The following is a 56,951-nucleotide window of genomic DNA, read 5'->3' as shown; positions in this document are numbered from 1 at the left end:
GTTATTATTGCCACACCAACAGATTATGATCCTAAAACTAACTACTTCAACACCTCTTCTGTAGAGTCTGTTATCCGTGATGTTTTAGAATATAATCCAAACACCACCATGATTATTAAATCAACGATCCCGGTTGGTTTTACTCAAGAAATGAGAGAAAAATATAATACTAACAATATTATATTCTCCCCTGAGTTTTTACGTGAAGGCCGTGCACTTTACGATAACTTATACCCTTCTCGTATTGTTATTGGTGAACAATCAGCAAGAGCACAAAAATTTGCTGATCTTTTACAAGAAGGTGCATTGAAGAAAGATATTGATGTACTTTTCACAGACTCTACTGAAGCCGAAGCAATCAAACTGTTTGCTAATACCTATTTAGCACTACGTGTCGCTTATTTTAATGAGCTAGATAGCTATGCCCAAGCTTATGGTTTAAATGCAAAACAAATTATCGAAGGGGTTTGTTTAGATCCGCGTATTGGTAATCATTATAACAATCCATCATTCGGTTATGGCGGTTATTGCTTACCAAAAGATACTAAACAATTGTTAGCAAACTATGACGCGGTACCTAATAATATTATTAGTGCCATCGTTGAAGCTAATCGCACACGTAAAGATTTTATCGCAGATTCCATTATCGCTAAATCACCTAAGATTGTTGGTGTATATCGCTTAATTATGAAATCAGGTTCTGATAATTTCCGCTCTTCTTCAATCCAAGGCATTATGAAACGTATTAAAGCCAAAGGGATTGAAGTAGTCATTTATGAACCAGAAATGAAAGAAGATACCTTCTTTAACTCAAGATTAATCCGTAATCTGGATGAGTTCAAAACAATGTCTGATGTCATTATTACTAATAGAATGGCCTCAGCACTAAACGATGTTGAAGAAAAAGTTTATACTCGTGATCTCTTTGGTAACGATTAATCTCATTTCATATGCTCAATATCGTCTTATTTGAACCGGAAATCCCACCCAATACGGGTAATATTATCCGCCTGTGTGCAAATACAGGCTTTCATCTTCATTTAATCCAGCCTCTTGGTTTTACTTGGGATGATAAACGTCTACGTCGTGCAGGGCTTGATTATCGTGAGTTTGCTGATATTAAACAACATCATGATTATTATGCTTTTTTAGAAAGCGAAGGATTAAGCCCTGATAATGCACAATCACCAACCGGTGCTCGTGTATTTGCCTTAACGACAAAAGGTACACCAGCACATAGTAATGTCAGCTATCAGGATGGAGATTATCTTCTTTTTGGTCCTGAAACACGGGGTTTACCCCCTTATGTGTTAGATAACATGCCAACACAGCAGAAAATCAGAGTCCCAATGCTTGCAGATAGTCGTAGTATGAATTTATCAAATACTGTGGCTGTTGTTGTTTTCGAGGCTTGGCGGCAGTTAGGTTACCCTGGGGCATTATTAAAAGATTGATTAGTATGATGTTTAAGGCCATTAATACCTAGCCTGCTAAGCTTAATTATCTTCTATGAAAATAAAAAGGCGCTAATTGAATTAATTAGCGCCTTTTTATTTTTAATATTGTCTATATCACGTCAAACTAAACAGTAAGATGCCAACAAGTTAATCATTCTTTTATAGCAAACTACCTTTATTAAATCCCATCACCGCATTCAAAGCCTGGTACCACACCGTTAAAGTGCTGATCCATCTCGAAAGAGGGCATGTCACTTGAGGGTTTACCCACAATTCTGGCAGGGACTCCAGCAACCGTAGTATGTGCAGGAACGGCATGTAAAACGACAGAGCCAGCACCAATTTTAGCACCACGACCAATTTCAATATTGCCTAAAATTTTAGCGCCTGCACCAATCATAACGCCTTGTCGCACTTTAGGGTGTCTATCGCCACACGTTTTTCCTGTTCCGCCTAATGTCACTGATTGTAAAATAGAGACATCATTTTCAACGATAGCAGTTTCACCAATAACAATACCTGTGGCGTGATCAAGCATTATGCCATGGCCAATACAAGCAGCAGGATGAATATCAACACCAAAAGTCACTGATATTTGGTTTTGTAAGTAAATCGCTAATGCTTGTCTTTCTTGAGCCCATAACCAATGGGCTATACGATAAGCTTGTAAGGCATGAAAGCCTTTTAAATAAAGCAACGGGGTTGAATATTTATCAACAGCGGGGTCTCGTAAGCGAACAGCCGAAATATCATAAGCGGCTGATTCAATCATTGAAACATCGCTACGATAAGCTTCTTCAACAATTTCTCGCACAGCAATAGCCGGCATGGTTTGTGTCGCTAATTTATTTGCCAGCATAAAACTAAGGGCACTACCTAAGTTTTCATGCTTAAGTAATGTCGCATGGAAGAAACTTGCCAACATAGGCTCGCAATCTGCCAACGCTCTTGCTTCACTTTTAATATGATCCCAAACTCGTTTCAGTTCTTCTAGCGACATACTGACTCTCATTCTTTTTATATTAAAGCAAATAATGAAAATGAATCAATTTGCAAAATAATTAAGGTAATGTGCTGTCTATCTCGTCTTTTGTTGCTCGCCCTAATAAGGCAGAAGCAGCCTCTTTGACATCTTTATGTTGATATAAAATTTGATAAATTTGTTCTGTGATAGGCATTTCAACACCGACTTTTTCAGCTAATGCTCGCACTTCTTTTGTATTGCGATAGCCTTCAACAACTTGCCCTATTTTGTCTTGCGCGGTATCAACGTCAATACCTTGACCCAGCATCATACCAAATCGACGATTTCGCGACTGATTATCAGTACACGTTAAGACTAAATCACCCAACCCTGCCATACCCATAAAAGTCGCCGCATCAGCACCGAGTGCTTTACCTAATCGGCTCATTTCAGCAAGGCCACGTGTAATTAAGGCGGTACGGGCATTGGCACCAAAGCCCATACCATCAGACATACCAGCACCAATCGCGATAACGTTCTTAACAGCGCCACCTAATTGCACACCAATAAAGTCTGGATTTTTATAAACACGAAAGCTTTTACCACAATGAAAAAGCTGTTGAAGCTCTTCACAATAATCATTATCTGTTGAAGCAACAGAAATCGCGGTAGGTAAGCCTGCAGCAAGTTCTTTCGCAAAAGTAGGGCCTGATAACACAGCTAACGGGATTTCATTACCTAATACTTCACGCGCAACATCTTGCAATAAACGGCCTGTATGTGCTTCAAGCCCTTTTGTTGCCCAAACTATACGTGAGTCTTGGCGTAAAAAAGGTTTGATTTGTTGTAATACATCACCAAAAACATGGCTGGGTACAACAACGAGAATATTACGGCTAGCTTCTATCGCTTTTTGTAATGAAGCTTCCATATATAAACTATCAGGAAAGGAAACATCCGGCAGAAAAGCCTGATTACATCGTGCTTGTTCTAAAGCAGCAACGTGTGCAGGATCATGCCCCCAAAGTACAACATTGTGGCCATTACGTGCTAAGGTAATCGCTAAAGCGGTGCCGTAAGATCCGGCACCGAGAACAGTCATAGAAGCGTTGTTCATTAAGCTTCTTGAGCTCCTTCGTTAGTTCCATCTTGTTGCTGTTGTAAATAGTTCATAAACAACGCATCAAAATTTACTGGCGCTAAGTTTAATTGTGGGAATGTACCACGGCCAACTAAATTGGTAATACACTCACGAGCATAAGGGAACAGAACGTTAGGGCAATATGCACCTAAACAATGCGCCAGTTGTGTTCCTTCAATGCCTTCAACAGTGAAAATACCCGCTTGCTGAACTTCACACAAGAACGCATTTTCATTATCCATAGTTGCAGTGACAGTCACACGTAAAATAACTTCATAGACATTTTCAGCCAATGTATTAGATGAAGTATCTAAATCTAATTTTACTTCTGGTTGCCACTCTTTTTGAAAAACTTGTGGGGCTTTTGGCGCTTCAAAAGAGACATCTTTGGTATAAATACGTTGAATTTGGAAAGACATCTCTTGGTTTTGCTGTTCTGACATAATAATCTTACCTTTTTATATCCTTATTTAATGAATAGCAGTAAGTATAGAACTCAATCTGCCCGCTCGTTACTTTTTACCTTTAGAAAGAGGTAAATTATCACCACTCCAGCCTGAAAGACCATCTTTTAGAATAAAGACTTTCTCAAAGCCTAATTGAGTCAGGCTTTCAGCAGGTTTTGCACCTTCAATACCTGATGGTGATACAACAATAACTGGCTGAGATTTATATTTCTCTAACTCAGCAATATTGTTATTTTTAATTTCAGAAGGCGTCAAATTGATAGAATCAATGATGTGCCCTTTACGGAACTCATCACGGCTACGGATATCGACACACACCGCATTCTCTTTATTTATCAACGCAATCGCTTCTGTACGGGAAATGTTTTTCGTCTTAGAAAACAGTCCTTTAAAGGTCAATACGATGACCGCCACCAGCAATCCAACCCAAATAACACTTAATAGGGGGTGACGACTGAAAAATTGCATAACTTCTTGCAGCATAGGATGCAATCACTCTCGTTAGTTAAAAAATAGTATCAAAGAGCCAAAGTATACCTTTGTCATGACGCAATTACAGCCTATTCCTGCTTTTCTCTTGCAGTTTTTGCGGAAAGTTTCTCAACAATCATTTTTTTTATTGCCGTATTTATGTACCATTATCTTCTGAAAATCCTATAAATAAAGGTAATGCCTTTTTAAATCTACAGGCTCCCCTTCTACCAAGCTATAAGTAAAACGGCATTCTTAATAAACTTACATTGCATCACTTTTGTCTTAACGCTTTTCTATAAAGCGACATTAGAAGGCTAATAGCGTGATATTCTGGTGCATTGTGATACTGATTGGCTGTTTTTTCCTCTTTAGGAAAGATAATGCTTTATAATATCGTTTTAGTTACATAAATTATCTGTTAAGTATTATCTGAAATTAAGGCTTTATTTCGTGTTAACTGGTTAGTTGTAAAGGGACATGAAATAATCTTCTAAACTGTTATGAAAGGTATGTTGGTCAGATGGCAGAGAAAAAGGATCTTCAAAAACAACCTCATCAGCCTATTCGCGTATTTTCTTTACCGTTAATTGCGTTACTTATTGGCACCTCTTTTTTGCCTATATCTCACGTTTTTGCTAATACGTTAACGGATAATCGCTCTCAACTTAAAGATTTACAAACGACGATTGCAGAAAAAGAGAAACGCGTTCAAGAACAAAAAAAGCAACGATCTGCCCTATTAGGACAATTAAAAGATCAAGAAACTCAGATTTCTCGTGCAGGTCGTTCTGTCCATGAAACTCAAAACCGCTTACAAACACTGAGTAAAGAAATAACAACTATCACCGCTAATATCGCGCGATTACAAAAGCAATATAATTCACAACAAGCATTATTAGCTCGACAAATGGATGCGGCTTATCGTCAAGGTAAACATCAAGGCATTGAACTGTTATTTCGTGGTGAAGAAGGCCAACGTGAAGAACGAATTTTAGCGTATTACAGCTATATTAATGAAGCGCGCAAAGAAACGATGGCGCAACTAGAAACAACATCAAAAGAGCTAGAAAAAGAAAAGGCCGCTCAACAAACTAAACAAAGTGAACAAAAGCAAGTTCTCGCCAAGCAACAACAAGAAAAACAAAAACTTGATAGTGCACTCACGGCGCGTCAAAAAACACTTACGCAACTTGAATCTACACTTAAAGAAGATCAGCGTAACTTAGTCACAATGCGCGCCAATGAATCACAACTAAGAAATAAAATTGCACAAGCTGAGCGTGAAGCAAAAGCACGAGCAGAACGAGAAGCAAAAGAAGCTGCACGTATTGCCGCGAAACAGCGTGAAGCACAACAACGAGGTTCAACGTATAAGCCAACCTCAGAAGAACAATCGCTGATGTCGCGTACTGGTGGTTTAGGCAAACCAGCAGGACAAGCTATTTGGCCAATTAGAGGCTCTTTATTACACCGCTTCGGTGAATCTATATCGGGCTCTGGCGAACTACGCTGGAAAGGTATTGTTATACCCGCAGCACAAGGTACTGAGGTAAAAGCGATTGCTGATGGCAGAGTCTTACTTGCTGATTGGCTACAAGGTTATGGTTTAGTCGTTGTTGTTGAACATGGTAAAGGCGATATGAGCCTTTATGGTTATAATCAAAGCGCTTTAGTTAATGTAGGGCAACAAGTAAAAGCAGGACAGCCTATTGCGTTAGTGGGTAATAGTGGTGGGCAAGAACGTTCAGCACTTTATTTTGAAATTAGACGACAAGGTAAAGCGGTTAACCCTGTACCTTGGCTTGGGAGGTAGTTTTGACGTTACTTGGCACATTACAGCGCAAAGTCTCTTTTATACTTAGTGTTACTTTACTGAGTATAGTAATGAGTACTCCTGCATTTGCAGCCAAATTAGCCATTGTTATTGATGATTTTGGTTATCGTAAAAAAGAAGATAACCAAATTTTACAACTCCCTACGCCTATTTCTATTGCGATTTTACCAGATTCACCTCATGGCAAAGAAGCAGCGATAAAAGCGCATGCTCAAGGACGAGAGATTCTTATTCATATGCCAATGTTGCCTATCAGTAAGCAACCTTTAGAACAAAACACCTTAAAACCGTCTATGGGGCAAGAAGAAATTGACCGTATTATTCAGCACGCGATTAGTAATGTGCCTTATGCTGTCGGTATGAATAATCATATGGGAAGTGCTATGACATCAGATAGACAAGCTATGGATAGAGTGATTAAAGCACTCAATCATTCCCATCTTTATTTTCTTGATAGTGTCACTATTGGTAATACCCAAGCAGCAATTGCAGCCCAAGCAGCGGGAGTGCCTTCATTACGTCGCCATGTCTTTTTAGATAATGTTCAAACCGAAGCTGAAACTCGTCAACAACTTAATCGAGCCATTGCATTAGCAAGAAAAAACGGTTCAGCGATTGCTATTGGTCATCCTCATCCATCAACCGTTAGAGCATTACAACAACAACTTCCTTTATTACCCGCTGATATTGAATTGGTTGCACCTAGTGTGTTGTTAAAACCACTATCAACCACACCAAAAGAGCCGATTAAACCTAAAGTAGAAGCAGAGAAAGAACAGCCTAAGACACAAAAACCCGCATCGTGGTTAAAACCTGCTCAGAAAGCGATAATCTCAATAAAAGAAAGTACGTTACTTAATGTACTTTCTAATAAAGGAAAAGAGCATCAGCCAAATGATCACTCTTTCGAAAATGGCAATACACATTCAGTAGAAATAATGACGAATGAGGCAGAACTAAAATAAAGCTAATAAATAAAAACAATAGCTCATTAACTGCTAAAGCTGAATAAACATGAGCTATTGCTAATTAAGAATGATTTTTCCCAATTTTCCCCATTATATGTAAGAGAACACACAATGCTGATGGTGAGCCTAACATTTCTAAACCAATATCAAAGCCATCTATATTCCTAACCATATGCGGGAACAATCTACCTTTATGAATCAATTATTCAATGTGGAGATGGGATTAGCATGAAAAAGTTATTATCTTTAAATGAAAAATATATGATTTATTATTTACAACAATCCGATTTAACGGACAAATAGTAGGAATAAGGTAAGAAGAGTAAGATAAGAATATAAAAACGAATATTCATAAAAAGTACAATACCGTTACCGTTGAACATTTTATGAGTATTAGGCGTACTCCCTCATAAATGAACAAATACGCCTATAATTATCTAAATAGCATAATTAACTACATGATGAATTAGTTAGTAAATTCAACAGCATCAACGGATACCACATAAGTATCTGCTGCTATAGTTTGATCTCCAATTGTTTGGTTTGTTTGAACGGTATAAGTTGGGTTACTACCTTTTAATCCCATGAACTCTCTATTATCACCATTCATCGTAATGACATCGTTGCTATCAGCAGCACTTGAAGCTAATTCTAAAATAGCGATATTCTGATTATTATTTTTACCTTTGAAGATTTCTATTTGGCCACCTTTATTGTTATGTCCAGTGATACCGGTAGCCATACCAAAACCCGGTGTAAATGCGATTGCAATATCATTGCTATCTGATGAGCTGATTTGACCATTCGCAACAACAGTTTTAGCTGGAATTGAGCCCGCAGTTAAACCAGATACTGGGGTTAAGGTATTTGTTAGCTCAGTTGCAGCAGAGAAGGTAATGTCCGCTTGGGCAGTCGCTGGAGATTTACTGATGATTGTACCATCGGCTGCTGATGCTGCATAACTTGTCATAGCCATAGTTGCGCCGATAATGGTCGCCATTAATTTAGTGTGTTTCATTTTACTACTCCTATTTTAAATTTACATCTTTACGATATAAATAAATATTCAATATTTATTTATATGTGGTTTTTAATTAATTTATGTAACTTCCACCATTTAATTCAATTGTGTACGTATCAGGTACAACGTTTTGTTTCCCATCAACATACAAAAAGAATTCTTTTATTTTACTTTTATCGGTTGATATAAGTGCTGATTGATTATCATCATATAACCACTCTTTTCCTGATATTTTTACTTTTAAGAAATTACCGTTACGACCGATTAAATACCATTTTCCATCCGATATATTTTTATTCATTTCTTTATTAGATAATAAATAAAACCCATCATGATCTCCGGCATACAATATATTACCGCTACCAATTAAGGTATTATCAAATATCGTTCCAGCAAGCATACCTTGATTCATTACTATATTAATTCTAACGTCCTCAGCCAATGAGGATATTGGACACAATATTATTGCTATACTGATAATGGTATATATAATTCTATTAATGAATATTAAATACATTTACTTGCCTTGTTCGCAGGTAGAGTTGAATATATAAATCCCGTTGGTTTGATTTTTTTCATTTGAAATATCATAATCAAATGAACAACTGTTATTTTTCCATGAAATTATAACGTTAGATTTATCAGGAGCCCCCACTATAAATACTTGTTTATTTTCATCGACCAAACCGGCCATTTGTTGTTGACCATTAATCCTAGCGATTGCACCAAATGGAATATCTAAACCTGATGAAAGTTGAACTAATAATTTATTACCTTTACGTGTTTTAAATCTAGCATCAACAATGGCACCTTGAGTTGGTATAACTTTAACGTCCGTTTGTGGTAATTCAATATTATCAGGTAAAGTTACAGGGTCGATAGATACCGTATTTATATAATATGGATTCAAATTAGGCTGTAACGTATACCCGCTATAGTCTGTTTTAACGCCTGGAAATCCAACAACCTTACTACCATTACTATCAGGCACACTAACAAGTGCCGATGTATCACTGATTGGCTGACTAAATACAAGGTTATCTTTGGTGATTAACGCACCCCCTGAGAAACTAACTGCTGCATTTTGTGTATCTTTATTGTAGGAGTAGTTTAATGTTGAGTTTCCATAAGTATCTTTCCAACCTAAATACAGTGATGAGCTATTATTATAATTTTTAGTATCGTAACGTTGGTTTATATCCCATGATAATTGTTGGTTATAACCGCTTCCATTTAATCCGATTAAATTAGAATTAGAATCGCTTCCTTGTGAAAACATTTGGTATCTAAATCGAGTATCTTTACCGAATAATTTATCTAATGGTATGCTAGCTTGTAAATTAAATGTATTTTCTGAGGTTTCTCTACCATTAGTCTGAGTTAAATATCTTCTTGTTGCTCCCATCGATAAATAAACATTGCTTATTGTTGTTCCATAATTAATAGAATAAAAATTTTGTGCTGGTGAGTTATAATAGCTATCTCGACTTCCTGATAAGCTTATATTGCCATACCCCATCAAACTCTGTGATAATGATACTGATAATCTTGATTTTTTCTTATTTCTAATATAATTGTCATAGCTATAAGATTCTAAGGTATCCGCTAGCTCATTGTAATGACTCGTTGCATACTGATAACTAGAAACAGTAAGCATAGTATTAGTTGAATCAAGTATTTTACTATACTGTAATTTCCACGCTTCCCCAGTTTCTCTTGATGCATTATTTAATGTCGCATTAGAAACTATACCGCTTATAGAAACAGCGCCCAATGTACCTAAATTCGCACCAATCCCTAAAGAACCTGAATTATAATGTTTCGCCCCTTGGGCACCGCCATATACCGTTAAATTCCATGGAAGACCATATATCACAGTAAACTGCGCAACATTACGATCTTTGGGCTTATGACCTGAAGGACGATACTCACCAGCCATAAAACTATAATCAAGAAAACCTTGTTTAACTGCAATGGCAGGTTTGTTATAAGGAACGATAAAGGTCTGTTTCGTTCCATCGGCGCCTTCAACGGTAACATCTAAATCACCACCAGAAATGCCTAAAGGAATATCTGTTAAATTAAATTCTCCTGCAGGTACTGTCGTACTGTATATAATATAACCATTTTGTCTTACTTCTACCGTTGATGTTGAACTAGCAACACCTTTTATTTGAGGAGAAAAATTTTTCTCCTCACCACTGTACATATTAGAATCTGTTGCTAACATTCCCCCCCTAAACGGGATTGAGTCAAAAACAGTACCTGCCGTATAGCTATCGCCTAGGATCAAACGATTTTTATACTTGGGAAAACCTCTTTCAACACTGGTATAAACATTTTCCCAATGTGAGTTTTCATTTTTTTGTTTAGTCCAGTTATACTGCGCATTTACACGCCAAGCTTTATAGGTAATTTTCGGGTTAAATTGTAAATAACTATAGTTATAATCATTATTTTGTGTATGAGTGTAGTTATTGTTTATTTTATAGTTCATCGAAAAGGCATTTATACCATCATCCCATAAACGTACTGGAGCCATATTATTTCGAGAATTATTTAATATATAAATTTGAGGTACTTCAATATTAACCGTCTGATTATTAATAGAGTAAGAAACAAAAGCATGATTAATTTTATTAATATCTAGACATGCATTATCTCTATTTTTCATTTCCTCAATAGACTCTTTGGTAAATCCATACTCAAGTAATTTTAATTCGCTAAGACAAGGATATAACTTACCATCTCTTTTCATATTAAAATCTAAATCTAGTGAATCGACTAATTTATCATTTACAAAAATATCGACATAATAATTACCTGGAGGTTGTTGGTCATTATTTATTTGCTCTAAGTCAATGGATGCACTATCAACCCCTAATGCTCTACTATCGAATGAATAAGGTTTAGCATTAACGCTACATATACACAGTAAATAACATGGTAATATCAGAACTAATTTCATTTTAGTTTTCCGAATCTATAGATTAGTAACTTTGCTACTTGAAATACCTCCAATGTCAGTAATTACTGACCAAAGAATCTTATTTACTGTAATATCCTTTGGTAAATTAAACTCTTTTTTACTAAATGGCTCAATATAGCCAGATTTTTTGATATTATGTCCATCGATAGAAATAGAATTAAAGTTAATATAGTAACCAGTAGGATTATCTACTATTAATTTTCCATCTTTCTTAGACCATACCAAAGAGGATGCTGCTTCCTCAGAAGTTCCTCGTAATACATTGGGTCTATTAAATATTTTTATGCAGGTTTTCACATTAATTTTAAAGTCAATAATTGGTGAGTTTTTCTTGTGTGTTTCGTTCCATTCATCACTATCATCACTTGGCGGTACACCGAGTACACAGAGCCAATTCAATGTTTCCTGATTAGGCTTATTCTCTGATTTATCTATCTGAGTTAGTCGTATTTTACTATTTTGTTTTTCATCTATTTTAAATAACGTAGGTGTTGCTATATACGATTTTAATATATTTTTTTTATCACCAGACAATATTGTAGGTCTAACCAGCATTGGGTATCCCTGCTGATTTGATACAGTAATAGACACACCTTTAGAATCGGGATGATAAATGATTCTGCTAGAGTTTAACTTTAATTGAAAATAATTATAATTTGTTGCTATGTCTTGACTAGAATAAGCGCTCAATGAAACAAATAGATACGACAATAGTATTCCAGGCATTATTCGCATAAATACACCTTTGCTATAAATAAAAATATTATTTTTCTGATAAACTTAAGAACTTACATAAAGCTTATATTAACTAACATTAAAATATAGATAAATTACTTCACGTTAATATAAAAATAAAAAAACCATTAACATTTTATTAAAAAATATCATAAACACTCATTCACTATTTAATGAATTAATTTAAAAATTATTTTTTAATAAAAAATATTGAGGTTAATTTTAATCTATCGATTATTAATAATTTTCATAGTTTAACATCATCGTATCCATATAAAACCTCTTGAATAAAATCACTAAAACTCTTGTCTAAAATATTTAAAAACCTACAGACATGCACCAAATTAAATGAACATTTACCATGTTCACAACGAGATATATGCTGTTGGCTTAGCATCATTCTACGAGCTAATTCTGTTTCGGTTAAACCTTTAGTCATTCTATTTTTTCTTATGAAATTTCCAATTCGCTTATTTAGATCAGATTCTTCATTATTCATAATTAACTCTATCTATTATTCTTGATGATTATTTAATATGAAAAATACTACGCCATATATAACAAAAGTAAAATTCATTATTTCTATGTAAAACCCCATACTTGATAGGCAATACCTATGAAACAAGTATTACCGATCGATATAACCGATCTAAGTAGTGATTCAGGAATAATAGAAATAGATTCTTTTTCTTTTTAACTAATTAATAATAAAGGAAAAAATCATTGTTAGTTTAATATTCTAATGCAACTTTATATGTATTTTCCTCTGAATTACAAATCGGGCTATTGCACCCAATTTGCCGAAAAGTCCCACATATTCTTATTAATTATTATATTTTTGTAGATTAACTTTTCGGCTCTTGAATGATATTACCTTACGTATGCTTAACTATATTCAGTACCCGATATATTCAGTGCTTGATAAATTGTGGCTTCACCCAGTTTAAATATCTTGGCTAACTCTCCAATCATTGAACCATTCATTCTACGAAAATAGAAAAATAAATAATGTTGTTTATTCAAGTGGGATCACTATTACACACCATCTTTTATCAGTTTCAGCCTGTTCTTTCACGATGAATACTACCGTTAAGGCTGTTCAGTGTTATTATAGGTACAGAGCTAATTTTTGGATTTTATATGAAGGGGTAGCCACATGATTATCGTCACTGGCGGTGCAGGTTTTATCGGCAGCAATATTGTAAAAGCATTAAATGATGAAGGTTATACCGATATTTTGGTTGTTGATAACCTGAAAGATGGTACAAAATTCCTAAATTTAGTGGATCTTAATATCACTGATTACATGGATAAAGAGGATTTTATTGCCAGTGTTGTTGCAGGTGATGATTTCGGTGATATCGATGCTGTTTTCCATGAAGGTGCCTGCTCATCCACAACGGAATGGGATGGCAAATATATGATGGATAACAACTATCAATATTCTAAAGAGCTACTCCACTATTGTCTTGATCGCCAAATTCCTTTCTTATATGCCTCTTCTGCCGCAACTTATGGTGGACGCACTGATAATTTTATTGAAGAAAGACAGTATGAATCACCACTGAATATTTATGGTTATTCTAAATTCTTATTTGATGAATATGTGCGCCAAATATTACCAGAAGCTAAATCCATGATTTGTGGTTTTCGCTATTTTAATGTTTATGGTCCTCGTGAAGGGCATAAAGGAAGTATGGCAAGTGTCGCATTCCATTTAAATAACCAAGTTAATGCAGGCCAAAATCCTAAATTATTTGAAGGTAGTGAAACTTTCCAACGTGACTTTATTTATGTAGGTGATGTTGCCGCTGTGAATTTATGGTTTTGGCGTAATAATGTTTCAGGAATATTTAATTGTGGTACAGGACAAGCAGAATCATTTAAAGCGGTTGCAGATGCCGTGATTGCTTATCATCATGATAAAGACCTTTCTGTTGAACATATTGAATTTCCAGAAAAACTAAAAGGTCGTTATCAAGCCTTTACTCAAGCTGATCTGACTAAATTACGTAAAGCAGGTTATACCGCGCCATTTAAAACAGTCGCTGAAGGTGTTGAGCTTTATATGCAATGGTTAAATCAAGGTAAGTAATCATTTTTTATGAAAATATTTGTGGTAGGGCCTTCATGGGTCGGGGATATGATGATGTCCCAAAGTCTTTATCGTACACTAAAGGCATTACATCCACAGGCCACTATTGATGTGATGGCACCAACATGGTGCCGTCCATTATTAGAAAAAATGCCAGAAGTCTGTAATGCTATCGCTATGCCACTAGGCCATGGCGCATTAGCTATTGGCGAACGTCGTCGTTTAGGAAAACAATTAAAAGAGAACGGTTATACCCATGCTTATGTATTACCAAACTCTTTTAAATCCGCATTAATCCCTTTCTTTGCTGATATTCCTAAAAGAATAGGTTGGCGAGGTGAAATGCGTTATGGACTACTCAATGATTTACGTCCTTTAGATAAAGACGCATTTCCATTAATGGTCGAGCGTTATGTTGCATTAGCTTATGATAAACAAAGTGTTCATAAAGCAAATGATCTACCTCAACCATTATTGTGGCCAAAATTATCAGTCACTGATAATGATATTACTACCACACTTGAGCAATTTTCTTTATCAACACAGCGCCCTGCTATTGGTTTTTGTCCTGGTGCTGAATTTGGACCAGCAAAACGCTGGCCTCATTATCATTACGCTACATTAGCGCAAAAATTAATTACTGAAAAAGGCTATCAAGTTTTCCTTTTTGGATCTCAAAAAGATAAAGAAGCAGGAGAAGAAATCAAGCAAGCTCTCTCACCACAAGCGCAAAATTTCTGCTTTAATCTTGCGGGTGATACAAGTCTTGAGCAAGCCGTTAATCTTATTGCTTCATGCCATGCTGTCGTCACTAATGACTCAGGATTGATGCATGTTGCGGCAGCTTTAGGTAGGCCATTAGTTGCACTTTATGGCCCAAGTAGCCCTGATTTTACTCCGCCACTGTCTCATAAAGCACGAGTCATTCGTTTAATTACCGGTTATCACAAAGTTCGTAAGGGTGATGCTGAACAAGGCTATCATCAAAGCTTAATTGATATTCAACCTGATAGCGTATTCGCTGAATTAGATACTCTACTTAACGCGGAGCCATCATAGTGAAGCGAGTATTAATTGTTAAAACATCGTCAATGGGTGATGTCTTACATACATTACCTGCATTAACTGATGCACAACTCGCTTATCCTGATATTCGCTTTGATTGGGCAGTAGAAGAAGGTTTTACACAAATTCCTAGCTGGCATCAAGCGGTTGATACAGTGATCCCTGTCGCTATACGTCGTTGGCGTAAGAATTGGTTTAGTGCGCCTATTCGTGCTGAAAGAGCGCAATTTCGTCATACTATTCAAGCAAAACATTATGATGCTGTTATTGATGCCCAAGGCTTACTTAAAAGCGCTTTTTTAGTTACTCGTTACGCTAAAGGAACTAAACATGGCTATTCTCGTCAATCTGCTCGTGAGCCATTAGCCAGTTTGTTTTACAATGTTCGCCATAATGTTAGTAAAAAAATGCATGCCGTTGAGCGTATTCGCCAGCTTTTTGCGTTGAGCTTAAATTATCCCATTCCACATTCTCAAGGAGATTATGGAATTGCTCAGCATTTCCTTACTCTTCCTGCGTTTGATGATCGCCCTTATTTGGTCTTTTTACATTCCACCACTCGTGATGAAAAACACTGGCCAGAAATACATTGGCGAGCGTTAATTTCACAACTTTATGGAACGGGATTACGTATAAAATTACCATGGGGTGCAGAACATGAACATCAGCGCGCACTACGCCTTGCTGAAGGTTTTGACTATGTTGATGTGTTACCTAAAATGTCATTAGCACAAGTCGCTCACGTTATTGCAGGCGCAAAAAGTGTTGTTTCTGTAGATACAGGATTGAGTCATCTAACAGCTGCGTTAGATAAACCTAATATTACCTTGTTTGGCCCTACTGACCCCGGATTAATCGGTGGCTACGGTAAGGCGCAAACAGCAATAACAGCTAAAAATGGGGATATTGGAGAGATACAGGCCAGTGAAATATCTTCATTAATTAATCTATAAATTAAATAATAATGAATTAGTGCTTAATTTTTCGAATTACGGCATTAAATACATCATTGACTGTGATGACATTCATTATTTCTGTTACATCTACATTCTCTATAGGTTCTTTATTTATAATTTCGTGCAGTTCTAAATCTTGATAAGGGCCTGTTGCATCAGGATTTGCTGTTACAAATAAGCTCACTGTAGGGCGTTTTAATGCGATTGCTAGATGTAACGGGCCTGTATCACCCGTCACAAGAACATCCATGATATTAATATGACTTAATAACTCTGGTAATGACGTTTTTCCGATCAAATTTTCTATATTTTTATGATACTTTTTAGGAAGTAGCATAAAAAATTCATCAGATAAATTCTGCTCATGAGGTGCACCAATCAATTTAATTTTTAGTGTTCCATCTCCGTCAATGAGCTTCTCTGTCAATTCTACAAAATTATTAACAGCCCATTTTCTTTCTGGTGTTGATGTTCCCATCTGAAAGCCAATAATATTATTATCATCTTTCGATAATTGCGCAATTTTACAAGGAAGCGACATTTCAGTATTGGTACTTTCAATGCCTAAATAACGGATAAGATCTAATTTAGATTGAATAATATGGCCTGAGGAAGGGACATGATCAGCTACAAGCCACTTCGTAAACCATTGTGGAATTTCATGAAACGTTTTCCGTAAAATATAATGGCAACCAGACATAACTGCGAGCAAAACATCGTAAGGTAAATGCGAGTGTAGAATAACTGCCACTTCGGGCTTATATTTTTTGGCTTGTAAAGCAACAGGGAGCAAATTTCTTATTTTATTATCCCAATAAATTACGCTATCAACCTGGTCATAATTTTCTACAAGTAATTTATTTTTTACACTAGAGATTAGAGTAATATGAGCATGCGGATAATGGGCACGAATAGCATTAATGGCTGGGGTATTGAACATAAAATCCCCCAGTGCTGTTGTTGAAAAAATCAGAATACTTTTAAATTGAATATCTGATGAAAATGTCTGTGTATTTTTCATATTCCCTAAAAGAGGATTATAGATATTCAGAAAATTATGTACCCATTTTAATTTCTTCAACTTCATTTTATTTTCTCTGTTTCTTCGTTTGATAATATTCAGCTAAAGTCATTCCTTGCACTTTATCTGACAAAAAGCTAAATAAAACTTCTAAATCATTATATAACCCTTCAATATCTTTTTCAGTTCTAAAGGTTGGGCTACCACCTGGCATAAATTCAGATGAATGAAGCATAAATTCAATATGAGAATGCCCTTGAGATAGCGATTTTTTAGCTACCTCTATCATCTGTTGTGCATTGCCACCTTTAGGTCTTAACCAATTAACAGAGGGCCCACGTTGTTTTCCTCTTAATTTGTCATACCCTTGTTTTATTGTATTCATTAGATAAGAGTGTTTATATTCAATACTCATGGGCACTTCTAACAAAGTTGAATTACCTATTTTACTGATATCATTTAAATCTATAAAATAGGCATTACTTGGAAAGTGAGTATAATCTGTACCACCTGATTGTGCAGGATCACCCTTAGTAAAACGCCAATCAACTTTAGGTGTAACAGAACAGTCAACTTGATAGCCAAATTCAACTAAAAGTTGAGCATAAGTTTCATTAAATGCCCAACGACCGGCTCGATGACTTAACATTTTTGTTTGTAGCTTGTTTTCAAGTAAATCTGTCATTAATGCGATTTTTTCTCGCATTTGAGCTTTGGGATATTCAATCAAATAAGGTTGATAGTGTAAGTCATTATCTGTTAATGGTACTAGAGGTGGACTATTCCAAGCGTGTAAATGCATACCAATTTCGCCAGTGTTACGAGCAATAACATCACGGGCGAATTCGATATAGGCATCATCAATTGCCATTTCATAATTGGTTAACCATACTGGCTTAAAATTGAAGCGTTCACAAAGTTGCTGAAAACGGGGTAAAAAGTGTGTGTTTTGCGTTGTAATTTCACTTTCATTTTCCCAAAGATTATCGCCTTCAGTATCTAATGTGATAATAAATGCTGGTTTTTTCATGGATACCTTGCCAATTATGGATAATCGATTAATAACCTACTTTAAAACATGGTACGCAACAGAAAACATCAATTCAATCAATATATCAGGTATGATAGATGCCTTCTGTCGATTTGTTTACAATCAGAGTCTTTGAACTGAAGCAAAAAATAATTATGAATAAACAAAATCAATCATATAATCGAATTTTAGTTATTAAACTCCAGCATCATGGGGATATGTTACTAACAACGCCAGTGATACATTCATTAAAGGCGACATATCCTAATGCGATGATTGATGTTTTATTATATAAAGAAACGCTTCCTATGCTTCAAAACAATCCATCAATAAATAATATTTTTTATCTCGATAGGAATTGGAAATCTCAAGGCAAATTATATCGCTTAAAAAAAGAGTGGCAACTAGGTCGAAGATTACAAAAACAACAATATGACTTAGTGATTAACCTTGCAGATCAATGGAAAGCCGCCATATTTGGCCTAATAACGAAAGCACCTGTACGTTTAGGCTTTGAATTTGAAAAACGTAAGAACAGTCAGTTTTGGAAAAAATGTCACAATGTTATTGTGCCAACTGATAATCATTGGAAATGGCATACTGTAGAACAGAATCTAAGTATACTCACACCTCTTAATATAGAAAAATTAGCAGATGTGAACATGAGTTACCATAGCTCAGACCAACAATGGCTAGAAAATAAAATAAAAGAATTTTCTCTCACCCAAGGCTATATCGTTATTCAACCAACCTCTCGTTGGTTTTTTAAATGCTGGGATGAAGATAAAATGGCAAAATTAATAACTCTTCTTCAACAAGATGGACATTCTATTGTCTTAACAGCAGGCCCTGAAGAAAAAGAGTTAGAAATGATAAATACAATTTTGATGCAATGCCCTGACAAAGACAAAATTAAGGTATTAGCAGGCCAAACTACATTGCCTCAGCTTGCCGCCTTAATAGACAATGCAAAACTCTTTATTGGCGTTGATTCTGTTGCAATGCATATGTCTGCCGCACTAAAAACACCGTTAATTGCACTCTTTGGTCCATCAAAATTAGAACATTGGCATCCTTGGCAAGCTATAGGTGAAACAATTTGGGCGGGTGATTACATGGAGATTCCACATCCCGATAATATTAAAACCGATACTCAACAACGCTATCTCTCCGCCATTCCAATTGATGCGGTCTACCAAGCCGCAAAAAGGTATTTATCTTCATGAACACACCATTACGATTAGCTATTGTTAGACAAAAATACCGTCCTGATGGTGGCGCTGAGCGTTTTATTTCCCGTGCTTTAGATGCGTTGTCCAATGATGATCTAGAGCTTAATGTTATTACTCGACAATGGTTAGGTGATATAAATCCTGATTGGCATATACATCTATGTAATCCTAAAAAATATGGCAGGATAAGTCGCGAATCAGGCTTTGCTAAAGCAGCTAAAGCCTGCTGGCAAGAAAATCATTTTGATCTCGTTCAAAGCCATGAACGTATTGCAGGATGTGATATTTTTCGTGCTGGTGACGGCGTACATCGTCGATGGTTATTACAACGGCAGAAAATTCTACCTAATTGGAAAGGGCGTTGGTTATTTTATGATAGATATCATCGCTATGTAATGAATGCAGAAAAACAAATGTATGCTGATCCTGCATTAAAAAAAGTGATTTGTAATTCGCACATGGTCAAACAGGAAATTATTGAAGATTTTGGTGTCTCAGCTGACAAAATTGACGTTATCTATAATGCTATTGATCATAATGCTTTTGTACCTGCGACAAATACGCAAAAGCGTGCATTAAAAACACACTATAATATTCCACAAGACACTCCATGTTTTATTTATGTAGGTTCAGGATTTGAAAGAAAAGGATTGGCAGCAGCTATTTCAGCCATAGCGAATACACAGGCTTTATTATTAGTTGTAGGCACTGATAAGAACCAACGAAAATATGAACAACTTGCTAATCAATTAGGGTGTAGTCAGCGTATTTTCTTTCTAGGTATGCAAAAAAAGACGCTTGATTTTTACCAAATGGCTGATGCATTGTTACTACCAACCCTTTATGACCCTTTTCCTAATGTTATTCTTGAGGCATTATCTTGTGGTCTGCCAGTAATAACATCTACCACTTGTGGCGGCGCTGAATTTATTAAAAACGGCCAAAATGGATTTGTTTGTGATGCATTAGATATTTCAGCAATCACTGATTCCATAACCCGTATTCCTCAAAATTCAGCATGGGCTGATATGTCACGTATAGCGAGAGAGACGATTCTCCCTTATACACCTCAGCGATTATCAAGCGAACTTATTGCACTTTATAAACGGATATTATCCCTGTGAACCAAAAGCATATACTTTTTATTATTGATGGACTACCTGGTGGAGGGGCTGAAAATGTCACTCTCAGGCTTGCCAATGGCTTTTATCAAGCAGGATATCAAGTGACATTACTTTCTCTAGATAAGAAGCTTGCTTATGAGCTACCCGATTATATTAATTATATTGTTGATCAAGACGCTTATCGTGGCATATTTAGAAAGCTCACGGAGATCTCTCGCAGGGCAAAATCACTTGATAGCGTTTTAGAGCAGCTTTTTATCGATAAAGGTATTCCTGAATTAGTGCTTTCTAATTTACATAAAACAGATCGTATTGTTTCTCGTTCAAAAAAACTTGCTACATGCAATGTGTGGTATTGCATCCATGGTATTTACTCTCAATCTTATTTAGGAAATAAATCTGGCTTTTCTTATTGGCTTAAAAAAAATAAAATTAAGCATGTCTATAAAAATAAAAAGCTAGTTTGCGTTTCCAATGCAGTAAAAGATGACTTAATCAATACTATTGATATTCATGCCCATCAATTGAAAACGATTTATAACCCTTTTAATACGACAGAAATACAACAAAAAGCGCTTCAGCCGAATCCATTTTCACAACAAGATTATATATTACATGTCGGTCGGCTACATGAAGTAAAAAGACAAGACAGACTTATTGAGGCCTTCTCAAAAGCGAACTTACCTTGCCAATTAATTATTTTAGGGGAAGGGACACCTGCGATTAAACAAAGACTTGAAGAACAAATCATACAGCTTAACTTAACTGAAAAAGTGAAGCTTGCAGGCTTTATATCTAATCCACTTCCGGTCATCAAAAATGCGAAAGTTGTTGCATTAAGTTCAGATAGTGAAGGATTACCTACTGTATTAATTGAAGCGTTGATTTGTGGAACACCGATTGCAAGTACTCGTTGCCCTGGCGGTGTGAGTGAAATAATGACTGACGAATTAGCAAATTACCTTTCTGATATGAATGTTGATTCTCTAGCTGAAAAACTGCGACTTGCTTACTATTCACCACCTGAGATATTGCCGTCCTCGTATTCAAAATTTGAATTAAATCATATTTTAAAGCAGTATATCGCTTTAATTCCTTAATCCGCCATCGCGCCAACTTGTTTTACACACTTTCCACCGCACAGTGTGATACTATAGGCCTTCGTCCAGATAAGTGAATTTGATAGCATGTTGTTGCGTTTATATCAGGTACTTCTTTACCTTATTCAACCTCTGATTTGGCTACGTCTTTTGCTACGTAGCCGTAAAGCACCAGCCTACCGTAAACGGTGGGCAGAGCGCTATGGCTTTTGCAAAGGCAAAGTCGCGCCTAATGGTATATTACTCCATTCAGTTTCCGTTGGTGAAACTCTTGCTGCCGTGCCTCTAGTTCGTGCGTTACGCCATCATTATCCTGATTTGCCTATTACCGTCACAACCATGACACCAACAGGCTCTGAGCGCGTACTTTCAGCATTTGGTGATGATGTTTATCACGTTTATCTTCCTTATGATTTGCCGGGTTCTATTTATCGTTTTCTTAATACTGTGGATCCGAAATTAGTTATCATTATGGAAACAGAACTTTGGCCTAATCTGATTTTACAGCTTCATCGCCGTAAAATACCGTTAATTATTGCTAACGCGCGATTATCAGAACGTTCTGCTGCGGGATATCAAAAGCTAGGTCATTTTGTCAAAAATATACTGAGAAAAATTACCTTAATTGCGGCACAAAATCAGGAAGATGGGGATCGTTTTATTGAACTGGGTTTAAAGCGTTCGCATTTACATGTCACGGGTAGCTTAAAATTTGATATTTCCGTCACACCAGAATTAGCAGCTAGAGCTGTGGCATTACGTCGCCAATGGGCTGCTCATCGACCTGTTTGGATTGCAACAAGTACTCATGAAGGTGAAGAAGCGATTATCTTAGAGTCTCATAAAAAACTTCTGGCTCAATTTCCTCACTTACTGCTTATTCTCGTACCTCGACATCCTGAACGTTTTGCTAAAGCAGAACAACTCACTCAAGAAGCAGCGCTAACATACGTTTTACGTAGTGCTGATACTATTCCTGATGCTCAAACCCAAGTCGTTATTGGCGATACAATGGGTGAATTAATGTTGCTATACGGAATTGCTGATCTCGCGTTTGTGGGTGGCAGCCTCGTTGAACGAGGCGGGCATAATCCACTTGAAGCAGCCGCGCATGCCATTCCTGTTCTTATGGGTCCACATACCTTTAATTTCAAAAATATCTGCGCTAAATTAGATCAAGCAGAAGGTCTTATCACAATAACGGATAGCGATTCGCTAGTCAGCGCTGTTGCCTCTTTACTTAATGATGAAGATTATCGTCGCTATTATGGACGTCATGCTGTTGAGGTTCTTCATGAGAACCAGGGGGCATTATTGCGCTTACTCACGCTACTCTCCCCTTATTTACCACCACGGAGCCACTAATGAGTTCACGTCAACGTCTTTCTGTGGTGATGATAAGTAAAAATGTAGCAGATGTCATCGGTGAATGTTTAGACTCTGTACAATGGGCTGATGAAATTATTGTATTAGACTCCGGTAGCCAAGATGACACATGCAAAATCGCAAAACAAAAAGGCGCTCACGTTTTTGTAAACGAAAATTGGCCTGGGTTTGGAAAGCAGCGCCAGTTAGCACAAAAATATGCGACATGTGACTATATCTTTATGATTGATTGTGATGAACGGGTAACCACAGAATTAAAATTAAGTATTGAAAAAACACTTAAACAATCAAACGATAACGTAGTTTACAACTGTGCTCGACGTAACTTATTTATGGGTCGCTTTATGAAACACAGTGGCTGGTATCCAGATAAAGTCACCCGTTTATATGCACGAGAACATTATCAATATAATGATAATTTAGTACATGAATCATTAGAAACGCATAATGCCACGGTAAAAACATTACAAGGTGATCTTCTTCACCTAACTTGCCGTGACTTAATGGAATTTCAGCAAAAACAGCTAAGATATGCCACTGTTTGGGCTCAAGAACGTCATCAGCAAGGCAAAACAACAAGTTACTGCTCAATCTTAACGCATAGTTTAGGTGCCTTTTTCAAAACATGGTTACTCAGAAAAGGTTTTCTCGATGGAAAACAAGGTTTGCTGTTGGCATTAGTGAATACACAGTATACCTTTAATAAGTATGCCTCATTATGGGAACTTAGCCAAAAGAAGCGAAATGATGAAAAAAAATAAAGCCATCTATCCAGGAACCTTTGATCCAATCACCTTTGGTCATATTGATATTTTAACTCGTGCTGCGGGTATGTTTGATACAGTATTATTAGCAATAGCAGAAAGCGAACGTAAAAACCCAATGTTCTCGTTAGAAGAACGTGTAACGTTAGCAAAAGAAGTCACCAATCATTTAGACAATGTTGAAGTGATTGGTTTCTCACAACTTATGGCAAATTTTGCAAAAGAACAACAAGCGACTATTCTTATTCGTGGAGTACGTTCTGTTTCTGATTTTGAATATGAGTGGCAGCTCGCCAATATGAACCGCCATTTTGCACCCGATTTAGACAGCGTTTTTTTATTACCGTCTCAAAGCTTATCTTTTGTCTCTTCATCATTAATTAAAGATGTTGCCCGTCATGATGGCGATATATCAACCTTTTTACCGGATATGGTCACTGATGCAATGCTAAAAAAATTAGGTAAAATCTAATTTTCACTCTCACCGTGTTGGCAATGTCTACAAAAAAAAGTACTACGTTGCCCTTGTTTAATACTTTCGATCGTATTACCACAAATTAAACAAGGCTTATCTTTTCTTCCATAAACAAACAATTCTTGAGCAAAATAACCTGGCTTGCCATCAGATTGTAGAAAATCTTTTAATGTAGTTCCCCCTTGCTCAATAGAACGTGCTAAAACTTTTTTAATAGCATTCACTAAAATAGTACACTCATCTTGCGTCAAACTATTTGCTTTTCTGTCTGGCATAATGGCTGATGAAAAAAGAGCCTCATTAGCATAAATATTCCCCACACCCACTACCAATTTGTTATCCATTAACCAAGGTTTGATTGCTACTGATTTATGACGTGATTTTTGATACAGATATTCTGCATTAAATTCATCACAGAGAGGTTCAGGGCCTAAATGTGCTAATACAGAGCTTGTTTCTAAATCTTCACACCATAGCCATGCACCAAAGCGCCTAGGGTCTGTATAACGCAGTACTTTGCCATCTCTAAAAATTAAATCGACATGGTCGTGTTTTTCTTCAGGTTGTTCTTCTAATAAAATTCTGAGACTCCCCGACATGCCTAAATGAATAATAATCCATCCTTTATTAAGCTCGATTAATAAATATTTAGCACGACGCTGAACACTTAAAATAGGTTCATCAAGTAATGTTTTAATTTTTTCCGAAACAGGCCAACGTAACTTACTGTTGCGCACAATCGCATAATGTAAAACATTCCCTACAAGATGAGGCTCAATACCTCTACGACTCGTTTCAACTTCAGGTAATTCAGGCACTGTTGCCCTCCCTTTCTTTAATATAGAGAATTACAGCGATAACATCATTTTTATTGTATGATCAGCAACCTCATAAAATTATAGAGCGATGGCAGATTATTATGATGTTGTTTAAAGACTATAGTAAAAAATCCCTTTGGAATTTATCCATTATTGGACTTTATATTATATTGATCTACTTACCAGATATCACTCGCTATAAAAACATTGTCATGGGATTAATTGGAGCGACCGCCCTTTGGTATGTTATACGTGATTTTCGTGCTGTTTACCGAATTTTTAAAAATAATCTGTCATTATCACTACTATTATTATTATTGGCGGTGAGTTATTCAATATTGATTTCTGTTGAGCCTAGCATCAGCATTAAAGAAATTAATAAACCCATATTAAATGGCTTATTGTTATTCTCACTTACCTTTCCTATTGTACTTTACCAAGAAAAACCGACAGATATAGCTAAAATGGTAATAGTTGCCTTTGCTGTGGGCTTACTTGTGCTGATGGCAAAAGATTTAATACAATATTATCTTGAATACCAAGAAAATATTTTACCTTTCACTCCAGTAAGCCAATTAAAGCATAGAGAAATTTCTTACGGTTTATTATTTTTCTTTCCTATTATTCTTAGTGTGTGGGCATTAAAAAAACGTCATTCTTTCGTTAACTGGCTATTATTAGCTTTTGTTGGTTTACTTTTTTTTGCTTGTATTTTAGGTACATTAGCACGTGGTGCGTGGTTTGCATTAGCGCTAAGTACATTACTCATTTTAATTATTAATCGCCAATGGCTATTAATGCTGATTGGCTTGATTATTAGCGCGCTTTTATTTATATCTGCAACACAATTACCAACCAATCAATTAGTAAGTAAATTTCTTCAACATAAACTCACGCAAACGAATAGCGGATTACGGTTTGATAATGGTACGCAAGGTTCAGCACTTGATCTTATTTTAGAGAACCCGATTAAAGGTTATGGTTACGGTAATCGCCTATACCATCATGTTTATAATGAACGCGTAGCAGACCATCCAAATTGGGTATTTAAAGAATCCATCGGCCCTCATAATAGCTTCTTAGCCTTTTGGTTTGCGGGTGGTATTTTAGGGTTACTGGGTATTCTCTATTTTTGTATTTCTTTTGTTGCTCAAAGCATCATCTTAATGAGAAAAAACCAACAACTAATAAGACAAACCGCCTTAATAGTAATGATGTCATTTTTAGGTATGTACGTATTTCGGGGATTATTTGAAAATGCCTACATTAATCAAGTGGGGATTTTGGTGGGCTTATTATTGGCGCTACGGTATTCACTGTTAACCCACCCAATAACACCAGAAAAAACAGCGTAATAAACTTATTTAGTGAGTTTTAGCATTGTTTCTATAATCACTTCAGCCCGTTTATCCCAGTTGTAATAATTCTCAACTAATGAACGGGCATGTGCTGTTTTTTCAGTAGCTCTCTGTTCATTTTCTCTCAAGAAGATTATTTGTTTAGCAAAACTTTGTGCATCGCCACTATCAGCAAAACTCACGGCTTTTTCATCTACCACATCACGAATAGAAGGAAAATCTGAAATCACTACAGGCTTACCCATCGCCATATATTCAAATAATTTTAGAGGCGATGTATAACGACTTCCTATACTCGTAAGCGTTAAAGGTAAAACACAAATATCGTGCTGAGCAATGGCAGAAAATCGTTGTTTAGGGTCAATAAAGCCAAGAAAATTCACTTTATCAATTACATCCATTTCTTGAGCCAATAATGTTAATCCCGCGATTTGTTCTAATGTTCCCCCTGCAATATTTAACCTTGCGTTATCAAGGTACTTCATTGCACGCATCATTGTGGGTATTCCTTTCCACTTATGCAAGCTACCAAGATAAAGCACTTCAGTAACGGCTTTAGGAGACGGCGTTAATTTGATATCACACTGCGCAACAGCATGAAGATCAACACCATCAGGAACAACAGTAATAGGCGTATTAACTTGATATTGCGATAAAATATCTTCACGTAATAATGTGGTTAAAACAAAAATACCCGTCGCCTTGCTATAAACCTGTTTCTCCATTTTTAATAATTTATGATATTTAACTCGATTTCGCTTATTTTCAAATGAATGAGATTCAGCAAATGATTGAGCAAAAATTTCATGACTTTCAAAAAAGAGAGGAATATCGGGGTAACGTTCTGAGAGGTAACATGCCAATTTTAAATTACGGGTAAATAATGCATCAACAGCGTTTTGCTTTAGCCAACGCGCAATTTGTAATGAAAAAAGTTTTTGTGAATTAAAGGGAAAATACCACTTTCGCCGAATATCGCGTAATGAAACAAGGTTTGCATTAGAATGGATGGCTCGACCTAAAATATCGTTATCTTTATAATGTCCTTTCGGTGTCACAAGTGAAACGTGCATGCCTGCTCGAGCAAAAGCATCAACATTTTGTAAAATTTGCAATGATGCAACACGTAAATCAGGGACAGGATAAGGATCAAGATAAGCGATTTTCATAATGATGACGCTAAAGCCTGTAATAAACGTTGTGTTGAATGTTGCCAAGTATAGCAAGATTCTATGCGTAAACGTGCGTTTTCACCCATCATTTTTCCTTTATCTGGTAATCCACGTAGATGATTAATTGCCATAACAATGGCATCAGCATCACCAGGAGTAACTAATAATCCTGCATTGCCTTCATTACCAACAACCTCAGGAATACCACCTATATGACTTGCTATAACGGGCTTAGCACATGCCATAGCTTCTGCAATAGTAATACCAAAAGCCTCATCACCTATACTTGGAAAAATACCGGCATCACAAGCCGCATAAAACTCAGGTAATTTATTATGTTCAATAGGCTCATGAAAGATAATCTGATCAGCAACGCCTTTAATCATGACTTTATTTTTTAATCGAGCTAAATCGTCACCATTACCAATGATAAGAAGTTTAACATCCTCATCACGTAATTGGCTTATCGCATCAATCGCAATATTTAAACCTTTCCATCCAACTAATCGACCCGCAAAGGCGAGTAAAAAAGTGTTTTCACCAACACCTAATTGCTGGCGCAATGACGTAGTCATAGGTTTAAATTTTTCAATATCGACACCATTATAAATGACACGAGGAAATTGTTTAAAATGATGTTGAATTTGCCAAGCATTAAAATGACTACAAGCGACCCATGCCGAAATTTTTTTACCTAATTTGCGATCACCCTTAAAAAAACTTGTACCACCACTCATATAACAAAAACGTGTCACTGATGATTTTGGCATTAAGCGGGGCCAAAAGAAATCAAATGGCTTTGTTAAGATGATCCAATCAAATTTTTGGTCAATGACATCTTGTTTCGCATGGCGAGCAAATGTATAACGCTCAACAATACGGCGAAATCGTCCACCTAAATCAATCACTTTATCTCTTGGCGTATAAGGGTAAGTATGGATCTCAATTTGGCGTCCTTCCAGTTTTTGTCGCACATTTCCCTCGCCCCCATAAAGATGAACCTCGTGTCCAGCATCATGCAATTGCTTTGCCAGTTCCCAAACCGCTGTTTGGATACCGCCATAAGACATTGTGATTGTGACATCAATTAAACCTATCTTCATGGGTTACTCTTTCACCTTCATTTTATTTATTATATGACTAACGGCATTCCACACTTTTTCAACTGAAATATCAGCCATAGTATCTTCACGGCTAGCATTATTTAACGAATTAGGATGTTCAATCACTTGGCAACATGAATGCTGTAAAGGCGCTAAGTAGCATCCAGGATGGAAGCTATGATATAGCGCCACCATTGGAATACCTAGAGCACCCGCTAAATGTGTAGGCCCTGTATCAACCCCAACATATAGCGATAAGTGAGCCATAATGGCGGCATTTTGTCGCATAGAAACACATCCAGCGATGGATAAACATCGCTCTTTGCCTATTGTTTTAGCTAGTGCAGATGCTAACTGTTTACTTTCTTCTCCACCTAATAGCAGAAAATAAGCTTGTTCGTCATGGGCAATAATCTGTTTTGCTAATTGCAAAAAATTTTCTGCAGGCCAATCCCGATAGGCTTTAGCAGGAAAACTTTGTAGCTGAAAACCAATAATCTTCTTATTAATTAATGCATTATCTTTTAAAAATTTTCTAGCAAAAAATTTTTCTTTATCTGTCACCGTATAATGTAAGTGCCAATAAGTAGGATTAATCTCTAATGCATTAACTAATAAGGCTCGTTCTTTTTGCGCAATCATTAGCGTATTAGGGCGAGCCACCCACGTTATTCCCTTTTCATCCAATCCGTTATCTGCAAAAGCGACTGTATGGTGTGATTGGCGACGTGCATAATCAACTAATTCGTGATCATTTCCATACACCAATGCTAAATCATAAGGCTTGTTAGGTAACCAACCTAACCACGTTGCTTTTCTTTTCGAAAAAGCATTAACTCGATAAATATCTGGATTATGGGCAAGAATACAGGCACTACGCTTATGAGCAAATACATGGATACGCGCGTGTGGCCAACGCGTTTTAAGTGCATGTATTGCAGGAGTGATAAGTAATGTATCACCAAAGCGGGCTATTGCTATAACCAATATGTTTTTAGGAACCATACTCTTTTTTTGACTTAAAATGATACATTTGCTTTCTAGACTATACACTAAAAAACATTACAAATATTCATCATTAGAATGAATAAACTGTAAGAAAATTCTACAATAGTGATAATACCCCATAAAAGTGATATTTATCATACTTATCTGTTTTTTGTATTAATCGCTTGAATAAAGATATATTCCATTTTATTCAACATGTTATCTAAACCAAATTTCTCTCTTGCATGTACTAAAGCCGCTTGTCCCATTTCTTCTCTTAATGCTGTTGAACTCATTAATTTAGCAAGATAATTAGTTAAAGTTTCTTGTACTTGAGGCGCGAGTGTAAATCCGGTTTTACCATCTATTACCGCTTCACTAATTGCACCGACTGTCGTCGAAATGACAGGTAAACCGCATGCCATCGCTTGCATAATCCCTTGAGGCACGCCTTCATTACCAAAAGAAGGTAGTGCGAAGAGATCCATTGCATTTAAGCAATCAGGCACATCAGTACGATTCCCTAAAAAGAAAATATGCTCTTCTAAACCAGCCTCTTTAACCATAGGGACTAAATTTTTACGCTGAGGACCATCACCAACAAAAACAAGCTGCCATTCAGGATATTGTTGATGCAATATTTTCCACGCTTCAACCAAATATTTATGCCCTTTCCAAACTCTCATGGTGGCCACAATACCTAAGGTGGGCTTATTAGGAAGCCCTATTTTTTCTCTAGCCCGTTGCTTTTCTTGTGGAGAAAATCGTTGCAAATCAATACCTGTTGGTACTGATGTCATTTTCTCAAGCGGAAAACGATTATGTTGATGTAATGTTTCTCTTAGTTTTTCACCTGTTGTCACGATATGTGAGCTAGAGGAGAGATAGAGCCAACGAGTAGGCAATGAACGAGAAACATCAGTAGAAACATGGCGTGTACGTACAATAGGAGGTGTATGGCGCAATGTTGCACAAGAAACAGCAACAAGCCAAGCATCTGTAGAACTGTGGGTATTAATAATATCAAACTGGTGATGATGTTGTTTTAACCAACGTCTCATTGCAGTTAATGCAGCATAACGTTTTTTTTCAATGGGAAGAGTAATAACATCAATACCATACTCAGATGCCACTTTTGCAATTTGCGAATTTGGGCAACAAACTAAGGACACTTTATGTCCTCGACGGATCATTCCCTGAGATTCTGTCAGAATACGAATTTCCTGACCACCCCAACCACACGAAGACTCTGTATGTAATATTGACAGCATCGACTCACTCATCGCAATCCATTCACCTGATGACTAAAAGGATATTAGTATAACGAAAGTATGAGTGAATAGCATAATAGCTTTACTTCTTTATACTTAGCTTACTCTATATAATAAAAAACCCGACACGAAGGTCGGGTTTTTTAAGAAGACTGAAATTATTTAATTTTAGCTTCTTTATAAGTCACATGCTGGCGAACAACTGGATCGAATTTTTTCATTTCCAGTTTTTCTGGCATAGTGCGTTTGTTCTTCGTAGTGGTATAGAAGTGACCTGTACCAGCAGAAGAGACGAGTTTAATTTTCTCGCGAATACCTTTAGCCATTTTTCAGCTCCTTAGAACTTCTCACCACGGGCACGTAGATCTGCTAATACAGATTCGATGCCTTTTTTATCAATCACACGCATACCTTTAGCAGATACACGCAGAGTTACGAAACGTTTCTCAGACTCAACCCAGAAACGGTGAGAGTGCAGGTTTGGCAGAAAACGGCGTTTAGTCGCGTTTAATGCGTGAGAGCGGTTGTTTCCACTCACAGGACGCTTGCCGGTAACTTGGCAGACTCGGGACATGTCTATTCTCCAAAAATCTAATCAGCTCGAGCTTTAGTATCAGGTTTGGCCGCCTCGTCAGGCTTTGGAGCCCATCTCAGCAACTTTTAACGAACGAAAAACTGTGTAATCACCTCAGAAAAAACTTGCTGAGATAGGCTCTTCTCGCCAAACCCAAGATCCTCAAAGGTGGCGTAGTATACGCCCAATGGCGCCAACGCTCAAGACCCGTACAAATAAAGATTGACAATTATTGCAAAAATATTAGCTATAACCAACCTCTTTCAGCGAAAGAAACACAGTTCTCATGCCCAATAACAAGGTGATCGAGTACATTTACTCCCACTAATTGGCATGCACTAAAAATTTTTTCAGTTAATTGCTTATCAGCAAGACTGGGTTCTGAGATGCCAGAAGGATGATTATGGGCAAGAATAATCGAAGTTGCATTCTTTTTTATTGATTGACGCACAATTTCTCTTGGATGAACTTCTACCCGATTAATTGTTCCTTTAAACATTTCTTCAAAATCAATAAGTTGGTTTTGATTATCAAGAAATAAAACAATAAATACTTCTCTATCACGCCAACTTAATAATTTTTGTAAGTAAAATTTAGTGTCGTCTGAGGATGAAAGGACATTTTTATGCATAAATTGCGTTTTAGAGAATCGCTGAGACATTTCATTAATTGCTTGTAACTGTGTGAATTTACCAATACCTATTCCTTTAAAACGTCCCAAAGTTTCATAATCAGCATTAATAACATGGTAAAGAGAGCCACACTCTTTGAGCAAAAAATCAGCAAGTTCAAAAACTGATTTTTCATAAGTCCCTGTTCGTAAAAAAATGGCAAGTAACTCAATGTCTGTGAGGGCTTCTGCTCCATAAAGTACAAGTTTTTCTCTTGGTAAAAGAGTGTTGATAGATTGATTCTCCATCCTTGGTACTCCTTATCTTATTGAACTGTATTCATATTTATTATTTTTGCTATAAATTATCACTACAATATTCAGCTTATTTTTTATGTATATACTTATAAAACAAATCTCTCTAAATACGGTATAAAGAAACATCATTATAAAATAATCACAAAACAACTGTTGTTTTATACAGGTTAATTACTATAGACTGCACATATTGTATAAAAAAGTGATTAAAAATAATTCTGCGAGATAAACCACAAGAATTTATTTTATAAAACATTGCATTACATTGAATTCTTAATTCAGTAATACCTTGTGGTAAAATGCGGGTAATTGTTTATGTACTTAGGCATTTGGTCATGAATACACTTCACGAAAAAAAAATAATTCTTGGTATTAGTGGTGGTATTGCAGCCTATAAGGCCCCTGAATTAGTACGACGTTTACGCGATCAGGGTGCGATTGTGCGTGTCGTGATGACGCCTGCAGCACGGGCTTTTGTTACCCCGCTTTCATTACAAGCTGTTTCAGGTTTTCCTGTTGCCGATGATTTGCTTGATCCCGCAGCTGAAGCCGCAATGGGACATATTGAACTAGGTAAATGGGCTGATTTAATTCTACTTGCGCCTGCTACTGCAGATTTAATCGCTCGCTTACGCGTGGGAATGGCTAATGATTTATTAACAACTCTTTGTTTAGCAAGTACAGCCCCCATTGCCATTGCACCTGCAATGAATCAACAAATGTATAGAGCAACAATCACGCAAGAAAATATATCAGCATTGAAACAAAGAGGTTGCCTTATTTGGGGACCTGACTCCGGTAGCCAAGCTTGTGGTGACATAGGACCAGGAAGAATGCTTGACCCTCTTAGCTTAGTTTCTTTAGCACAAGCGTTATTTACCACAAAATCTCAGGATCTACTGGGTAAAAAAATAACGATTACAGCAGGACCTACTCGTGAAGCATTAGATCCAGTACGTTTTATTAGCAACCATAGCTCAGGAAAGATGGGCTTTGCCATTGCACAAGCCGCCGCCGAACGAGGCGCAAAAGTAACGCTTATTTCAGGGCCAGTCACATTACCGACACCTCCTTGTGTTAAACGTATTGATATCGAAAGTGCGCAAGAAATGTATGACCAAGTAATGACTTTAGCTCCTTCACAAGATATTTTTATTGGTTGTGCTGCAGTTGCTGATTATCGCGCTAAATTCATCGCTGCTGAAAAAATAAAAAAACAAGGTGATGAAGTCACTATCACTATGATAAAAAATCCCGATATTGTTGCTAGTGTCGGAAAAATGAAAGAGCATCGCCCTTTTGTTGTCGGATTTGCAGCCGAAACACAAAATGTGGAAGAATACGCCCGCAAAAAACGCGAGCAAAAACAACTCGATTTAGTCTGTGCTAATGATGTTTCACTAAAAGACCGTGGTTTTAATAGTGATAATAATGCATTACACCTTTTCTGGGCTGATGGTGAAACACGTTTACCATACTGTAGTAAAATAGAACTGAGTCATCGCCTACTTGACGAGATAGCCAAACATTATGATGAAAAAAATTGACGTTAAAATTCTTGATGCGCGTATTGGTCAAGAATATCCACTACCTGCTTATGCAACAACAGGCTCTGCTGGTTTAGATTTACGTGCTTGCTTAGATGCACCACTTAAACTCGAGCCAGGACAAACTGAATTACTGCCAACAGGTCTTGCTGTTCATATTGCAGATGAAGGCTTAGCAGCAATGGTGCTTCCTCGTTCAGGCCTAGGACATAAACATGGCGTTGTTCTTGGTAATTTAGTTGGATTAATTGATTCTGATTACCAAGGTCAATTAATGGTGTCAGTTTGGAATCGTGGTCAACAAGCCTTCATCATTGAACCCGGCGAGCGTATTGCTCAAATGGTTATTGTGCCTGTTGTCCAAGCCGAATTTAATATTGTTGAAGATTTTACTGCGACGGAACGTGGTAGTGGTGGTTTTGGTCACTCCGGCCGCCAATAGTATCATCAAATTACATTAATAATATCAATCTCCCTTTGCTCTTAAAATAGAGCAAAGGTTTACTGATTTGTTTTGCTTTTAGCAGGGGCCTTATCAGTCATGGCAGAAGAAAAAGAAATTAAGAAAAAAAGAAATAGACGGGATGAAATATTACAATCACTCGCTCAAATGCTTGAGTCTAGTGATGGTAGCCAACGCATTACAACAGCAAAGCTTGCTGCTACTGTGGGCGTTTCAGAAGCGGCACTTTACCGTCATTTTCCTAGTAAAACCAAGATGTTTGATAGCCTAATTGAATTTATTGAAGATAGCTTGGTATCACGCATTAATCTGATTTTAAAAGATGAAAAAGAGACTATTGCTCGGATTCGCCTTATTCTTATTTTAATCTTAGGTTTTGCTGAAAGAAATCCAGGCTTATCGCGTATTCTTACCGGCCACGCATTAATGTTTGAGCAAGATAGATTGCAAGGTCGTATTAATCAATTATATGAACGAATTGAAGTTCAATTAAGGCAAGTGATTAAAGAACGTAAAATACGCGAAGGAGTGGCATTCTCACATGATGAATCACTGTTAGCATCTCAACTTCTTGCTTTTTGTGAAGGCATGCTAGCACGCTTTGTACGCACTGAATTTCGTTATCAACCAACGAAAGAATTTGAAGCCCGATGGCCATTAATATTGGCTCAGTTACAATGAAATGATGGACTCGTGATTTAACTCAAAAAATTTGAAAATGACAACTATGCCGTTTTTTTGTTATTTGTGTTAACATGCCTACACTGATACTTGGGTATCTCACTGTATTTATCAGGAATGGCACCTATGCGGTTCCTACTTTGTGGCATTAACAATATGCTTGCCATAACGATAAAAAGTCCTTTAATAAGTCAATATCTGAGATAGTTCTCTCAGAAAGTTCATTGTACTACTCACCCCGCCCATAATTGGGCGAGGGCTTTTTTTTACTTCATTACAGTCTTTGTTGTTTATACATTAACACCATAGCGTTCACGATATGCTTTTACCGCGGGTAAATGTTGCGACAATGTTTGGTTTTCACTTAAGTAACTAATCAAATCATCAAGCGTAATAATCGCGTAAACCTGACATTGATAATCGCGTTCTAGTTCTTGAATAGCAGAAAGCGCTTCACGCCCTTTTTCTTGTCTATCTAAACTTAATAACACACCTGAAAGTGTTGCCTCATGTTGCTTAATAATTTCCATTGATTCACGAATAGCAGTGCCTGCTGTAATGACATCATCAACAATGACAACATCACCTTTTAATGGGCTACCGACTAGCGTTCCTCCCTCTCCATGATCTTTAGCTTCTTTACGATTAAAGCAATAAGGCATATCAATATCATGATGTTCAACAAGTGCTACTGCTGTTGTTGTTGCAATGGGGATACCTTTATATGCTGGTCCAAATAACACATCACAAGAAACATGATTATCCAGTAATGTTTGCGCATAAAACTGTCCCAACAAAGCCAAATCACGCCCTGTATTAAATAAACCTGCATTAAAAAAATAGGGACTTACGCGTCCTGATTTCAGCGTAAACTCACCAAATTTCAATACATTTTTTGCTAATGCAAGTTCGATAAAACGGCGTTGGTAGGCTTTCATGTTTCTCTCCTTTCAATGTTACTTAATGACAAATTTTAGGCATAAAAAAAGCGACTTCTCAGTCGCCTTAAAAATAGAATTTATTGTTTGAGCGCCTCTTTCTGCGCTTCAAATATCTTATCTAATCCCCCTTTTGCAAGGGAGAGTAACGAAAGTAGCTCATCATGGCTAAACGGTTCTGCTTCTGCCGTTCCTTGAACTTCTATCATACGACCATCATCAATCATAACAACGTTCATATCTGTTTGTGCGGCTGAATCTTCAACATATTCAAGGTCACACAAAGGCTCGCCATCAACAATACCGACAGAAACAGCAGCAACCATTGATTTTAATGGGCTTTTTTTCAATTTGCCGGCTTCAACCATTTTATTGAGTGCATCAACGAGTGCAACACAAGCACCTGTAATGGATGCCGTACGCGTACCACCGTCAGCTTGGATAACATCACAATCAACGGTTATCGTAAATTCACCTAACGCTTTTAAATCTACCGCTGCACGTAATGAGCGAGCAATTAAGCGTTGAATTTCCATAGTACGACCAGTTTGTTTACCACGAGCGGCTTCACGCGCATTACGGCTATTTGTTGCACGAGGAAGCATACCATACTCAGCGGTAACCCATCCTTGACCTTGGCCTTTAAGAAAACGTGGCACACCTTCTTCCACTGTTGCATTACACAGGACTTTGGTATCACCAAATTCGACTAAAACAGAACCTTCGGCATGTTTTGTATAATGACGAGTAATTGTAATAGGACGAACTTGGTTTGCTTGTCTGTCTGCTGGACGCATGGTGTTATCTCCGCTTTCTCTGACATATTGGGAGCGCATTATACGACCTAAAATCGCTTATGCCTATCCTGTATCGATACCTAAGGTTATAATCATTGCATCTTTTACTACATTGAGACCCTATTATGATCCGTAGCATGACCGCATTTGCGCGCCGAGACATTAAAAAAGAATGGGGTAGCGCTGCATGGGAATTACGTTCCGTTAATCAGCGATACCTAGAAACTTACATTCGCTTACCTGAGCCATTACGTAGTTTAGAGCCTGTTATTCGAGAACGTCTACGTAATCGCTTAACACGTGGCAAAATTGAATGTAACTTACGTTTTGATCTTAATACCCATAATCAAGGTGAGCTGACACTAGATGAAAATTTAGCAAAACAGCTTATTGCTTCTGCAAATTGGGTAAAAAGACAAAGCCATGAAGGTACGATAAGTCCTTTTGATATTTTACGCTGGCCTGGTGTTATTTCAGCCCAAGAACAAGATTTAGATGCTATTGGCACTGAGCTACTTGCAGAGCTTAATCTTGCCATTGATGCATTCATCGCCAGTCGTGAAACTGAAGGTGAAGCATTAAAAACCTTAATTGAACAGCGTCTAGATGCTGTTAACGATGAAGTCGTCAAAGTCAGAGCACAAATGCCAGAAATTTTACAATGGCAACGCGATCGTTTAACGAGCAAATTAGAAGAAGCACAAGTTCAAATCGATAATAATCGTTTAGAACAAGAATTAGTGATGCTAGCACAGCGCTTAGATGTCGCTGAAGAGCTAGATAGACTAGATGCTCACGTAAAAGAAACACGTAAAATTTTAGGCAAAAAAGAAGCCGTTGGTCGCCGTCTTGATTTTATGATGCAAGAATTTAATCGTGAATCAAATACACTCGCTTCAAAATCAATTAATACAGATATCACGAATTCAGCAATTGAGTTAAAAGTATTAATTGAGCAAATGCGTGAGCAGATTCAAAATATAGAGTAAGAAATTTCTTTCATTAAACCCTCTCTATAAAAACAATAAAGCCAGTATTAAAAATAAATATTGGCTTTATTAATGGAAATAGCTTCATAAATAACATTCAAAAAAAATCAAATAGATAAAATTAACCCATATCAAACGGTTTTTTTACTGCCCCATCATTAAGTAATTCAGATGCAATAGCATTTATCTCAGCCTGAACATATCCCCAATACTCAGGGTTATTGAGTGTTCGCTCTTTAATTTGCTTAGGAATAAAACGACTCATTTCCATATTGAAATCATTACGTACTTCATCTTCCAACATCAGTTTACTCAACTGCATAGACAATGCTTGTCGAAAATCTTCGATATGCTTATTTCTAGCAACAAGTTTTTTTTCAACCAGTGTCTTTGATAAATTAATACCACGTTGCTTAATCCAAACAATATCCCATATGTCACGAGGTTTTATACGCCTTGCACGATATGCTAATGCGATCAGTTTGTCAGCCAATGTTTCTTGTAAAGACTGTACTGGGACTAAAATCCCTTCTGTCGGTACAACGATATCGTAATGATTAATCAATGGACGCTTTTCAATATCGAATGACGGAATAGCACAAACGTCAATATGCATTTTTTGCCTTGGTAAATCAGGACGATTAGCCTCTTTTATAATACCAATTGTCCAAGAAACGGTATCTCCTTGTCGCTCACTTGAGGGCTTATTTACCCAAACTTCTGTTTCATACTTTTTCTGAATATAAGTTTGGATTTCCAACTCCAATCCTTCAAATTCAGATGGTTTGAAATCATAACCTTCCGTTAAAATCAAGATCTTCCGATAATCTACTGCTGTTGTAGCACATACGTAATGAGGTACCACCAATAAAGGTCAATCTTTGCATAACACCCTGTTTTATCAATACATCCATAATATCATGATGTAAAATTTCTTTTTCTATAACGGGAGTTATTGCTGCATAATCAGAATTTGCTTCAACGATTTGACGAATTTGTTGCTTTAACATATTTAGCTCTCCAACATATGTAGATTACGCTGACTATGCTTTAGATCCGCTATCGCTTGCGCTTTATGTGCCCGATACATTCCAATATCAGAATCATAGTACAAGTTGGGAATAATTTTCTCAGCTGGTTGTTTTGTATGAGTAAATTCAATCACACCATAGGGCGTATCAAAGCAGCCTTTTCGACCCTTCGTCATAACAGTGACTCTACCCATCACTACTTGAGATATATCCCCTGTATAACTGAGCTGGCTTTCTAAGCTAATATAGCTCAATACACCACTTCGTAATTTTTTGATAATTTTATAGATGGCTGATGCAGGCTCAGGTGGCGTAATAACACTTTCATATAAACCTTTTGCCACTCGCCTTAGTAGACCTTTATTAATACAATCTGTTAGAAATTTTCTAAATGCTGGGTCATAAGGTACACCAAGCATAAAAGCCAATTCAGTTGAACTATGAATACCACCACCCGCATTAACTGCTTTAGCGAATATGCTTAATAACTCATCAGATTTTGTCATAGGTATACACCAAGTTACCAAATAAGTAACTTACTGTATACTTTATTAATACTTGATACAAGTTAAAGGTATACATTTTGTTACCATATAAGTAACAAAATGTATACCTTTAAAATAAATATCTTAATAAATTTCAATCGTTATTAGTATTAAATCCACATAATCATCACTCACTCAGCGCCTTTCTAATAAACCCTTTATTTTGATTAAGCATTTGTGTGGCTTGTTGTGCATTAACATTGGCTAAGATCATTAAAATTGCGGTTTTACAGTGACGATGAGATTGCGCCAATGCATGTTCAGCAATAGCCCTTTCACATTCCGTTGCTTGCATCACAATATGTATTTGACGTTCAATCAGTTTGGCATTAGTTGCTTCTACATCAACCATCAAATTACCAAATACTTTGCCAATTTTTATCATCGCACTTGTGGTTATCATATTAAGAATAAGTTTTTGTGCTGTACCCGCTTTCATACGTGAAGAACCCGTGACAACTTCAGGACCCACTATGGGAGTTATGGCGATATCAGCGAGTTTAGCTATAGCGCTATCAGGATTACAACTTATGGCTCCTGTTGTTGTGCCTAATGATTTAGCATAGTTTAATGCCCCTATCACATAAGGCGTTCTTCCACTTGCAGCAATGCCAACTAAAATATCTTTTTGATTGAATTGCAGATGACGTAAATCTTGCTCACCTAATTCTAAATTATCTTCAGCATTTTCAACGGCACGTAGAATAGCTTGATGACCACCTGCAATTAAGCCGACAACCATCTCATGAGGAGTACCATAAGTCGGTGGGCATTCACTCGCATCTAAAATACCTAAACGCCCTGAAGTACCAGCACCACAATAGATAAGTCGTCCACCTTGATTAAACGCTTCTGCTACTTTATCAACCAATTGTGCGATATCAGATAACGTAGCTTCAACGGCGAAAGGAACTTTCTTATCTTCATTATTGATAACTTTGAGTATCTCTAGCGTAGAGAGCGTATCAATAGTTTCACTTTCATGATTTCTGCTTTCAGTAATAAGATTATTTAAATCGACTGCCATGCTATACACCAATATTTATAAATGATTTTAATATCATCTATTAAGCTAAAAAGAATAACAAGATACAAACATGGGATAGTGTGAAACGATAAAAATTGACAATACTTTATTGTCAATTGATAGATAACTCCTGCTTGTTAACACAAATACACGCTTAGAGAGGAACTATTTGTATATGCTACATATAATCCTGATAAATAGAAAAAATAGTATTCGACTTTAAAGTTATCTCTTTTTATGAGTAATCGTTACTTTTATTTAATAAAGAATATTAAAAAATCTTATTTATCTTTAATATAATATTTATTTTATTACCTTTGTTTAGGTGTGCAATAATAAACCCAAGCAGGTGGTACATTTAGCATGACACGTCTTTTTTCTAAGTGAAAATAACGAGATAATGTTTTTTCATAACGAGTTGTATATTGAAATAAAACAAAAACCCCCTGAGTATTTAATAGCTCTTGGTGAACTCGTTTTAATACTCTTAATCCTGTTTTTCTAGGAATGGATAAAAACGGTAAACCTGAAATAATCATATTATAATGACTATCTAATTTTTCTGCTGATGTGGTATAAATCGTTAAACGATTATCATCTATTTTTCGTAGTTGTGTAGCAAAACTTGGTTCAATTTCAAAAACATCCAGCGATGAATTTGCCGACATTCTTTTTAATATTTGCTGTGTTATTACGCCAGTACCTGCGCCTAACTCAGCAATTTGAACGTCTTGCTTCCAGTTAAACCTATCTAACATTTCATAGCATAACCAACGTGATGATGGCGCAATGGTTCCCATTGTTGTTGGCGATATTACAAATCGCTTTAAATACGAATAATAGGTTGATAATGGGATATAAGTAGAAAGATCCACCAGCGCCTCCTGAGGGCTTTTAACAAGGAAAATAAAAATAGAGCTAAATGAAAATCATTTATGATTACTTTTATTTATGAAATAAAATCATCTAAGTGGATGACACTGTTTTTAGTATAAAGCGTGGATCCCCATCTAAGTAAATACATTTTTCTTATATATTACACTCTTTTACATTTTTATATTTTTACCCTATTTTTTTAAACAATAATATATTTCTTTTTATTAAAAAAATGAAATAAGACATAACTAAAAAATATTTAGTTTTTACCGTCTTTTGTTTTTAACAACTTAGTGATATTTGTTCGTTATTACACTTTGTTTTGTTAACTCTATAAAGATGATAAGAAACGCTTCTAATTCTTTGCTCATTAATCAATAAATTCACTTGCACCTCTCTCTTTATTTTGTCAGGTTAGTATCAGGTCTCTTACTTATTCCGACAGACAAAGGCAGGGTAATTACAATGAAAAATGTTGGTTTTGTGGGCTGGCGTGGTATGGTCGGCTCCGTTTTAATGCAAAGAATGGTTGAAGAACGTGATTTTGATGGAATAAACCCTATTTTCTTCACTACATCTCAACTTGGTGAAGCTGCTCCCGCTTATGGTGAGCATCGCAGTACATTACAAGATGCGTATGATATTGATACGCTGGCATCACTCGATATCATTATTAGTTGTCAAGGTGGTGACTATACCAATGATATTTATCCAAAACTGCGCCAAGCGGGTTGGCAAGGTTACTGGATTGATGCAGCATCCGCATTACGTATGAATGATGACGCTGTTATTATCCTCGATCCTGTTAATGGTCAACATATTCAAGATAGCCTAAATAAAGGCGTAAAAGCCTTCGTTGGTGGAAACTGCACTGTGAGTTTAATGTTGATGTCATTAGGTGGATTATTTGCCAACGATTTAGTCGAATGGGCAAGTGTCTCTACCTATCAAGCCGCATCAGGAGCGGGTGCTCGTCATATGAAAGAGTTGCTATCACAAATGGGCTCTTTACATAATCAAGTCGTCAAAGAACTTGAAAATCCAGCATCCGCTATTTTAGATATTGAACGTAAAGTCACAAACTACACACGTAGTGGAGCAATGCCAACAGAACAATTTGGCGTGCCTCTTGCAGGTAGCTTAATTCCGTGGATTGATAAACAGCTTGAAAATGGTCAAAGCCGTGAAGAATGGAAAGGACAAGCAGAAACTAACAAAATCCTAAATACAGGCTCTAACATTATTCCTGTTGATGGTTTATGTGTTCGTATTGGTGCATTGCGTTGTCATAGCCAAGCATTCACACTGAAACTGAAAAAAGAGTTACCTGTTGCTGAAATTGAACAACTACTTGCTAATCATAATGAGTGGGTCAAAGTCATTCCTAACGATCGTGAACTCACCATTCGTGAACTGACACCAGCCGCAGTAACAGGTACATTAAGTACACCTGTAGGACGTATTCGTAAACTGAATATGGGGCCTGAATTTATATCAGCCTTTACGGTCGGTGACCAACTTCTTTGGGGGGCTGCAGAGCCTTTACGCCGTATGCTAAATATTTTGCGTTAATGGTTAAAACACCAAAAACACATACAAAAAAACCAGCTAACTAGCTGGTTTTTTTTATTATTTTATCAATACATAATTCTATTAAATATCGATATTAGCGGCTTTTAATGCATTCTCTTCAATAAATGCACGACGAGGTTCAACAGCATCACCCATTAAGGTTGTGAATAGCTCATCTGTTGCAATCGCATCTTTAACCGTTACTTGCATCATACGACGCGTATCTGGGTTCATCGTGGTTTCCCATAATTGCTCAGGGTTCATCTCACCAAGACCTTTATAACGTTGTACAGAAAGCCCACGGCGAGATTCTTTCGTTAACCACTCAAGCGCTTCTTCAAAGCTTTCAATAGCCTGACGACGCTCTCCACGTTCAACAAAAGCACCTTCTTCAATCAAGTTACCAATGATATCGCCTAAATTTGTAATGCGATGGTATTCGCTACTGTGAATAAAATCGTAATCTAATTTATAGTCTGTATCGACACCGTAAGTACGTATACGCAATACCGGTTCAAAAAGACGATTTTCATCATTTTGAGAGATAGTATAGCTGTAAGTACTACCTTGGTCTTCAGCCTCATTTAAGCGATTAACCAGGCCACTCATCCATGCTTCAACTCTCTCTTTATCGGCCAGTTCATCTTCAGTCAATGTTGAGTGATACACCAAGCTGTTTAACATGCTAAGTGGATAGATGCGCTCCATACGACGGATTATTTTATGCGCAGTATGGTAATCAATAACCAGTTTCTCTAGCTGTTCACCATGCATTGCAGGTGCATGCTCACTGATATAAAGTGCCGCGCCATCAAGTGCTATCGACATCAAATATTCATCCATCGCATCATCATCTTTGATATATTGCTCTTGTTTACCTTTTTTCACTTTATACAGTGGAGGCTGAGCAATAAAGATATGACCACGTTCGATGACTTCTGGCATTTGACGATAGAAGAACGTCAGTAGCAATGTTCGAATATGAGAACCATCGACGTCCGCATCCGTCATGATAATGATACTGTGATAACGCAGTTTATCTGGGTTATATTCATCACGGCCAATACCACAACCTAATGCTGTAATCAGTGTTGCAACTTCTTGTGATGATAGCATCTTATCGAAACGCGCTTTTTCAACGTTAAGAATTTTACCTTTCAGTGGCAAAATTGCTTGTGTTTTACGGTTACGACCTTGTTTTGCAGAACCGCCCGCAGAGTCCCCTTCCACTAAATACAATTCAGAGAAAGCAGGATCGCGCTCAGAACAGTCAGCCAATTTACCTGGTAAGCCGCCTAAATCTAAGGCGCCTTTACGACGTGTCATTTCACGCGCTTTACGCGCCGCTTCACGAGCACGTGCTGCATCGATAATCTTACCCACAACGATTTTGGCATCATTTGGGTTTTCTAATAAATATTCTACTAGTTTTTCATTCATCAGCGTTTCTACCGCAGTTTTTACTTCAGAAGAAACGAGTTTATCTTTTGTTTGTGAAGAGAATTTAGGATCAGGCACTTTTACAGAAATCACAGCAATCAAGCCTTCACGAGCATCATCACCCGTTGCACTGACTTTTGATTTTTTCTGATAGCCTTCTTTATCCATATAGCTGTTTAACGTACGTGTCATTGCAGTACGGAAACCGACTAGGTGTGTACCACCATCTCGTTGAGGAATGTTATTAGTAAAGCAATATACATTCTCTTGGAAACCATCGTTCCATAACATGGCGACTTCAACACCAATTCCGTCTTTTTCAGTAGAAAAATAGAATACGTTTTGATGAATAGGCGTTTTATTACGGCTTAAATATTCAACGAAGGCTTTAATACCACCTTCATAATGGAAATGGTCTTCACGGTTATCACGTTTATCAATTAAACGGATTGATACGCCTGAGTTTAAGAACGAAAGCTCTCTAAGACGTTTGGCTAGAATTTCGTATTGAAATTCAGTTTCACCTTTAAACGTTTCTAGGCTTGGCCAAAAACGAACATATGTACCTGATTTTTCAGTATCGCCAATGACTTTTAGACGATCATCAGGAACACCATGACGATAAATTTGTTGATGAATTTTATTATCACGGTGAATAGTTAATTCTAGTTTTTCAGACAACGCATTAACGACAGAAACCCCAACACCATGAAGTCCGCCAGAGACTTTATAGGAGTTATCATCAAACTTACCGCCTGCATGCAGAACTGTCATGATCACTTCTGCTGCAGAAACGCCTTCTTCTTCATGAATTCCTGTTGGAATACCACGACCATCATCGCGAACTGAGACTGAATTATCTGAATGGATAGTGACAATAATCTCATCACAGTAACCTGCGAGGGCTTCGTCGATAGCATTGTCAACCACCTCGAAGACCATGTGATGCAGACCGGTTCCATCATCTGTATCCCCGATATACATCCCCGGGCGCTTACGCACCGCATCCAGCCCTTTTAATACTTTGATACTTGAGGAGTCATATGTATTCGACATCAACGTTTCTCGCTTTATTCCTATGGTTTAACCTCTATTTTGCCACGTTCTACGCTAAATAGCCTGCTATTTACATCTAGCATATCTTTTACTTGCCCAGGTGTTATTGCACTAACAAACACTTGAGCTTGCGTAGATTTTAGACGCTCGGCTAATAACTGACGCCGATTAGCATCTAATTCGGAAGCAAAATCATCGAGCAGATACAGGCATCTTTGCCCATTCTTACGAGTGAAATATTCACCTTGTGCCAGCCTTAAGGCACACATTAATAGCTTAAGCTGGCCTCGTGATAACATATCTTCTACCGGCGTGCCATTCGCTCTAATGCGCAAATCTGCTTTATGAGCGCCTAGCGAGGTATATGTTAACATTTTATCGCGTTCAAATTGACGCGCTAATAATTCTGCATAATCTGTTTCTTTATCCCATCCACGTTGAAAACTCACTTTTAACGTAAATTCAGGTAGAAACAGTTGGCATGTCTGTTCAATATCTTTCGCAATATCTTGCGTATATTGCGCTCGCCATTCACTTATCTGCTCTGTTAAGGAGATAAGCTCTTTATCCCAAGGCATCAACTGGCGATAAGATGATGCTTGTCTTAATGCTGCATTGCGTTGTTTTAATACCCGTTTTAAATCTGACCATGCAGCAAAAAATTGAGGTTCGTTATGAAAGCAACCCCAATCGATAAAAGCGCGACGATATTTCGGTCCGCCATTAAGTAATGTAAAACCTTCTGGCGTTATTAACTGCATTGGCAATAATTTTGCTAACTCTGCAATTTTATGTCCGTCACTGCCATCAATACGAACCGTGCTATTGCCATCGCGATCTTTACTTAAACCAACAGAATAACCGCGACTTTCTTCATTTTTTCCTGCTAAACGACCATGAAGAAAAAACGTATTTTCATCATGTTGAATAACGCGGCTTGCTTGAGCACTTCGAAATGCGCGTCCATGCCCTAATGTGTATATCGCTTCAAGTATACTTGTTTTACCACTCCCGTTAGGTCCGACAAGGAAATTAAAACCATCAGCTAAGGCTAAATCCGCATCTTCTATATTTCTAAAATGACGGATTAATAAACGGGATAAAATCATAGTAGATACAATTATAAACGCATAGGCATAACAACATATGCCGCTGCAGAACTTGCTTCATTTTCTACTTGAACACTAGATACCGCATCTGTTAGTAACAGTTTAACATCTTCACATTTTAATGTGTTTAAGACATCAAGCAGATAGCTTACATTAAAACCAATCTCCATATCCTCACCTTGATATTGAACATCAACAATTTCTTCTGCTTCTTCTTGTTCGGGATTATTAGCCGTAATTTTTAATTGGCCATTGGTGAGATTAATACGTACACCGCGAAATTTTTCATTTGATAAAATCGCAGCACGAGAAAAGGCTTGTTTAAGGATATCACAACCTGCAATAACGGCTTTAGTTGGATTTTTTGGTAATACGCGACGATAGTCAGGAAAGCGCCCATCAACCAGTTTAGAAGTAAAAATGAAATCACCCACATGGGCACGTAGATTATTACTTCCAATTTGCAGTTGTAATAAGCTTTCACCACTTCCATCAAGTAAACGCATTAACTCAATAACACCTTTACGAGGCACTATAACTGAGTGACCAGGTAAGGATTGTCCGATATCCATAGAACAGACAGCTAAACGGTGACCATCTGTCGCGACAGTGCGCAGTTCCGTGTTTTCCGTTTCAAATAGCATACCATTGAGGTAATAACGCACATCTTGATGTGCCATGGAAAACTGAGTGGATTCAATCAAGCGTTTTAATGTCGCTTGAGGTAACGTAAACTCAACATCACTTTGCCAATCATCTAAGTTAGGAAAGTCAGTTGCAGGTAGCGTTGAAAGTGAAAAACGGCTACGACCTGAGCGCACCAATAAACGCTCACCATCAAGTTCAACACTAATTTCAGCACCATCAGGTAATCCGCGCCAAATATCAAAAAATTTACGCGCAGGCACCGTCGTTGCGCCATTCTCATGAGACTGGCTCAGCTCTACTCTGGCCATCATCTCCATTTCAAGATCAGTACCTGTTATCAATAAGGCATTGTCAGTTACCTTAAGCAACAAGTTGCCTAAAATAGGTAAAGTTGGGCGACCACTTAAAGGGCCGCTAACTTGTTGCAGCGGCTTTAGCAGCTGTTCACGTTCAATGATAAATTTCATAGCGCTAGGATGATAATGTTCTGATTAAGTTAGAAAAATCTTCTTTGATATCGTGACTTTCTTCACGCAACTGCTCTATTTTTCGACAAGCATGAAGCACTGTTGTATGGTCACGACCACCAAAGGCATCCCCGATTTCAGGCAAGCTGTGGTTTGTTAATTCCTTTGCCAGCGCCATTGCCATTTGCCTAGGACGGGCAACCGATCGGGATCGTCGCTTTGATAATAAATCGGCCACTTTAATTTTATAATATTCTGCTACTGTTTTTTGAATATTATCGATAGTGACTAATTTTTCTTGCAAGGCAAGTAAATCGCGCAATGCTTCACGTACAAAATCGATAGTAATCGCACGACCTGTAAAATTTGCATTCGCTATTACCCGATTTAATGCACCTTCAAGTTCACGGACATTAGAACGAAGTCGCTTAGCAATAAAAAAAGCCACTTCATCGGGTAGTTGGATTTGATTCTCATCCGCTTTTTTCATCAAAATCGCAACTCGAGTTTCGAGTTCTGGTGGCTCAATTGCGACGGTTAAGCCCCAGCCAAAGCGCGATTTTAATCTATCTTCAACACCATTTATCTCTTTTGGATAACGGTCTGAAGTTAAAATAATTTGCTGATTACCTTCTAACAATGCGTTAAAGGTATGAAAAAATTCTTCTTGTGAGCGCTCTTTATTCGCAAAAAATTGAATATCATCAATGAGTAAAGCATCAACAGAACGATAATAACGTTTAAAATCTTCTATCGCATTGTTTTGTAGCGCTTTTACCATATCTTGAACAAAGCGTTCAGAATGCATATAAACCACTTTTGCATTCGCTTTACGCTCCATAATACTGTTACCTACAGCATGTAATAGATGCGTTTTACCTAAACCTGTCCCACCATATAAAAAAAGTGGGTTATAGGCGCCACCAGGATTATCAGCAACTTGCCTTGCGGCTGCTCTTGCTAATTGGTTAGATTTACCTTCAACAAAGTTATCAAACTTATGTTTAGGATTGACATTAGAACGATAGCTTAATTCTGGTAACTGAGATGAAGGCGGATTATCCCAGCTAGGGCGTACAGGCTGACTTGTATTCGTCGGTGTATTATTCACCGATGGATATGTCACTGCTTTGGGAACATTTTCTGTCGTACTGGCAGAGGCCGGCTTATTACCAACTTCAAAACGCAATGAAGGGACTTCAGAACCACAAAAATCCATTAATAATTCATTAATGTTATTAATGTATTTTTCTCTTACCCAATCTAACACAAAGCGATTAGGTGCATACAATGCCAGCGTATTATCGCAAAGCTCTGCCTGCAAGGGACGTATCCACATACTAAATTCAGTGGCAGGTAACTCATCCTGCAACCGGGCAAGACAATGCTGCCAAAGCGAAAGTGACACGGCGGACTCCCCTCAAAACAAGACTAAAAATAAACAGGAAAAATGTGGTTAAACACTAGGTGCACAACACCGTTCCTCTTCAATTCTTAATAAGGAACAACTTATGATGACAACGATTATTCACATCGTGAGTCACGATCGCAGATTGGTCTTTCTGATCGTGACGGGGGATCATATCGTAAAACGAAACGAAGATCCTCTTTCTTTTACACAGTTTTTATAGTTTTTATCCACAGGCTTGCCCGTTTTCGATAATTCATCATAAATAAATGAGCAAAGGCATTCTAGTCTACTTGAGTCATCCCATAAATAGCAATTGGGGATAACTTTCTCTTTATAAAAATATCTCATTATTATATACATTGATCAATTATCTGCCAGTTGATCAAGCAAAGATCCTTGCGCTTTAACCGTTAGTACGTATAATCTTGCACCCTGCATGCTTGTACCAATAACATCTTTTCTCTTCGTCTTTTTAGACGTCGATAAAGGATTAACGTTAAGCATAAGCAAGGATTGAACATCGGGTTTGCTAAAAAAGACGACAAAAATCGGTACTTAAAGCATCATCTTCATTGACGCATTAGAGTGATTTTATTACAATCCCGCATCTTTCCATCATTGATGCTGCGATTGAAGTATCAGTTTGTTTATTTATAGCAGACTAGTCTGTCAACGCATTTGCTGAATCAGTAATTATATTAAGTAGGTAGAAATCGCTATGAAACGCACTTTTCAACCGTCTGTACTGAAGCGCAACCGTAACCACGGCTTCCGCGCTCGTATGGCCACTAAAAATGGTCGTCAGGTTCTGGCTCGCCGTCGTGCGAAAGGCCGCGCTCGTCTGACCGTTTCTTCGAAATAATTAAAGCTAACCATTCCGTGGTTAAGCTCGCTTTTCCAAGGGAGTTACGTTTGTTAACTCCCAAGCATTTCAATTTTGTTTTCCAGCAGCCACAACGTGCGAGTTCACCAGAAATAACAATTTTGGGTCGCCAGAATGAGCTGGGGCATCCCCGCATCGGTCTCACTATCGCAAAGAAAAACGTTAAACGTGCTCATGAGCGTAATCGTATTAAACGATTAGCGCGTGAATACTTTCGTTTACATCAGCATCAATTACCCGCGATGGATTTTGTGATATTAGTAAGAAAAGGGGTTGCTGAACTTGATAACCACCAATTGACGGAAATGTTGGGTAAATTATGGCGTCGTCATTGTCGCTTGGCTCAAAAATCCTGATCTTGCTGATTAGGGGCTATCAACTGGGGATTAGTCCTCTGTTGGGGCCTCGTTGTCGTTTTAATCCTACGTGCTCTCATTATGGAATTGAGGCATTGCGCAGGTTTGGAATGATAAAAGGGAGTTGGTTAACTGTGAAACGCATATTAAAATGCCACCCTTTACACGAAGGTGGTGATGATCCTGTCCCACCTAGAAAAAACGACGATAACAGAGAAAATTAACGATGGATTCGCAACGCAATCTTCTATTCATCGCTTTGCTGTTCGTTTCTTTCCTGATCTGGCAGCAGTGGGAGGGTGATAAGACATCACAAAACACCACCACTACTACTCAGGTCTCGCAACAAGCGGACGTGCCAAGCAGTGATAGTCTTGCTGTGACTGGTAACAGCAATGAGCAGGCAAAATTGATTACCGTAAAAACTGACGTACTTGATCTTCAAATCAATACGCAGGGCGGTACAATCGATGAGGCTGATTTGTTAGCCTATCCCGCCGAGCTTAACTCAAATACCCCTTTCCGTTTACTAGAAACGACACCGCAATTCCTGTATCAGGCACAAAGTGGCTTAATTGGCCCTGATGGCCCAGATCAGAAATCTCGCCCTGTTTACAGCACAGATAAAAAAGAATTCATTCTTGCTGAAGGTCAAGAAGAATTACGTGTACCTATGACTTATGTGAATGAAGAAGGCGTTAAATTCGTCAAAACCTTTGTTCTGAAAAAAGGTCAGTACAATATCAGTGTTGATTATAAAATTGAGAACACGACAGATAAAACGCTGACAATGAATTTCTACGGTCAGTTAAAACAATCTGTTAAGTTACCAGAACATCGTGATACAGGAAGTAGCAACTTTGCACTTCATACCTATCGTGGTGCTGCGTATTCATCAGATGAAACAAACTATAAAAAATATAGCTTTGGTGATATCGAAGATAAAAATTTATCGCTAACGACCAATAATGGTTGGATTGCGATGTTGCAACAGTACTTCGCTACTGCGTGGATCCCAACAAAAGATAGCCAGAATAATAATTTCTACTCTATCACTTTAGATAATAAATCTATTGCATTAATTGGTTATAAATCAGCTCCATTGATAATCGCACCAAATGCTACTGCTGATATCGGCTCTACATTATGGGTTGGTCCAGAAATCCAATCTGAGATGTCCGCTATCGCACCGCATTTAGATTTATCAGTAGACTATGGTTGGTTATGGTTTATTTCTCAGCCACTGTTTAAATTGCTGAAATTTATTCACAGCTTTATCGGTAACTGGGGTTTCTCCATTATCGTTATTACCTTTATTGTTCGTGGTATCATGTATCCACTGACAAAAGCGCAATATACGTCAATGGCGAAAATGCGTTTATTACAACCAAAATTAGCGGCACTTCGTGAGCGTATTGGTGATGATAAACAGCGTATGAGCCAAGAAATGATGGCGTTATACAAACAAGAAAAAGTGAATCCTCTGGGGGGTTGTTTACCTCTGATTATCCAGATGCCAATCTTCCTTGCCTTGTATTACATGCTGATGGGTTCTGTTGAATTACGTCACGCACCATTTATTCTTTGGATACAAGATTTATCAGCACAAGACCCGTATTACATTCTGCCATTATTAATGGGTGTGACAATGTTCATCATTCAGAAACTGTCGCCAACAGCAGTCACTGATCCGATGCAACAAAAAATCATGACCTTTATGCCAGTTGTATTTACAGTCTTCTTCTTATGGTTCCCATCAGGTCTGGTTCTGTACTATATCGTCAGTAACTTAGTGACCATTCTCCAGCAACAATTAATTTATCGTGGTCTGGAAAAACGTGGCTTACATAGCAGAGATAAAAAGTAAGACATCATAGGAAAAAACGCTTCCTTGGTTACATTCAAAGGAAAGTGACATAAAATAGCGAAGGCGGTCTTATATGACCGCCTTCTGTTTTTTATTTTTTATCTATTAATAAATATTCTGATTAAGCGAGTACACCATGCATAGCACTGATACTATCGTCGCTCAGGCAACACCTCCTGGAAGAGGCGGTGTTGGTATCCTGCGCGTTTCTGGCTCTAAAGCTGCCGATGTTGCACAAGCCATTTTAGGTAAATTACCAAAGCCTCGTTATGCTGATTATCTGCCTTTTCTTAATGATGATAACTCAGTGCTTGATCAGGGTATTGCCCTCTTCTTTCCTAATCCACACTCATTTACGGGTGAAGATGTTTTAGAACTACAAGGTCATGGTGGCCCTGTTATTCTTGATTTGCTTTTAAAACGTATTTTACAAATTCCAGGCGTGCGTATTGCAAACCCTGGTGAATTTTCTGAACGCGCTTTTCTCAATGATAAACTCGATCTTGCACAAGCAGAGGCAATCGCTGATTTAATTGATGCCAGTTCAGAACAAGCCGCACGCTCTGCCATTAATTCACTACAAGGCGCATTCTCATCACATATCACAGGAATGGTTGAGTCTTTAATCAACCTACGTATTTACGTTGAAGCCGCCATTGATTTTCCTGATGAAGAGATTGATTTTCTCTCTGATGGTGTGATTGAAGGCAAGCTCAATACTGTTATTGCAGAGTTAGACGATGTTCGCGCTCAAGCGCGTCAAGGTAGCTTATTGCGTGAAGGCATGAAAGTCGTTATCGCAGGTCGCCCTAATGCCGGTAAATCAAGTCTATTGAATGCATTAGCAGGAAGAGAAGCAGCAATTGTCACTGATATTGCTGGTACAACTCGTGATGTACTGCGTGAGCATATTCATATTGATGGTATGCCACTGCATATTATTGATACCGCAGGCTTACGTGAAGCAAGTGATGAGGTTGAGCGTATTGGTATTGAACGTGCTTGGCAAGAGATTGAGCAAGCTGACAGAGTGCTCTTTATGGTTGATAGCACAACAACACAAGCAACAGCACCAGAAGATATTTGGCCTGAATTTATGGCGCGTTTACCTAGTACGCTTCCTGTTACCGTCATCCGTAATAAATCAGATTTAACTGGCGAAAATGTCGAAATTACTGAGCAAAATAACTACCCAATGATTCGCTTATCAGCACGAGATGGTATGGGAATCGAGCTATTGCGTGATCATCTAAAAGAAGCAATGGGTTTTAACAGTAATACAGAAGGTGGATTCTTAGCGCGTCGTCGCCATTTACAAGCATTAAATACAGCAGCTGAGCATTTACAACAAGGTTATGAGCAATTGGTTTATGCAAAATCAGGTGAGTTATTAGCAGAAGAGTTAAGACTTGCTCAACAATCATTAAGTGAAATCACAGGTGAATTTACCTCTGATGATTTATTAGGCCGCATTTTCTCAAGCTTCTGTATTGGTAAGTAATGCCACAATTACCTGCTATACCGCGTAAAAGTGACATTACCGGTTATAGCGGGTAAATAAAGCACCACACACTATATCTGATATAAATGATAACCCTCTTGTTACTTATTCATGCAGCTTGTTTTTTATACAATTTAATGATTGTCCATATTCATATATGTTGCTATATTAGCCTACGATGAAGATCAATAGGAGATAACTATGGCTACTACCTCTTTCAGTAAAAGCTTTGTTGTCAAAGATGAGCATTCTATAAGTCTTATCCAGCACGACCTAAGCCATCCACGCCACATAAAAGTCGTAAAACGGGATTACGAAGTAGAAAATAGACAAGGGATTGCGCTATTAAAACAACGATTGTCCAACTTGGAAAACTCTTAAAAGAATTTGGTAAAGAAAATACCATTAAGCTTTTAAATAGTTTTGCCAATTCCCTTAATTGCGATGTTGAAAATTTTTTAATTTCACCGACTAAAGCAATTAGATTTGAGCAAACAAGTAATGCAAGAACTTATTTGATATTAGATTATGAGGGAAAAATTTTAGCTTATTTCTCGCTATCCTTTAAAGAGCTGATACTAGACAAGGCTAAATTAAGTAAAACAAAAGTGCAGCAACTTGATGGGATATCCCGAAAAGCAGAAAAAATTAAAGTATTTCTTATTGGTCAATTAGGAAAAAACACAGCAATCGTAGATAACCCTATTTCTTTAAGCATTATTTTAAATGAAATTTATGCTGTTCTATCAGAAGATAACGCTTTGATTGGTGGTCGTATTATTATACTAGAGTGTGAAGATAATAATCGATTAATACAGCTTTATAAACAATATGGTTTTACATTAATTGAAATAGAAACGAATACATCGTCTTCACTTAGAACTTTATATATTCATATATTGAATAGTTGATTTTTAAATTATTAGAAAATAATTGGTATTAAGATCTAGATACCCACAATATTTTTCTATCCCATAATTTTTAATAATAAAAAAATATAACTCGTTTCAATTCAGAGATTGAATTATTTTTTACAACTTTAAAGCTTATATAAATGTAAAGAACTTAGTTGTCTAACCATTCTCAATAGCTACATGTAATAGCCGCATATTCTCAAGCTTCTGTATTGGTAAGTAATGCTACAATTACCTGCTATACCGTGTAAAAGTGATATTACCGGCTATAGCCGTTAAATCTTGATCTACACGCTATAACGGGTATATTAGATATTAACGTCTATAACAGGTAGAACAACAATGGTCATCATTAATGCTTATCAGCTCAGCGTTCATCTAAAAGATGTGCGATTAAGAAAAAAGCTTTCTCAAGGTAAAGTTGCTCAAAAAGTAGGAATTCGACAAGATACGGTTTCTAATTTCGAACTGAATCCTAACTCCACCAAATTAGAAACTTTTTTTAAACTTCTCTCTGCACTTAATTTAGAGATGGAAATTCATCCTAAAGATGCTAAAAATAATCCTACACGTAAAAGTGAGTGGAAAGAGGAGTGGTAAATGGCAAGCCTTGATGTATATATGAATGAATATTATGTGGGTGTTTTTACCAAAAAAAACTCAGGTGCGCATTCATTTCAATATACTGAAGAATGGGTTAATAGAGCAGGAAGTCGTCCAATTTCTCTGTCTATGCCACTACAACTTCAAGAGTATCAAGGAGACAGTGTTTATAATTTCTTTGATAATCTATTACCTGATAATACTGAAATAAGAGATCGGATTGTCAGCCGTTATCAAGCCCATTCAAATCAGCCATTTGATCTGTTAACTGCGGTAGGTGCTGATACGGTTGGCGCATTAAGATTACTTCCTAAAGGAAATACACCCACCGATATCAAAAAGATAGAATATGATAAACTTAATGACGCTCAACTAGAAAAAATATTATTAGGATATCAATCAAATACACCTCTAGGTATGCTCGATGAATATACTGATTTCAGAATATCCATTGCAGGAGCACAAGAAAAAACGGCGCTATTGTTTTATAAAAATCATTGGTGCTTACCTCATAATAGTACACCTACAACACATATTATGAAGTTGCCGATTGGTGTTATAGAAAGTCATTCTTACACCATTGACCTATCCAATAGTGTAGAAAATGAATATCTTTGTACCTTAATAGCTAAAGCCTTTGAGCTTCCAGTTCCCCATTGCTCTATCCTTCAATTAAAAAATATTAAAGCACTCGCAGTAGAACGTTTTGATAGAAAATATGCCTCAGATAATTCGTGGATAATGCGTTTACCTCAAGAAGACTTTTGCCAGATCTTAAATATACCTTCTGCTCTAAAATATGAAAGCGAAGGAGGACCAGGGATTATTGATATTATGAATTATCTACTTGGTTCCTCAAACGCGGATCAAGATCGTTTTCATTTTATGAAGGCTCAAGTTTTATTTTGGCTTTTAGCTGCAACAGATGTCCATGCTAAAAATTTTTCAGTATTTATCAATCAAGAAGGACGTTTTCACCTTACACCTTTTTACGACATTATGTCTATGTACCCAAACTTTGGTGGTAGAGGCCTTAATTCTCGAGATGCTAAACTCGCGATGGGATTACAAGCGAATCGAGGTAAAAAATACGCCATAGAACAAATATTTCCTCGTCACTTTTACCAAACAGCGGAAGCTGTCGGCTTTCCCCTTATACTAATGACTGAAATACTTAATTATTTTTATCGGAATATGGACAATGCAATAAAATCGGTAAAACAACAACTTCCTACAGATTTCCCTACTGATATTAGCAATAAGATACTTGATGGAATGAAAAAACGTTCTGCGCGATTGGCTAATATTGAGTAGTACTTTTCTATTAATTTATATATAACGAAATTTCAATACAAAGTAATTCAAATTGCTTTCTTATATTCTTTTTCACTTTTGATATTCTTATTATTAAAATATTTAAATTTATTTAATCATTAGTTTCAATTACGCAACCGTTTACTTTTATCACCTATAAAAAAAAGAGAAAATAAATTCTAAATAAAAAACAAATAATACTTATTATCATGTTTTTTAATGATCTAAATATAGAAAATAAGCCTGTGACAATGCTAAACTCCGCCTTTAATTAACTGGGGTATTCACCCTTCTTTTGTTAAGAGTTTATCGTGAGAACGCTTTTTTTTACTGCGCTAACAACGGGTATTCTTTCTGCCGTTTGGGCTTTTGTTGCTAACCAATTGGGTTTATTAAACTGGGCTGGC

The 56,951-nt window shown here is 37.1% G+C and carries 59 protein-coding genes; 27 read left to right on the top strand and 32 right to left on the bottom strand.

The window, feature by feature from the left end:
* Positions 1-939, top strand: a 939-nt coding sequence (locus M983_RS08760; protein WP_066749696.1) for a nucleotide sugar dehydrogenase, incomplete at its 5' end; no start/stop codon positions are given.
* An 11-nt stretch (positions 940-950) separates the two neighbouring features.
* Positions 951-1,454: a tRNA (uridine(34)/cytosine(34)/5-carboxymethylaminomethyluridine(34)-2'-O)-methyltransferase TrmL gene (gene trmL, locus M983_RS08755; RefSeq protein WP_066749695.1), complete on the top strand. Its 504-nt coding sequence runs from the start codon at positions 951-953 to the stop codon at positions 1,452-1,454.
* Between the two features lie 181 nt (positions 1,455-1,635).
* On the opposite strand, the gene cysE is transcribed toward trmL, so the two are convergent.
* From cysE to M983_RS08735, 4 genes are all read right to left on the bottom strand, one after another.
* Complete coding sequence (gene cysE / locus M983_RS08750; protein ID WP_066749694.1) at positions 1,636-2,457, bottom strand: serine O-acetyltransferase; 822 nt, start codon at positions 2,455-2,457, stop codon at positions 1,636-1,638.
* A 61-nt stretch (positions 2,458-2,518) separates the two neighbouring features.
* Positions 2,519-3,538, bottom strand: coding sequence for an NAD(P)H-dependent glycerol-3-phosphate dehydrogenase (gpsA, locus tag M983_RS08745; RefSeq protein WP_066749693.1), 1,020 nt, complete (start codon positions 3,536-3,538; stop codon positions 2,519-2,521).
* A complete protein-coding gene (gene secB, locus M983_RS08740; RefSeq protein ID WP_066749692.1) occupies positions 3,538-4,005 on the bottom strand; it encodes a protein-export chaperone SecB in 468 nt (155 codons plus the stop codon). The genes gpsA and secB overlap by 1 nt, the downstream gene beginning before the upstream one ends.
* Positions 4,006-4,074: 69 nt before the next feature.
* Positions 4,075-4,512, bottom strand: coding sequence for a rhodanese-like domain-containing protein (locus M983_RS08735; protein WP_066749691.1), 438 nt, complete (start codon positions 4,510-4,512; stop codon positions 4,075-4,077).
* Positions 4,513-5,023: 511 nt separating this feature from the next.
* On the opposite strand from M983_RS08735, the gene envC reads away from it, so the two are divergent.
* On the top strand, positions 5,024-6,316 hold the full coding sequence (gene envC, locus M983_RS08730) for a murein hydrolase activator EnvC (RefSeq protein WP_066749690.1): 1,293 nt from the start codon (positions 5,024-5,026) through the stop codon (positions 6,314-6,316).
* A 2-nt stretch (positions 6,317-6,318) separates the two neighbouring features.
* Complete coding sequence (locus M983_RS08725; RefSeq protein ID WP_083954579.1) at positions 6,319-7,302, top strand: divergent polysaccharide deacetylase family protein; 984 nt, start codon at positions 6,319-6,321, stop codon at positions 7,300-7,302.
* Positions 7,303-7,771: 469 nt separating this feature from the next.
* Here M983_RS08725 and M983_RS08720 read toward each other — a convergent pair whose 3' ends face one another.
* From M983_RS08720 to M983_RS17390, 6 genes are all read right to left on the bottom strand, one after another.
* A complete protein-coding gene (locus M983_RS08720; RefSeq protein WP_066749689.1) occupies positions 7,772-8,323 on the bottom strand; it encodes a hypothetical protein in 552 nt (183 codons plus the stop codon).
* 76 nt (positions 8,324-8,399) lie between these two features.
* Positions 8,400-8,738, bottom strand: coding sequence for an AfaD family invasin (afaD, locus tag M983_RS08715; protein ID WP_167348679.1), 339 nt, complete (start codon positions 8,736-8,738; stop codon positions 8,400-8,402).
* A gap of 105 nt (positions 8,739-8,843) precedes the next feature.
* Positions 8,844-11,294, bottom strand: a complete 2,451-nt coding sequence (locus M983_RS08710; RefSeq protein WP_066749687.1) for a fimbria/pilus outer membrane usher protein — start codon at positions 11,292-11,294, stop codon at positions 8,844-8,846.
* A 15-nt stretch (positions 11,295-11,309) separates the two neighbouring features.
* Positions 11,310-12,050, bottom strand: a complete 741-nt coding sequence (locus tag M983_RS08705; protein WP_066749686.1) for a fimbria/pilus periplasmic chaperone — start codon at positions 12,048-12,050, stop codon at positions 11,310-11,312.
* 247 nt (positions 12,051-12,297) lie between these two features.
* Complete coding sequence (locus M983_RS08700; RefSeq protein WP_066749685.1) at positions 12,298-12,549, bottom strand: helix-turn-helix domain-containing protein; 252 nt, start codon at positions 12,547-12,549, stop codon at positions 12,298-12,300.
* A gap of 386 nt (positions 12,550-12,935) precedes the next feature.
* Positions 12,936-13,073, bottom strand: coding sequence for a hypothetical protein (locus tag M983_RS17390; protein ID WP_157091942.1), 138 nt, complete (start codon positions 13,071-13,073; stop codon positions 12,936-12,938).
* A gap of 133 nt (positions 13,074-13,206) precedes the next feature.
* On the opposite strand from M983_RS17390, the gene rfaD reads away from it, so the two are divergent.
* From rfaD to rfaC, 3 genes are read left to right on the top strand one after another with little or no spacing between them, the layout of a single operon-like run.
* The gene (gene rfaD / locus M983_RS08695; protein ID WP_066749684.1) at positions 13,207-14,145 is read left to right on the top strand and encodes an ADP-glyceromanno-heptose 6-epimerase; all 939 of its coding nucleotides are present in this window, start codon (positions 13,207-13,209) and stop codon (positions 14,143-14,145) included.
* A 9-nt stretch (positions 14,146-14,154) separates the two neighbouring features.
* Positions 14,155-15,204 (top strand): ADP-heptose--LPS heptosyltransferase RfaF, encoded by a 1,050-nt coding sequence (rfaF, locus tag M983_RS08690; protein WP_066749683.1) that lies wholly within the window; start codon positions 14,155-14,157, stop codon positions 15,202-15,204.
* On the top strand, positions 15,204-16,163 hold the full coding sequence (gene rfaC / locus M983_RS08685; protein WP_074388158.1) for a lipopolysaccharide heptosyltransferase RfaC: 960 nt from the start codon (positions 15,204-15,206) through the stop codon (positions 16,161-16,163). Before rfaF ends, rfaC begins: the two co-directional genes overlap by 1 nt.
* Positions 16,164-16,179: 16 nt before the next feature.
* Here rfaC and M983_RS08680 read toward each other — a convergent pair whose 3' ends face one another.
* Positions 16,180-17,253 (bottom strand): glycosyltransferase family 9 protein, encoded by a 1,074-nt coding sequence (locus M983_RS08680; RefSeq protein WP_066749682.1) that lies wholly within the window; start codon positions 17,251-17,253, stop codon positions 16,180-16,182.
* 1 nt (position 17,254) lies between these two features.
* Positions 17,255-18,217, bottom strand: coding sequence for a polysaccharide deacetylase family protein (locus M983_RS08675; protein WP_066749681.1), 963 nt, complete (start codon positions 18,215-18,217; stop codon positions 17,255-17,257).
* A 155-nt stretch (positions 18,218-18,372) separates the two neighbouring features.
* On the opposite strand from M983_RS08675, the gene rfaQ reads away from it, so the two are divergent.
* The 6 genes from rfaQ to coaD all read left to right on the top strand — a co-directional run bounded on the left by rfaQ (position 18,373) and on the right by coaD (position 24,295).
* On the top strand, positions 18,373-19,443 hold the full coding sequence (rfaQ, locus tag M983_RS08670) for a putative lipopolysaccharide heptosyltransferase III (protein WP_066749698.1): 1,071 nt from the start codon (positions 18,373-18,375) through the stop codon (positions 19,441-19,443).
* Complete coding sequence (locus M983_RS08665) at positions 19,440-20,573, top strand: glycosyltransferase family 4 protein (RefSeq protein ID WP_066749680.1); 1,134 nt, start codon at positions 19,440-19,442, stop codon at positions 20,571-20,573. The genes rfaQ and M983_RS08665 overlap by 4 nt, the downstream gene beginning before the upstream one ends.
* Entirely contained in the window at positions 20,570-21,673 is a 1,104-nt protein-coding gene (locus M983_RS08660; RefSeq protein ID WP_066749679.1) for a glycosyltransferase, read from the top strand. The genes M983_RS08665 and M983_RS08660 overlap by 4 nt, the downstream gene beginning before the upstream one ends.
* A gap of 87 nt (positions 21,674-21,760) precedes the next feature.
* On the top strand, positions 21,761-23,038 hold the full coding sequence (waaA, locus tag M983_RS08655; protein WP_066749678.1) for a lipid IV(A) 3-deoxy-D-manno-octulosonic acid transferase: 1,278 nt from the start codon (positions 21,761-21,763) through the stop codon (positions 23,036-23,038).
* Entirely contained in the window at positions 23,038-23,820 is a 783-nt protein-coding gene (locus M983_RS08650; protein ID WP_066749677.1) for a glycosyltransferase family 2 protein, read from the top strand. The genes waaA and M983_RS08650 overlap by 1 nt, the downstream gene beginning before the upstream one ends.
* Positions 23,807-24,295, top strand: a complete 489-nt coding sequence (gene coaD / locus M983_RS08645) for a pantetheine-phosphate adenylyltransferase (protein WP_066749697.1) — start codon at positions 23,807-23,809, stop codon at positions 24,293-24,295. The genes M983_RS08650 and coaD overlap by 14 nt, the downstream gene beginning before the upstream one ends.
* On the opposite strand, the gene mutM is transcribed toward coaD, so the two are convergent.
* Positions 24,292-25,116: a bifunctional DNA-formamidopyrimidine glycosylase/DNA-(apurinic or apyrimidinic site) lyase gene (gene mutM, locus M983_RS08640; protein WP_066749676.1), complete on the bottom strand. Its 825-nt coding sequence runs from the start codon at positions 25,114-25,116 to the stop codon at positions 24,292-24,294. The two genes, coaD and mutM, sit on opposite strands and share 4 nt — an antisense overlap.
* Positions 25,117-25,217: 101 nt before the next feature.
* Between mutM and rfaL the strand changes: the two genes are divergently transcribed.
* Entirely contained in the window at positions 25,218-26,471 is a 1,254-nt protein-coding gene (gene rfaL / locus M983_RS08635) for an O-antigen ligase RfaL (RefSeq protein ID WP_066749675.1), read from the top strand.
* 5 nt (positions 26,472-26,476) lie between these two features.
* Here rfaL and M983_RS08630 read toward each other — a convergent pair whose 3' ends face one another.
* The 7 genes from M983_RS08630 to radC all read right to left on the bottom strand — a co-directional run bounded on the left by M983_RS08630 (position 26,477) and on the right by radC (position 32,500).
* Positions 26,477-27,646 (bottom strand): glycosyltransferase family 4 protein, encoded by a 1,170-nt coding sequence (locus M983_RS08630; protein ID WP_083954580.1) that lies wholly within the window; start codon positions 27,644-27,646, stop codon positions 26,477-26,479.
* Complete coding sequence (locus M983_RS08625) at positions 27,640-28,749, bottom strand: glycosyltransferase family 4 protein (RefSeq protein ID WP_066749673.1); 1,110 nt, start codon at positions 28,747-28,749, stop codon at positions 27,640-27,642. The genes M983_RS08630 and M983_RS08625 overlap by 7 nt, the downstream gene beginning before the upstream one ends.
* A gap of 3 nt (positions 28,750-28,752) precedes the next feature.
* Complete coding sequence (locus M983_RS08620; protein ID WP_066749672.1) at positions 28,753-29,754, bottom strand: glycosyltransferase family 9 protein; 1,002 nt, start codon at positions 29,752-29,754, stop codon at positions 28,753-28,755.
* A gap of 143 nt (positions 29,755-29,897) precedes the next feature.
* Positions 29,898-31,019, bottom strand: coding sequence for a glycosyltransferase family 4 protein (locus tag M983_RS08615; protein WP_066749671.1), 1,122 nt, complete (start codon positions 31,017-31,019; stop codon positions 29,898-29,900).
* A gap of 146 nt (positions 31,020-31,165) precedes the next feature.
* A complete protein-coding gene (rpmG, locus tag M983_RS08610; RefSeq protein ID WP_004246483.1) occupies positions 31,166-31,333 on the bottom strand; it encodes a 50S ribosomal protein L33 in 168 nt (55 codons plus the stop codon).
* Positions 31,334-31,344: 11 nt separating this feature from the next.
* Entirely contained in the window at positions 31,345-31,581 is a 237-nt protein-coding gene (rpmB, locus tag M983_RS08605) for a 50S ribosomal protein L28 (RefSeq protein WP_036914542.1), read from the bottom strand.
* 247 nt (positions 31,582-31,828) lie between these two features.
* Complete coding sequence (radC, locus tag M983_RS08600) at positions 31,829-32,500, bottom strand: RadC family protein (RefSeq protein WP_066749670.1); 672 nt, start codon at positions 32,498-32,500, stop codon at positions 31,829-31,831.
* 344 nt (positions 32,501-32,844) lie between these two features.
* Between radC and coaBC the strand changes: the two genes are divergently transcribed.
* The 3 genes from coaBC to slmA all read left to right on the top strand — a co-directional run bounded on the left by coaBC (position 32,845) and on the right by slmA (position 35,200).
* Complete coding sequence (gene coaBC, locus M983_RS08595) at positions 32,845-34,056, top strand: bifunctional phosphopantothenoylcysteine decarboxylase/phosphopantothenate--cysteine ligase CoaBC (protein ID WP_066749669.1); 1,212 nt, start codon at positions 32,845-32,847, stop codon at positions 34,054-34,056.
* Positions 34,040-34,498 (top strand): dUTP diphosphatase, encoded by a 459-nt coding sequence (gene dut / locus M983_RS08590; protein WP_066749668.1) that lies wholly within the window; start codon positions 34,040-34,042, stop codon positions 34,496-34,498. The genes coaBC and dut overlap by 17 nt, the downstream gene beginning before the upstream one ends.
* Before the next feature lie 99 nt (positions 34,499-34,597).
* The gene (gene slmA, locus M983_RS08585) at positions 34,598-35,200 is read left to right on the top strand and encodes a nucleoid occlusion factor SlmA (protein WP_066749667.1); all 603 of its coding nucleotides are present in this window, start codon (positions 34,598-34,600) and stop codon (positions 35,198-35,200) included.
* A gap of 290 nt (positions 35,201-35,490) precedes the next feature.
* Here the strand turns inward: slmA and pyrE are convergent, their stop codons facing one another.
* Together pyrE and rph are read right to left on the bottom strand one after the other, a co-directional pair.
* Positions 35,491-36,138: an orotate phosphoribosyltransferase gene (gene pyrE, locus M983_RS08580; RefSeq protein WP_066749666.1), complete on the bottom strand. Its 648-nt coding sequence runs from the start codon at positions 36,136-36,138 to the stop codon at positions 35,491-35,493.
* 80 nt (positions 36,139-36,218) lie between these two features.
* Entirely contained in the window at positions 36,219-36,935 is a 717-nt protein-coding gene (gene rph, locus M983_RS08575; RefSeq protein WP_066749665.1) for a ribonuclease PH, read from the bottom strand.
* Between the two features lie 125 nt (positions 36,936-37,060).
* Between rph and M983_RS08570 the strand changes: the two genes are divergently transcribed.
* On the top strand, positions 37,061-37,924 hold the full coding sequence (locus tag M983_RS08570; RefSeq protein ID WP_066749664.1) for a YicC/YloC family endoribonuclease: 864 nt from the start codon (positions 37,061-37,063) through the stop codon (positions 37,922-37,924).
* Positions 37,925-38,045: 121 nt separating this feature from the next.
* Here M983_RS08570 and M983_RS08565 read toward each other — a convergent pair whose 3' ends face one another.
* The 5 genes from M983_RS08565 to M983_RS08550 all read right to left on the bottom strand — a co-directional run bounded on the left by M983_RS08565 (position 38,046) and on the right by M983_RS08550 (position 41,402).
* Positions 38,046-38,684, bottom strand: a complete 639-nt coding sequence (locus M983_RS08565) for a nucleotidyl transferase AbiEii/AbiGii toxin family protein (protein WP_210433235.1) — start codon at positions 38,682-38,684, stop codon at positions 38,046-38,048.
* A 31-nt stretch (positions 38,685-38,715) separates the two neighbouring features.
* A complete protein-coding gene (locus tag M983_RS17995) occupies positions 38,716-38,934 on the bottom strand; it encodes a nucleotidyl transferase AbiEii/AbiGii toxin family protein (protein ID WP_210433234.1) in 219 nt (72 codons plus the stop codon).
* 2 nt (positions 38,935-38,936) lie between these two features.
* Entirely contained in the window at positions 38,937-39,461 is a 525-nt protein-coding gene (abiEi, locus tag M983_RS08560; protein ID WP_066749663.1) for a type IV toxin-antitoxin system AbiEi family antitoxin, read from the bottom strand.
* Positions 39,462-39,627: 166 nt separating this feature from the next.
* Entirely contained in the window at positions 39,628-40,527 is a 900-nt protein-coding gene (gene murQ / locus M983_RS08555) for an N-acetylmuramic acid 6-phosphate etherase (RefSeq protein WP_066749662.1), read from the bottom strand.
* 311 nt (positions 40,528-40,838) lie between these two features.
* Positions 40,839-41,402, bottom strand: coding sequence for a class I SAM-dependent methyltransferase (locus tag M983_RS08550; protein WP_066749661.1), 564 nt, complete (start codon positions 41,400-41,402; stop codon positions 40,839-40,841).
* Between the two features lie 466 nt (positions 41,403-41,868).
* Between M983_RS08550 and asd the strand changes: the two genes are divergently transcribed.
* The gene (asd, locus tag M983_RS08545; RefSeq protein ID WP_066749660.1) at positions 41,869-42,975 is read left to right on the top strand and encodes an aspartate-semialdehyde dehydrogenase; all 1,107 of its coding nucleotides are present in this window, start codon (positions 41,869-41,871) and stop codon (positions 42,973-42,975) included.
* An 81-nt stretch (positions 42,976-43,056) separates the two neighbouring features.
* Here asd and gyrB read toward each other — a convergent pair whose 3' ends face one another.
* Genes gyrB through dnaA form a run of 4 tightly spaced genes read right to left on the bottom strand, consistent with a single transcriptional unit; the run spans position 43,057 to position 49,103 of the window.
* Positions 43,057-45,471 carry a DNA topoisomerase (ATP-hydrolyzing) subunit B gene (gyrB, locus tag M983_RS08540; RefSeq protein WP_066749659.1) on the bottom strand — a complete coding sequence of 805 codons (2,415 nt, stop codon included), beginning with the start codon at positions 45,469-45,471 and terminating at the stop codon, positions 43,057-43,059.
* Between the two features lie 20 nt (positions 45,472-45,491).
* Positions 45,492-46,580, bottom strand: a complete 1,089-nt coding sequence (gene recF, locus M983_RS08535) for a DNA replication/repair protein RecF (RefSeq protein ID WP_066749658.1) — start codon at positions 46,578-46,580, stop codon at positions 45,492-45,494.
* An 11-nt stretch (positions 46,581-46,591) separates the two neighbouring features.
* The gene (gene dnaN, locus M983_RS08530; protein WP_066749657.1) at positions 46,592-47,695 is read right to left on the bottom strand and encodes a DNA polymerase III subunit beta; all 1,104 of its coding nucleotides are present in this window, start codon (positions 47,693-47,695) and stop codon (positions 46,592-46,594) included.
* Positions 47,696-47,699: 4 nt separating this feature from the next.
* Complete coding sequence (gene dnaA, locus M983_RS08525; RefSeq protein ID WP_066749656.1) at positions 47,700-49,103, bottom strand: chromosomal replication initiator protein DnaA; 1,404 nt, start codon at positions 49,101-49,103, stop codon at positions 47,700-47,702.
* A 721-nt stretch (positions 49,104-49,824) separates the two neighbouring features.
* Between dnaA and rpmH the strand changes: the two genes are divergently transcribed.
* From rpmH to mnmE, 5 genes are all read left to right on the top strand, one after another.
* Entirely contained in the window at positions 49,825-49,968 is a 144-nt protein-coding gene (rpmH, locus tag M983_RS08520) for a 50S ribosomal protein L34 (protein WP_004246509.1), read from the top strand.
* 17 nt (positions 49,969-49,985) lie between these two features.
* Positions 49,986-50,345 carry a ribonuclease P protein component gene (gene rnpA, locus M983_RS08515; RefSeq protein WP_074388157.1) on the top strand — a complete coding sequence of 120 codons (360 nt, stop codon included), beginning with the start codon at positions 49,986-49,988 and terminating at the stop codon, positions 50,343-50,345.
* Positions 50,309-50,569, top strand: a complete 261-nt coding sequence (gene yidD, locus M983_RS17050; RefSeq protein WP_012368639.1) for a membrane protein insertion efficiency factor YidD — start codon at positions 50,309-50,311, stop codon at positions 50,567-50,569. Before rnpA ends, yidD begins: the two co-directional genes overlap by 37 nt.
* A 2-nt stretch (positions 50,570-50,571) precedes the next feature.
* A complete protein-coding gene (gene yidC, locus M983_RS08510) occupies positions 50,572-52,212 on the top strand; it encodes a membrane protein insertase YidC (RefSeq protein ID WP_066749654.1) in 1,641 nt (546 codons plus the stop codon).
* A gap of 136 nt (positions 52,213-52,348) precedes the next feature.
* Positions 52,349-53,713 (top strand): tRNA uridine-5-carboxymethylaminomethyl(34) synthesis GTPase MnmE, encoded by a 1,365-nt coding sequence (gene mnmE / locus M983_RS08505; protein WP_066749653.1) that lies wholly within the window; start codon positions 52,349-52,351, stop codon positions 53,711-53,713.
* Positions 53,714-53,972: 259 nt separating this feature from the next.
* Here mnmE and M983_RS17535 read toward each other — a convergent pair whose 3' ends face one another.
* Complete coding sequence (locus tag M983_RS17535; protein WP_167348678.1) at positions 53,973-54,143, bottom strand: hypothetical protein; 171 nt, start codon at positions 54,141-54,143, stop codon at positions 53,973-53,975.
* Between the two features lie 85 nt (positions 54,144-54,228).
* Between M983_RS17535 and M983_RS08495 the strand changes: the two genes are divergently transcribed.
* The 3 genes from M983_RS08495 to M983_RS08485 all read left to right on the top strand — a co-directional run bounded on the left by M983_RS08495 (position 54,229) and on the right by M983_RS08485 (position 56,544).
* Entirely contained in the window at positions 54,229-54,624 is a 396-nt protein-coding gene (locus M983_RS08495) for an acetyltransferase (RefSeq protein ID WP_210433233.1), read from the top strand.
* 345 nt (positions 54,625-54,969) lie between these two features.
* On the top strand, positions 54,970-55,227 hold the full coding sequence (locus tag M983_RS08490; RefSeq protein WP_066749650.1) for a helix-turn-helix domain-containing protein: 258 nt from the start codon (positions 54,970-54,972) through the stop codon (positions 55,225-55,227).
* On the top strand, positions 55,228-56,544 hold the full coding sequence (locus M983_RS08485; RefSeq protein WP_066749649.1) for a type II toxin-antitoxin system HipA family toxin: 1,317 nt from the start codon (positions 55,228-55,230) through the stop codon (positions 56,542-56,544). It begins immediately after the preceding gene.
* The last annotated feature ends 407 nt before the right edge of the window (positions 56,545-56,951 follow it).

Source organism: Proteus myxofaciens ATCC 19692 (genome assembly GCF_001654855.1).
In the GTDB taxonomy this organism is placed as follows: Bacteria; Pseudomonadota; Gammaproteobacteria; order Enterobacterales; family Enterobacteriaceae; genus Proteus; species Proteus myxofaciens.
The sequence above is the reverse complement of the archived record's forward strand: the minus strand, read 5'-3'. Positions and strand labels throughout refer to the sequence as shown.

What these genes read in the sequence shown, in the direction of transcription:
- pyrE (WP_066749666.1), bottom strand. Translation starts at nt 36,138, where the DNA reads ATGAAAGCCTACCAACGCCGTTTTATCGAACTTGCATTAGCAAAAAAT.
- envC (WP_066749690.1), top strand. Translation starts at nt 5,024, where the DNA reads ATGGCAGAGAAAAAGGATCTTCAAAAACAACCTCATCAGCCTATTCGC.
- M983_RS08675 (WP_066749681.1), bottom strand. Translation starts at nt 18,217, where the DNA reads ATGAAAAAACCAGCATTTATTATCACATTAGATACTGAAGGCGATAAT.
- M983_RS08570 (WP_066749664.1), top strand. Translation starts at nt 37,061, where the DNA reads ATGATCCGTAGCATGACCGCATTTGCGCGCCGAGACATTAAAAAAGAA.
- M983_RS08705 (WP_066749686.1), bottom strand. Translation starts at nt 12,050, where the DNA reads ATGCGAATAATGCCTGGAATACTATTGTCGTATCTATTTGTTTCATTG.
- recF (WP_066749658.1), bottom strand. Translation starts at nt 46,580, where the DNA reads ATGATTTTATCCCGTTTATTAATCCGTCATTTTAGAAATATAGAAGAT.
- gpsA (WP_066749693.1), bottom strand. Translation starts at nt 3,538, where the DNA reads ATGAACAACGCTTCTATGACTGTTCTCGGTGCCGGATCTTACGGCACC.
- asd (WP_066749660.1), top strand. Translation starts at nt 41,869, where the DNA reads ATGAAAAATGTTGGTTTTGTGGGCTGGCGTGGTATGGTCGGCTCCGTT.
- coaD (WP_066749697.1), top strand. Translation starts at nt 23,807, where the DNA reads ATGAAAAAAAATAAAGCCATCTATCCAGGAACCTTTGATCCAATCACC.
- gyrB (WP_066749659.1), bottom strand. Translation starts at nt 45,471, where the DNA reads ATGTCGAATACATATGACTCCTCAAGTATCAAAGTATTAAAAGGGCTG.
- M983_RS08680 (WP_066749682.1), bottom strand. Translation starts at nt 17,253, where the DNA reads ATGAAGTTGAAGAAATTAAAATGGGTACATAATTTTCTGAATATCTAT.
- mnmE (WP_066749653.1), top strand. Translation starts at nt 52,349, where the DNA reads ATGCATAGCACTGATACTATCGTCGCTCAGGCAACACCTCCTGGAAGA.
- rfaF (WP_066749683.1), top strand. Translation starts at nt 14,155, where the DNA reads ATGAAAATATTTGTGGTAGGGCCTTCATGGGTCGGGGATATGATGATG.
- M983_RS08665 (WP_066749680.1), top strand. Translation starts at nt 19,440, where the DNA reads ATGAACACACCATTACGATTAGCTATTGTTAGACAAAAATACCGTCCT.
- M983_RS08720 (WP_066749689.1), bottom strand. Translation starts at nt 8,323, where the DNA reads ATGAAACACACTAAATTAATGGCGACCATTATCGGCGCAACTATGGCT.
- M983_RS08490 (WP_066749650.1), top strand. Translation starts at nt 54,970, where the DNA reads ATGGTCATCATTAATGCTTATCAGCTCAGCGTTCATCTAAAAGATGTG.
- M983_RS08620 (WP_066749672.1), bottom strand. Translation starts at nt 29,754, where the DNA reads ATGGTTCCTAAAAACATATTGGTTATAGCAATAGCCCGCTTTGGTGAT.
- radC (WP_066749670.1), bottom strand. Translation starts at nt 32,500, where the DNA reads ATGGAGAATCAATCTATCAACACTCTTTTACCAAGAGAAAAACTTGTA.
- slmA (WP_066749667.1), top strand. Translation starts at nt 34,598, where the DNA reads ATGGCAGAAGAAAAAGAAATTAAGAAAAAAAGAAATAGACGGGATGAA.
- dut (WP_066749668.1), top strand. Translation starts at nt 34,040, where the DNA reads ATGATGAAAAAAATTGACGTTAAAATTCTTGATGCGCGTATTGGTCAA.
- rfaQ (WP_066749698.1), top strand. Translation starts at nt 18,373, where the DNA reads ATGAATAAACAAAATCAATCATATAATCGAATTTTAGTTATTAAACTC.
- abiEi (WP_066749663.1), bottom strand. Translation starts at nt 39,461, where the DNA reads ATGACAAAATCTGATGAGTTATTAAGCATATTCGCTAAAGCAGTTAAT.
- M983_RS08650 (WP_066749677.1), top strand. Translation starts at nt 23,038, where the DNA reads ATGAGTTCACGTCAACGTCTTTCTGTGGTGATGATAAGTAAAAATGTA.
- trmL (WP_066749695.1), top strand. Translation starts at nt 951, where the DNA reads ATGCTCAATATCGTCTTATTTGAACCGGAAATCCCACCCAATACGGGT.
- rph (WP_066749665.1), bottom strand. Translation starts at nt 36,935, where the DNA reads ATGCGTCCAGCAGACAGACAAGCAAACCAAGTTCGTCCTATTACAATT.
- M983_RS08625 (WP_066749673.1), bottom strand. Translation starts at nt 28,749, where the DNA reads ATGAAGATAGGTTTAATTGATGTCACAATCACAATGTCTTATGGCGGT.
- yidD (WP_012368639.1), top strand. Translation starts at nt 50,309, where the DNA reads ATGGCGTCGTCATTGTCGCTTGGCTCAAAAATCCTGATCTTGCTGATT.
- M983_RS08485 (WP_066749649.1), top strand. Translation starts at nt 55,228, where the DNA reads ATGGCAAGCCTTGATGTATATATGAATGAATATTATGTGGGTGTTTTT.
- secB (WP_066749692.1), bottom strand. Translation starts at nt 4,005, where the DNA reads ATGTCAGAACAGCAAAACCAAGAGATGTCTTTCCAAATTCAACGTATT.
- rpmG (WP_004246483.1), bottom strand. Translation starts at nt 31,333, where the DNA reads ATGGCTAAAGGTATTCGCGAGAAAATTAAACTCGTCTCTTCTGCTGGT.
- M983_RS08700 (WP_066749685.1), bottom strand. Translation starts at nt 12,549, where the DNA reads ATGAATAATGAAGAATCTGATCTAAATAAGCGAATTGGAAATTTCATA.
- rfaD (WP_066749684.1), top strand. Translation starts at nt 13,207, where the DNA reads ATGATTATCGTCACTGGCGGTGCAGGTTTTATCGGCAGCAATATTGTA.
- rpmB (WP_036914542.1), bottom strand. Translation starts at nt 31,581, where the DNA reads ATGTCCCGAGTCTGCCAAGTTACCGGCAAGCGTCCTGTGAGTGGAAAC.
- afaD (WP_167348679.1), bottom strand. Translation starts at nt 8,738, where the DNA reads ATGAATCAAGGTATGCTTGCTGGAACGATATTTGATAATACCTTAATT.
- waaA (WP_066749678.1), top strand. Translation starts at nt 21,761, where the DNA reads ATGTTGTTGCGTTTATATCAGGTACTTCTTTACCTTATTCAACCTCTG.
- rpmH (WP_004246509.1), top strand. Translation starts at nt 49,825, where the DNA reads ATGAAACGCACTTTTCAACCGTCTGTACTGAAGCGCAACCGTAACCAC.
- rfaL (WP_066749675.1), top strand. Translation starts at nt 25,218, where the DNA reads ATGATGTTGTTTAAAGACTATAGTAAAAAATCCCTTTGGAATTTATCC.
- yidC (WP_066749654.1), top strand. Translation starts at nt 50,572, where the DNA reads ATGGATTCGCAACGCAATCTTCTATTCATCGCTTTGCTGTTCGTTTCT.
- murQ (WP_066749662.1), bottom strand. Translation starts at nt 40,527, where the DNA reads ATGGCAGTCGATTTAAATAATCTTATTACTGAAAGCAGAAATCATGAA.
- M983_RS17995 (WP_210433234.1), bottom strand. Translation starts at nt 38,934, where the DNA reads ATGTTAAAGCAACAAATTCGTCAAATCGTTGAAGCAAATTCTGATTAT.
- dnaN (WP_066749657.1), bottom strand. Translation starts at nt 47,695, where the DNA reads ATGAAATTTATCATTGAACGTGAACAGCTGCTAAAGCCGCTGCAACAA.
- M983_RS08735 (WP_066749691.1), bottom strand. Translation starts at nt 4,512, where the DNA reads ATGCTGCAAGAAGTTATGCAATTTTTCAGTCGTCACCCCCTATTAAGT.
- M983_RS08710 (WP_066749687.1), bottom strand. Translation starts at nt 11,294, where the DNA reads ATGAAATTAGTTCTGATATTACCATGTTATTTACTGTGTATATGTAGC.
- coaBC (WP_066749669.1), top strand. Translation starts at nt 32,845, where the DNA reads ATGAATACACTTCACGAAAAAAAAATAATTCTTGGTATTAGTGGTGGT.
- cysE (WP_066749694.1), bottom strand. Translation starts at nt 2,457, where the DNA reads ATGTCGCTAGAAGAACTGAAACGAGTTTGGGATCATATTAAAAGTGAA.
- M983_RS08615 (WP_066749671.1), bottom strand. Translation starts at nt 31,019, where the DNA reads ATGAGTGAGTCGATGCTGTCAATATTACATACAGAGTCTTCGTGTGGT.